This window comes from Streptomyces sp. MCA2, from assembly GCF_023544705.1.
GTDB classification, from domain to species: domain Bacteria; phylum Actinomycetota; class Actinomycetes; order Streptomycetales; family Streptomycetaceae; genus Streptomyces; species Streptomyces decoyicus.
The window spans coordinates 230,687-286,883 of record NZ_JAMJFM010000002.1 but is presented as its reverse complement, the minus strand read 5'-3'; the positions used below and the strand labels follow the sequence as shown (position 1 = coordinate 286,883).

General features: G+C 68.8%; 51 protein-coding genes and 5 pseudogenes (2 of these 56 cut by a window edge). 24 read left to right on the top strand and 32 right to left on the bottom strand.

Annotated elements, in window-relative coordinates:
- The 3 genes from M8I34_RS03110 to M8I34_RS03100 all read left to right on the top strand — a co-directional run.
- Positions 1-893, top strand: the end of a protein-coding gene (locus tag M8I34_RS03110; protein WP_250047744.1) for an ABC transporter permease. 1,774 nt of this gene lie to the left of the window's left edge; the window shows 893 of its 2,667 coding nt (coding positions 1,775-2,667); the start codon falls outside the window, past its left edge; the stop codon is at positions 891-893.
- 101 nt (positions 894-994) lie between these two features.
- Complete coding sequence (locus tag M8I34_RS03105) at positions 995-2,344, top strand: erythromycin esterase family protein (protein ID WP_250047743.1); 1,350 nt, start codon at positions 995-997, stop codon at positions 2,342-2,344.
- Positions 2,345-2,476: 132 nt separating this feature from the next.
- Positions 2,477-3,244: a class I SAM-dependent methyltransferase gene (locus tag M8I34_RS03100; protein ID WP_250047742.1), complete on the top strand. Its 768-nt coding sequence runs from the start codon at positions 2,477-2,479 to the stop codon at positions 3,242-3,244.
- A gap of 117 nt (positions 3,245-3,361) precedes the next feature.
- On the opposite strand, the gene M8I34_RS03095 is transcribed toward M8I34_RS03100, so the two are convergent.
- The 6 genes from M8I34_RS03095 to M8I34_RS03070 are packed head-to-tail and all read right to left on the bottom strand — an operon-like array spanning position 3,362 to position 9,975.
- The gene (locus tag M8I34_RS03095) at positions 3,362-4,240 is read right to left on the bottom strand and encodes an ABC transporter ATP-binding protein (protein ID WP_250047741.1); all 879 of its coding nucleotides are present in this window, start codon (positions 4,238-4,240) and stop codon (positions 3,362-3,364) included.
- A complete protein-coding gene (locus M8I34_RS03090) occupies positions 4,237-5,265 on the bottom strand; it encodes an ABC transporter ATP-binding protein (RefSeq protein WP_250047780.1) in 1,029 nt (342 codons plus the stop codon). The genes M8I34_RS03095 and M8I34_RS03090 overlap by 4 nt, the downstream gene beginning before the upstream one ends.
- A 44-nt stretch (positions 5,266-5,309) precedes the next feature.
- Positions 5,310-6,179 carry an ABC transporter permease gene (locus tag M8I34_RS03085; RefSeq protein ID WP_250047740.1) on the bottom strand — a complete coding sequence of 290 codons (870 nt, stop codon included), beginning with the start codon at positions 6,177-6,179 and terminating at the stop codon, positions 5,310-5,312.
- Complete coding sequence (locus M8I34_RS03080) at positions 6,176-7,126, bottom strand: ABC transporter permease (RefSeq protein ID WP_030081871.1); 951 nt, start codon at positions 7,124-7,126, stop codon at positions 6,176-6,178. Before M8I34_RS03080 ends, M8I34_RS03085 begins: the two co-directional genes overlap by 4 nt.
- Before the next feature lie 6 nt (positions 7,127-7,132).
- Positions 7,133-8,821: an ABC transporter substrate-binding protein gene (locus M8I34_RS03075; RefSeq protein ID WP_250047739.1), complete on the bottom strand. Its 1,689-nt coding sequence runs from the start codon at positions 8,819-8,821 to the stop codon at positions 7,133-7,135.
- Positions 8,818-9,975, bottom strand: a complete 1,158-nt coding sequence (locus tag M8I34_RS03070) for a C45 family peptidase (RefSeq protein WP_250047738.1) — start codon at positions 9,973-9,975, stop codon at positions 8,818-8,820. Before M8I34_RS03070 ends, M8I34_RS03075 begins: the two co-directional genes overlap by 4 nt.
- 125 nt (positions 9,976-10,100) lie before the next feature.
- Between M8I34_RS03070 and M8I34_RS03065 the strand changes: the two genes are divergently transcribed.
- On the top strand, positions 10,101-11,027 hold the full coding sequence (locus M8I34_RS03065) for a MurR/RpiR family transcriptional regulator (protein WP_374210846.1): 927 nt from the start codon (positions 10,101-10,103) through the stop codon (positions 11,025-11,027).
- Between the two features lie 35 nt (positions 11,028-11,062).
- A complete protein-coding gene (locus tag M8I34_RS03060) occupies positions 11,063-12,112 on the top strand; it encodes an HD domain-containing protein (protein WP_250047736.1) in 1,050 nt (349 codons plus the stop codon).
- Positions 12,113-12,143: 31 nt separating this feature from the next.
- Here M8I34_RS03060 and M8I34_RS03055 read toward each other — a convergent pair whose 3' ends face one another.
- The 7 genes and pseudogenes from M8I34_RS03055 to M8I34_RS03030 form a co-directional block, all read right to left on the bottom strand.
- Entirely contained in the window at positions 12,144-13,655 is a 1,512-nt protein-coding gene (locus M8I34_RS03055; RefSeq protein WP_284049853.1) for a serine/threonine-protein kinase, read from the bottom strand.
- Positions 13,656-13,832: 177 nt separating this feature from the next.
- On the bottom strand, positions 13,833-14,678 hold the full coding sequence (locus M8I34_RS03050; RefSeq protein ID WP_250047734.1) for a helix-turn-helix domain-containing protein: 846 nt from the start codon (positions 14,676-14,678) through the stop codon (positions 13,833-13,835).
- A 309-nt stretch (positions 14,679-14,987) separates the two neighbouring features.
- The gene (locus M8I34_RS03045; RefSeq protein WP_250047733.1) at positions 14,988-15,896 is read right to left on the bottom strand and encodes a TauD/TfdA family dioxygenase; all 909 of its coding nucleotides are present in this window, start codon (positions 15,894-15,896) and stop codon (positions 14,988-14,990) included.
- A gap of 164 nt (positions 15,897-16,060) precedes the next feature.
- Positions 16,061-16,798 carry an ABC transporter permease gene (locus tag M8I34_RS03040; protein WP_250047732.1) on the bottom strand — a complete coding sequence of 246 codons (738 nt, stop codon included), beginning with the start codon at positions 16,796-16,798 and terminating at the stop codon, positions 16,061-16,063.
- A 269-nt stretch (positions 16,799-17,067) separates the two neighbouring features.
- Positions 17,068-17,385 (bottom strand): annotated as a pseudogene (locus M8I34_RS03035) (ABC transporter ATP-binding protein); the annotation flags it as partial.
- 346 nt (positions 17,386-17,731) lie between these two features.
- A complete protein-coding gene (locus M8I34_RS41820) occupies positions 17,732-17,893 on the bottom strand; it encodes a putative leader peptide (RefSeq protein ID WP_374210845.1) in 162 nt (53 codons plus the stop codon).
- Positions 17,894-18,182: 289 nt separating this feature from the next.
- Positions 18,183-19,934: a PKD domain-containing protein gene (locus tag M8I34_RS03030; RefSeq protein WP_250047731.1), complete on the bottom strand. Its 1,752-nt coding sequence runs from the start codon at positions 19,932-19,934 to the stop codon at positions 18,183-18,185.
- A 406-nt stretch (positions 19,935-20,340) separates the two neighbouring features.
- Between M8I34_RS03030 and M8I34_RS03025 the strand changes: the two genes are divergently transcribed.
- Entirely contained in the window at positions 20,341-20,895 is a 555-nt protein-coding gene (locus tag M8I34_RS03025) for a YciI family protein (RefSeq protein WP_250047779.1), read from the top strand.
- 287 nt (positions 20,896-21,182) lie between these two features.
- Here M8I34_RS03025 and M8I34_RS03020 read toward each other — a convergent pair whose 3' ends face one another.
- The 5 genes from M8I34_RS03020 to M8I34_RS03000 all read right to left on the bottom strand — a co-directional run bounded on the left by M8I34_RS03020 (position 21,183) and on the right by M8I34_RS03000 (position 26,549).
- Positions 21,183-22,154 carry a DMT family transporter gene (locus M8I34_RS03020; RefSeq protein ID WP_250047730.1) on the bottom strand — a complete coding sequence of 324 codons (972 nt, stop codon included), beginning with the start codon at positions 22,152-22,154 and terminating at the stop codon, positions 21,183-21,185.
- Between the two features lie 155 nt (positions 22,155-22,309).
- On the bottom strand, positions 22,310-23,500 hold the full coding sequence (locus tag M8I34_RS03015; protein WP_250047729.1) for an argininosuccinate synthase-related protein: 1,191 nt from the start codon (positions 23,498-23,500) through the stop codon (positions 22,310-22,312).
- A gap of 13 nt (positions 23,501-23,513) precedes the next feature.
- Positions 23,514-24,239 carry a 2OG-Fe dioxygenase family protein gene (locus M8I34_RS03010; protein ID WP_250047728.1) on the bottom strand — a complete coding sequence of 242 codons (726 nt, stop codon included), beginning with the start codon at positions 24,237-24,239 and terminating at the stop codon, positions 23,514-23,516.
- 639 nt (positions 24,240-24,878) lie between these two features.
- Entirely contained in the window at positions 24,879-25,736 is an 858-nt protein-coding gene (locus tag M8I34_RS03005) for a maleylpyruvate isomerase family mycothiol-dependent enzyme (RefSeq protein WP_250047727.1), read from the bottom strand.
- A 315-nt stretch (positions 25,737-26,051) separates the two neighbouring features.
- Entirely contained in the window at positions 26,052-26,549 is a 498-nt protein-coding gene (locus tag M8I34_RS03000; RefSeq protein WP_250047726.1) for an N-acetyltransferase, read from the bottom strand.
- A 428-nt stretch (positions 26,550-26,977) separates the two neighbouring features.
- On the opposite strand from M8I34_RS03000, the gene M8I34_RS02995 reads away from it, so the two are divergent.
- Entirely contained in the window at positions 26,978-27,718 is a 741-nt protein-coding gene (locus M8I34_RS02995) for a class I SAM-dependent methyltransferase (RefSeq protein ID WP_250047725.1), read from the top strand.
- 65 nt (positions 27,719-27,783) lie between these two features.
- On the opposite strand, the pseudogene M8I34_RS02990 reads toward M8I34_RS02995, so the two are convergent.
- A pseudogene (locus tag M8I34_RS02990) lies at positions 27,784-27,933 on the bottom strand (IS5/IS1182 family transposase); the annotation flags it as partial.
- A gap of 283 nt (positions 27,934-28,216) precedes the next feature.
- Between M8I34_RS02990 and M8I34_RS02985 the strand changes: the two are divergent.
- Both M8I34_RS02985 and M8I34_RS02980 read left to right on the top strand, forming a co-directional pair.
- The gene (locus M8I34_RS02985) at positions 28,217-28,951 is read left to right on the top strand and encodes an SDR family oxidoreductase (protein ID WP_250047724.1); all 735 of its coding nucleotides are present in this window, start codon (positions 28,217-28,219) and stop codon (positions 28,949-28,951) included.
- Between the two features lie 26 nt (positions 28,952-28,977).
- Positions 28,978-29,451: a nuclear transport factor 2 family protein gene (locus tag M8I34_RS02980; RefSeq protein ID WP_250047723.1), complete on the top strand. Its 474-nt coding sequence runs from the start codon at positions 28,978-28,980 to the stop codon at positions 29,449-29,451.
- Between the two features lie 82 nt (positions 29,452-29,533).
- On the opposite strand, the gene M8I34_RS02975 is transcribed toward M8I34_RS02980, so the two are convergent.
- Positions 29,534-30,664 carry a hypothetical protein gene (locus M8I34_RS02975; RefSeq protein ID WP_250047722.1) on the bottom strand — a complete coding sequence of 377 codons (1,131 nt, stop codon included), beginning with the start codon at positions 30,662-30,664 and terminating at the stop codon, positions 29,534-29,536.
- A gap of 746 nt (positions 30,665-31,410) precedes the next feature.
- Between M8I34_RS02975 and M8I34_RS41815 the strand changes: the two are divergent.
- Positions 31,411-32,037, top strand: a pseudogene (locus M8I34_RS41815) (class I tRNA ligase family protein); the annotation flags it as partial.
- Here M8I34_RS41815 and M8I34_RS02970 read toward each other — a convergent pair.
- From M8I34_RS02970 to M8I34_RS02955, 4 genes and pseudogenes are all read right to left on the bottom strand, one after another.
- A complete protein-coding gene (locus tag M8I34_RS02970; RefSeq protein ID WP_250047721.1) occupies positions 31,934-32,701 on the bottom strand; it encodes a hypothetical protein in 768 nt (255 codons plus the stop codon). The pseudogene M8I34_RS41815 and the gene M8I34_RS02970 sit on opposite strands and share 104 nt — an antisense overlap.
- Before the next feature lie 151 nt (positions 32,702-32,852).
- Positions 32,853-33,086, bottom strand: coding sequence for a hypothetical protein (locus M8I34_RS02965; protein ID WP_250047720.1), 234 nt, complete (start codon positions 33,084-33,086; stop codon positions 32,853-32,855).
- Positions 33,087-34,158: 1,072 nt separating this feature from the next.
- A pseudogene (locus M8I34_RS02960) lies at positions 34,159-35,534 on the bottom strand (IS1380 family transposase).
- Between the two features lie 160 nt (positions 35,535-35,694).
- Positions 35,695-36,318, bottom strand: coding sequence for a TetR/AcrR family transcriptional regulator (locus M8I34_RS02955; protein WP_250047719.1), 624 nt, complete (start codon positions 36,316-36,318; stop codon positions 35,695-35,697).
- Positions 36,319-36,442: 124 nt separating this feature from the next.
- Between M8I34_RS02955 and M8I34_RS02950 the strand changes: the two genes are divergently transcribed.
- The 5 genes from M8I34_RS02950 (at position 36,443) to M8I34_RS02930 (ending at position 40,596) form a co-directional block, all read left to right on the top strand.
- Positions 36,443-37,894, top strand: coding sequence for an amidase (locus M8I34_RS02950; protein WP_250047718.1), 1,452 nt, complete (start codon positions 36,443-36,445; stop codon positions 37,892-37,894).
- Between the two features lie 199 nt (positions 37,895-38,093).
- Entirely contained in the window at positions 38,094-38,816 is a 723-nt protein-coding gene (locus tag M8I34_RS02945) for an alpha/beta hydrolase (RefSeq protein ID WP_250047717.1), read from the top strand.
- A complete protein-coding gene (locus M8I34_RS02940; protein WP_250047716.1) occupies positions 38,783-39,094 on the top strand; it encodes a hypothetical protein in 312 nt (103 codons plus the stop codon). The genes M8I34_RS02945 and M8I34_RS02940 overlap by 34 nt, the downstream gene beginning before the upstream one ends.
- 252 nt (positions 39,095-39,346) lie before the next feature.
- Positions 39,347-40,330: a multidrug effflux MFS transporter gene (locus tag M8I34_RS02935; RefSeq protein WP_250047715.1), complete on the top strand. Its 984-nt coding sequence runs from the start codon at positions 39,347-39,349 to the stop codon at positions 40,328-40,330.
- Complete coding sequence (locus M8I34_RS02930) at positions 40,306-40,596, top strand: hypothetical protein (RefSeq protein ID WP_250047714.1); 291 nt, start codon at positions 40,306-40,308, stop codon at positions 40,594-40,596. Before M8I34_RS02935 ends, M8I34_RS02930 begins: the two co-directional genes overlap by 25 nt.
- A gap of 32 nt (positions 40,597-40,628) precedes the next feature.
- Here the strand turns inward: M8I34_RS02930 and M8I34_RS02925 are convergent, their stop codons facing one another.
- Positions 40,629-41,120 (bottom strand): hypothetical protein, encoded by a 492-nt coding sequence (locus M8I34_RS02925; RefSeq protein ID WP_250047713.1) that lies wholly within the window; start codon positions 41,118-41,120, stop codon positions 40,629-40,631.
- A 96-nt stretch (positions 41,121-41,216) separates the two neighbouring features.
- Positions 41,217-42,092, bottom strand: coding sequence for an NAD(P)H-binding protein (locus M8I34_RS02920; RefSeq protein ID WP_250047712.1), 876 nt, complete (start codon positions 42,090-42,092; stop codon positions 41,217-41,219).
- 439 nt (positions 42,093-42,531) lie between these two features.
- Between M8I34_RS02920 and M8I34_RS02915 the strand changes: the two genes are divergently transcribed.
- On the top strand, positions 42,532-42,771 hold the full coding sequence (locus M8I34_RS02915; protein ID WP_250047711.1) for a hypothetical protein: 240 nt from the start codon (positions 42,532-42,534) through the stop codon (positions 42,769-42,771).
- 91 nt (positions 42,772-42,862) lie between these two features.
- Here the strand turns inward: M8I34_RS02915 and M8I34_RS02910 are convergent, their stop codons facing one another.
- Positions 42,863-44,182, bottom strand: a complete 1,320-nt coding sequence (locus M8I34_RS02910) for a DUF4419 domain-containing protein (RefSeq protein ID WP_250047710.1) — start codon at positions 44,180-44,182, stop codon at positions 42,863-42,865.
- Between the two features lie 364 nt (positions 44,183-44,546).
- On the opposite strand from M8I34_RS02910, the gene M8I34_RS02905 reads away from it, so the two are divergent.
- Positions 44,547-45,065, top strand: a complete 519-nt coding sequence (locus M8I34_RS02905; RefSeq protein WP_250047709.1) for a GNAT family N-acetyltransferase — start codon at positions 44,547-44,549, stop codon at positions 45,063-45,065.
- A 116-nt stretch (positions 45,066-45,181) separates the two neighbouring features.
- Here the strand turns inward: M8I34_RS02905 and M8I34_RS02900 are convergent, their stop codons facing one another.
- Positions 45,182-45,457: a hypothetical protein gene (locus M8I34_RS02900; RefSeq protein WP_250047708.1), complete on the bottom strand. Its 276-nt coding sequence runs from the start codon at positions 45,455-45,457 to the stop codon at positions 45,182-45,184.
- Positions 45,458-45,650: 193 nt separating this feature from the next.
- Between M8I34_RS02900 and M8I34_RS02895 the strand changes: the two are divergent.
- Positions 45,651-46,174, top strand: a pseudogene (locus tag M8I34_RS02895) (IS5 family transposase); the annotation flags it as partial.
- 15 nt (positions 46,175-46,189) lie between these two features.
- Here M8I34_RS02895 and M8I34_RS02890 read toward each other — a convergent pair.
- Complete coding sequence (locus tag M8I34_RS02890; protein WP_250047707.1) at positions 46,190-46,450, bottom strand: hypothetical protein; 261 nt, start codon at positions 46,448-46,450, stop codon at positions 46,190-46,192.
- Between the two features lie 546 nt (positions 46,451-46,996).
- Here M8I34_RS02890 and M8I34_RS02885 point away from each other — a divergent pair.
- Positions 46,997-48,157, top strand: a complete 1,161-nt coding sequence (locus M8I34_RS02885) for a serine hydrolase (RefSeq protein WP_250047706.1) — start codon at positions 46,997-46,999, stop codon at positions 48,155-48,157.
- A gap of 78 nt (positions 48,158-48,235) precedes the next feature.
- On the opposite strand, the gene M8I34_RS02880 is transcribed toward M8I34_RS02885, so the two are convergent.
- The gene (locus tag M8I34_RS02880; protein ID WP_250047705.1) at positions 48,236-48,934 is read right to left on the bottom strand and encodes an alpha/beta fold hydrolase; all 699 of its coding nucleotides are present in this window, start codon (positions 48,932-48,934) and stop codon (positions 48,236-48,238) included.
- A gap of 240 nt (positions 48,935-49,174) precedes the next feature.
- Between M8I34_RS02880 and M8I34_RS02875 the strand changes: the two genes are divergently transcribed.
- Positions 49,175-49,465 carry a putative quinol monooxygenase gene (locus M8I34_RS02875; RefSeq protein ID WP_250047704.1) on the top strand — a complete coding sequence of 97 codons (291 nt, stop codon included), beginning with the start codon at positions 49,175-49,177 and terminating at the stop codon, positions 49,463-49,465.
- Between the two features lie 400 nt (positions 49,466-49,865).
- On the top strand, positions 49,866-51,719 hold the full coding sequence (locus M8I34_RS02870) for a beta-galactosidase family protein (RefSeq protein WP_250047703.1): 1,854 nt from the start codon (positions 49,866-49,868) through the stop codon (positions 51,717-51,719).
- Here M8I34_RS02870 and M8I34_RS02865 read toward each other — a convergent pair.
- Positions 51,604-52,590: a LysR family transcriptional regulator gene (locus M8I34_RS02865; RefSeq protein WP_250047702.1), complete on the bottom strand. Its 987-nt coding sequence runs from the start codon at positions 52,588-52,590 to the stop codon at positions 51,604-51,606. The genes M8I34_RS02870 and M8I34_RS02865 overlap by 116 nt on opposite strands.
- A 158-nt stretch (positions 52,591-52,748) precedes the next feature.
- Between M8I34_RS02865 and M8I34_RS02860 the strand changes: the two genes are divergently transcribed.
- From M8I34_RS02860 to M8I34_RS02850, 3 genes are all read left to right on the top strand, one after another.
- A complete protein-coding gene (locus M8I34_RS02860) occupies positions 52,749-53,564 on the top strand; it encodes an alpha/beta fold hydrolase (RefSeq protein WP_250047701.1) in 816 nt (271 codons plus the stop codon).
- 468 nt (positions 53,565-54,032) lie between these two features.
- Complete coding sequence (locus M8I34_RS02855) at positions 54,033-54,782, top strand: SOS response-associated peptidase (protein WP_250047700.1); 750 nt, start codon at positions 54,033-54,035, stop codon at positions 54,780-54,782.
- A 328-nt stretch (positions 54,783-55,110) separates the two neighbouring features.
- The gene (locus M8I34_RS02850) at positions 55,111-55,719 is read left to right on the top strand and encodes a hypothetical protein (protein WP_250047699.1); all 609 of its coding nucleotides are present in this window, start codon (positions 55,111-55,113) and stop codon (positions 55,717-55,719) included.
- Between the two features lie 24 nt (positions 55,720-55,743).
- On the opposite strand, the gene M8I34_RS02845 is transcribed toward M8I34_RS02850, so the two are convergent.
- Positions 55,744-56,197, bottom strand: partial view of an ABC transporter substrate-binding protein gene (locus M8I34_RS02845; RefSeq protein WP_374210844.1) — the 3' end only. The gene runs 761 nt beyond the window's last position; the window shows 454 of its 1,215 coding nt (coding positions 762-1,215); its start codon lies off the right edge, out of view; its stop codon occupies positions 55,744-55,746.

Sequence of the window (56,197 nt, the reverse complement as noted above, 5' to 3'; positions counted from 1 at the left end):
CGTTCGGCGAGGCCGCGCGACTCGACTTCCAGGCAGGCACGTTGGACGACATCGGGCCCGGGAGGATCGCGGTCTCCGACGAGTTCGCCGAGCAGGCCGGGCTCCACGTCGGCGGCACCATCGACGCCGAGCTGGGCAGCGGCACGGACTCCGGTACGGACATCGGTACGGACACAGGTACGGCCTCCGGTACGAACCCCGGTACAGGCACCGGCAAGAACACCGGTACCGACACCGGAAAGGCCCGGAAGAAGCTGACCGTCGTCGGCATCTACACCAGGACCCGCGCAGCCGACGACGCGCTGGGCACGCTCTCCGACGTGCTCCCGTACTCCACCAGCTCCCAAGAACTCGAGAACGTACTGGTCAAGGCCGAGACCGGCCAGGCCCCCGGCCTGGAGCGGAAGATCCGCGCCGCGCTCGGCGACAGCCCGTTGCTGAAGGTCCGAAGCCAGGAGCAGCTGGTCAAGGAGAACAACGGGCCCTTCACCACGGTCCTCAACATGATGTACGGGCTGCTCGGCATGGCCGTCATCATCGCGATCCTCGGCGTCGTCAACACCCTGGCCATGTCGGTCTTCGAGCGCACCCGCGAGATCGGAATGCTGCGGGCCATCGGCCTCGACCGCACCGGGATCAAGCAGATGGTCCGGCTGGAGTCGGTGGTGATCTCCCTGTTCGGCGCGGCGCTCGGGATCGGCACGGGCATCTTCCTGGCCTGGGCCGGAGGCAGCCTGATGACGACGTCGATGCCGCTGTACGAGACGGTCCTGCCGTGGGGGAGCCTGGGCGTTTTCCTGGTGCTGGCACTGGTGATCGGAGTCCTGGCCGCGATCTGGCCGGCCCGCCGGGCGGCCCGACTGAACATGCTGCACGCGATGCAGTCGGCCTGAGCCGGGCCGGCGGGGACCGCAGGTCCGGTGGGGACAGCCCCACCCCCGACTGGGGGGTGGGGCACATGGCCGCCGTCCCTGCCGACAGGAAGTCTTGGGGCATGAGACAACACGGATCGGCTCTCGCCGCATTACTCCTCTCGCTCGGCGCGGTGGTCGCCGCCGCGCCCCCGTCCTCGGCACAGCCGCCGGTGCCCGCCCTGGAACGCGACGCACACCCGCTGCGTACCACCGAGCCCCAGGGGGACCTGGGCGACCTGCGCCCGGTCGGCCGGATGGTGAAGGACGCCCGGGTGGTGGGGCTGGGCGAGGCCACCCACAGTTCCCATGAATTCTTCGCCATGAAGCACCGGGTCTTCCGTTACCTCGTCGAGGAGAAGGGCTTTCGCAGCTTCGCCCTGGAGGGAAGCTGGAGCTCCGGATTACGGCTCAACGACTATGTGCTGCACGGCAAGGGCGATCCACGGCGGATCATGCGCGAGGAGTTCCAGGACATCTACTCCTGGTGGAACAACACCGATTACCTGAACCTGCTGACGTGGATGCGAAGTTACAACTGCCGGCATCCGCACGATCCGGTGCAGTTCATGGGCGACGACTTCGGGTACGCCGGTCCGGAACCCTATGACAGGGTGACCGGCTATGTGGCCAAGGCCCACCCGGCGTTGCTGCCCCGCTTTGCCCAGCTCTACCGCGGCCTGCGGCCCACGACCACCGTCGACGCCCATATGAAGGCGTATCTGAAACGGCCGCTGGCCGAACGGAAGGCGATAGCCGGCCGGACCGGACGCGCGCTGGAACTGCTCAAGCAGCAGCGGCCCGGCGCGGGGACGGAGAAGAAGGCGCACGCCTGGGCCGTACAGCACGCCACCGCCATCGACCAGACGGCCAGGGGATACGCCTTTGCCTTCGACGACCCGCGGCAGGTCGCGGAAGGCATGCGCTACCGCGATGCGGTCATGGCGGACAACGTGGCCTGGTGGCAGAAACACACCGGGGACAAGACCGTGCTGTCGGCTCATGACGCACATGTCGCCCTGGAGACCAGTGACCCGACGCACTACCCCAAGGTGCAAGGGAGCTTCCTGCGCGACAAGTTGGGCAAGAGCTATGTGAGCATCGGCACCACCTTCGACCGGGGGTCGTTCCATGCCACCGGAGCCGACGGACAGGTGCGGGTGTACACCCTGGGCCCCGCGAAACCCGGCAGCAATGAGTACACCCTGGACCGGGTACGCCACCGCGACTACGTCCTGGACCTGCGAAGCGCCCCGCCCGCGGCCCGCGCCTGGCTGGCCACGGCCCGTCCCACCAGGAGCATCGGCACGGAGTACCCCGGCCCCGGCGTGGAGTACCGGATCGCGCTCGCGCGGTCGCACGACATCATCGTCCATCTGCACCAGGTCGGTGCCGCCCGGCTGCTGGCCGCCCCCTCACCCGTCGGGAAGTGAGCCGCCGGCATCCTCTACGGCGGACCGGGCGCGGGCGGTCAGCGGGGCGAGGGCGTGTCGTGGGGATCAGGCCAGACCCCGCGAGCCCGGCCTGGATCCCCACGACAGGCGCCAGGGGACGATGATGTGCGGATGACCGCCAGCTCACGCGCCCATTCATTCAACGCGGCCGCTGACCAGTACGCCGCCGGCCGGCCTTCCTATCCGCCCGCGCTCTTCGCTCTCATCGAACAGTTCATGAGCCGTCCCCTGGCGGGTGCCCGCGTCGCCGATGTCGGCGCGGGCACCGGAATCGCCACTGCTCTGCTGCGTGAGCGAGGGGCCGACGTGATCGGTGTTGAGCCGGGCGACGCCATGGCCGCCCGGTTCCACACCATGCTCCCGGACGTGCCGATCGTCAGAGGCGACGGCAACGCCCTCCCCCTCGCGGACGCTTCCCACGACCTCCTCACCTACGCGCAGTCCTGGCAGTGGACCGACACCGCCCGCTCCGTCCCGGAGGTGCTGCGGGTCCTGCTTCCTGGCGGTGCGCTGGCGATCTGGTGGAACACCACCGCCTTCGACGTGCCCTGGATCCGTGCGCAGCACGAGCGGATCGCGCACCACTGCGGAGTGGGAGTGCAGCAGTCGTCTCGGGCGCGTCCCGACGACAGCGACGCCATCCGGCTCGCGGGCCTGTCGGGCCTCCGGGTCGCCCGCAGGCAGCTGCGGTGGAGCCGTACGGTCCCCCTCGACACACACCTTGCCAATATCGGCAGCCGCTCGGCGTTCCTGGTCCTGGCCGAGGACGACAAGCGGGCCTTTCTCTCCGAGGAGCGCGGGCGACTGCGTGAGATGTTCCCCGACGAGGTGGTGGAAGAGACCTATGTGGTCGACCTGTTGATGGCCGCTCGCCCGTGATCGAGCCGCTGTCTCCTCGTCGAGTATCACGCCTCCGCGCCGCTCCCTTTCGTCGCTTCCGACGCCCTCGCGCGCCAACTGCCTGACCGAGGGGCGCGGCGTCGCCGCAAGAGGTCGCTAGGCGCTCAACCCCGCCGCGGCGGCGGCCGCTGTCGCCCTTGCGGGGTCCCAGCCCCGGTGCGGCACGGCAGCCAGCAGCGCCCGGGTGTACGGAGCCGCGGGCTCGGCGAGTACCTGCTCCGTGGGCCCCTGCTCCACCACGCGGCCGCGCCGCATCACCAGCGTCTCGTCGGTGAGATGCCGGACCACGGCCAGATCGTGGCTGACGAACACCAGCGCCACTCCTGTGTCGCGGCGGATCCCGGCCAGCAGTTGCAGGACCTGTGCCTGGATGGAGACGTCCAGCGCGGCCACCGCCTCGTCCAGGACGAGCACTTTGGGATCGACGGCGAGCGCACGGGCGATGGCGAGGCGCTGCCGCTGGCCGCCGGAGAGTCCGTGCGGCCGGGCGCCGGCCTCCCGTGTCCCCAGCCCCACCTGGTCGAGCAGTTGCGTCGCCCGCTGTTCGGCGTCCCGCGGTGCTGTGCCGTGCAGCCGCAGCGCGGTGTGCAGACACTGGCGTGCGGTGAGGCGGGGATCGAGTGAGACATAGGGGTCCTGGAAGACCATCTGGATGTCCCGGGCCCTGGCCAGCCGCGCTGCCCGGCCCCGTGGTGTACGGGGTGCGCGGGCGTGGCCGTCGACGGTCACCGTGCCGGCGTCGGGCCGCACGAGTCCGACGAGCATCCGGGCCACGGTCGTCTTGCCGGACCCGGACTCCCCGACGATCCCGATCGAGCCGCCGCGTGGCAGCGCGAAGGAGATCCCGTCGGCGGCCTGGTGCCGGCCACCGCCCGGCAGGGGATACGTCTTGGTCAGACCCTCGGCCGCCAGAACGGGCGGGGCGTCGTGCGGGGGCCGGTACGCCGGGTCGTGGAGCGGGTGTGCGCCGGTCATGGCTGCCTCTTCTCGGGCGAGGGTGAGGGCGGGGTCGGGGAGGCGGTCGGTGCCGGGGCGTCCGGCAGTTTGCGGCAGGAGGCGGAGCCGCCGCCGGGGAGGGGGGCCGGGGCCGGAGTCCAGGTCGCGCAGTCGTCGTCGGCGTGTGCGCAGCGCGCGTGGAAGGGACAGCCGGGGAAGGTGTCGGCGAGGGACGGCGGGCGGCCCGGGATGGGGCGCAGCACGCGCGGCGCCTCGGCCAGGTCCGGCGAACAGGCCAGCAGTCCACGGGTGTAGGGGTGCCGTGGCGCGCTGAACAGGGCGGCGGCCGGCTGTTCCTCGACGACCCGGCCCGCGTACATGACGTACACCCGCTCGCAGTAGGCGGCGGCCAGTTGAAGGTCATGGGTGATGAAGAGCAGGCCCATGCCGTGCTCGTCGCGCAGGGTGCGCAGCAGGGCGAGGATCTCGGCCTGGGTGGTGACGTCCAGCGCGCTGGTGGCCTCGTCGGCGAGCAGCAGCCGGGGGGCGGCGGCCAGCGCGCCGGCGATGACGACGCGTTGCAGCATGCCGCCGGAGAGCTCGTGCGGACGCTGCCGGATACGGCGCTCCGGGTCGGGCAGGCCCACGGTGCCCAGGAGTTCGAGGGCGCGGGCGCGTACGGCGGGGCGGTCGAGGCCGCTGCGGGCGAGCCGTTCGGCGAGGAAGTCGCCGATCCTGCGGACCGGGTTGAGAGCCGAGCGCGGGTCCTGGTGGACCATGGCGACGGCACCGGCACGGTGTGCACGCAGCGCCGCCCCGCTCAGGGACAGCACGTCGGTGCCGGACACCTGGACGGTGCCTTCGGCGCGGGCGCCCTCGGGCAGCAGTCGCAGTGCGGCCTTGGCGGTGGTGGACTTGCCCGATCCGGACTCCCCGACCAGGCCGACGATTTCGCCGGGGCCGACGCGCAGCGAGACCTCGGCGAGGACGGGGCGGGCGGTGCCGGGCAGGTGGAGGGTCAGCCGGTCGATGTCCAGCAGCGGGGCGGCGTCCGGCGGGGGCATGGACGGGGCGGCGGCGGGGTGCGTGGTCGGGTTCGGCATGGTGGCTATCCCTTGGCGGCGAGTCGGTCGGCGGCCCGGACACCGGCGACATTGAAGGCCACCACGACGGCGGCCACGGCACAGCCCGGCACCATGGCCGGCAGCAGCGCCCCCTGGACGATCGCGGCCTGGCCCTCCTGCACCATCAGCCCCCAGTCGGAGCTGGGCGGCTGGGTTCCGAAGCCCAGATAGCTGAGCGTGGCCAGGCTCATCAGGGCCTCCCCGAAGAGGACGACGAGGTAGCCGACGAGGGACCGGCCGAGGTTGGGGACGAGGTGGCGGACACAGATCCGGGCACCGCCCATGCCCTGGACGCGGTAGGCGTCGATATAGGGCTTGGCGCGTTCGGCGAGGGCGATGCTGCGGGTGTACTTGGCGATGGTGGGGGCGAAGGCCAGCCCCAGGGCGAGCACCGAGGTGGTGATGCCGGAGCCGAAGACCGCGATGATCAGCACGACGAACAGCAGCCCGGGAAAGGCGTACATGACGTCGGTGACCCGGCTGAGCAGGGTGTCGACCCAGCCGCCGCGCCAGGCGGCGACGGTGCCCAGGGTGACGCCCAGCGCGGCGGCCAGCGCGAGCAGCAGCAGCGGTGCGATCAGGCTGGTCCTGGCCCCGTACAGGACCCGGCTGAGCAGGTCCTGGCCGGAGGCGTCGGTGCCCAGCAGATGCTCCCGGCCGGTGCCGGTGAGCGAGGACGACAGGTCGATGGCGTCCGGCGCGTACGGGGCGAGCAGCGGCGCACCGAGCGCGGCGAGCACCACCAGCGCGAGGAAACCGGCGGCGGCCGTGGGACCGACCGGACGCTTGCTCCGCGGGCGGGGGGCGGCGGCAACTGCGGGGCCGGGCCCGGCCGCCGGGCTGAGGGAGGTCATACGGTGCTCCTTGCGGCCTTGATCCGCGGGTCGAGCAGCGGGTGCACGAGGTCGACGACGGTGGTGGCGAGGATGTAGCCGGTGACCATCAGCAGCAGGACGGCCTGGGCGACCGGGAAGTCATGGGTGTTGATGGCCCCGACGAGCAGCGAGCCGATGCCGCTGATCCCGAAGGCGGTCTCGATGACGACGGTGCCGGCCAGCATTCCGGCGGTGACCAGACCGCACATCGTGACGATCGGCCCGAGGGCGTTGCGCAGCACATGCCGCAGCACGATCTCGCGTTCGGGGACGCCACAGGCACGGGCGACCTCCACATGGTCGGCGGCCGCGGCGTCCAGCATGGCCTGCCGGGTGACCCGGCTGATGATCGCCAGCGCGCCCAGTGCCATCGACAGGGCGGGCAGGGTGAGGTGATGGACCGTTCCCGCGAAGCCCGTTCCGCCGCCGGTCACCGGGAACCAGCCGAGCTGCACCCCGAAGAGCGAGATCAGCGCGATGGCGGCGACGAAGGAGGGGACGGAGCCGGCGAGGGTGGTCGCGCCGACGACGGCGGAGTCCACCCAGCCGCGGCGGACCGCCGCCAGCACCCCCGCGCCGACGCCCAGCAGGACGAACAGCACCGTCGCGTAAGCAACGAGTTCGAGGGTGGTGGGCAGCCGGGCGGCCAGCAGATCGGCCACCTGGTCGCCGTATCGGAAGGACCGCCCCAGGTCGGTGTGCACGCAGTCCCACAGCCACCGGCCGTACTGGACGACCAGCGGTTCGTCGAGGTGGTACTGCGCGCGGACGGTGGCGAGTTTCTCGGGGGTGAGCTTGTCGCGGCCGCCGGCGAGGAAGACCGCCGGGTCCCCGGGGGCGGCGTAGACGGACGCGAAGATGACGAAGGAGGCGGCGAACAGCGTCGCGATCAGGCCGGCGATGCGCCGTACGAGTCTGCGGACCACGGTGGTTCAGTCCTTCCCTGGGGGCTGGCGGGAGGGGGCGGACCCGGGTTCGGTACCCAGCTCGGCGGCCCATGGGTAATAGAGGTGGGCCTGTGAGGCGGGCGGCCCGGTCAGCCCGTCCTTGAGGACGAGCACGGCGGGCACCTGCGCGACGGGGATCCACACCGCCGCGTCGGCGAACTCCTTCTGCACCTGTACGGCGAGCCGGGCGCGCGCTCCGTCGTCCAGGGTGCGCATCGCCCGGTGCACCGTGCTGTCGTACGAACGGCTCTTGAAGCCGACCCAGTTGTTGGGGCTGTCCGAGAGGGCGTTGTCGTAGAAGCCCATCGGGTCGCTCTTGGAGATGTACCAGTCGCCGACCAGCACATCGATCTCCGAGCGGGCCTGCGGGGAGCTGTAGAACTCCTCGAACTGGGCGGTCGGCACGGTCTTGATCACTCCGGCGAGCCCGATGCGCTGGAGCGCGGCGCGCACCGCGTTGGCGATGACGGTGCGCCCCTGGCTCGCGTCCGTGCCGATGACGATCGGTTCGGCGGGCGCCCTGGCCTCCTTCACCAGCTTCCTGGCCCGCGCGAGGTCGGCGGCGTCCGGCCGCTCGGGGGCGGCGGCGTTCAGCTTCCGCTGCGCCGCGGCGAATGCGGGTTTCGCATAGCCCCAGGCACCGGAGCCGACGGGGGTGGCCCAGGGCTGGACGAGGCCGCCGTAGCCGGAGGCGGCGATGCCGGCGCGGTCCAGAGCGAGGGACAGCGCGCGGCGGATCGCGGGGTCCTTGAGGCCGCCGCGCTCGGTGGGGATGAGGGCGAGGGAGGCGGTGCTGGGGCCGTAGTGCTCGCTGAGCCCCTTGCGGCCGGCCAGCGCGGCGGCGGTGTTGGGGGATTCGGCGTAGCCGCCGTCGGCGGCGCCGGTGGTCAGGGCGTTGACGAAGGCGCTGTCGGAGGCCCAGCGGAAGACGACCTGCCGAGTCAGGGGCTTGCTGCCCCAGTAGCCGTCGTAGCGGCGGATGGTGAGCGAGTCACCCGACTTCCAGCTCTTGAGCTCATACGGGCCCGAGCAGGCGTCGCCGCGCCCCGGGGTACCGAACTCCTTGCCGGCCGCCTGCACCTCGCTGCGGTGGTAGACCAGCCCCGCATCGCCCGCGAGCGCCTTGGTGAAGAGGGCGTCGGGCTGCTTGAACGTCACGGTGATCTCGTGCGGACCCGTCTTGGCCATCTTCTTGACGTTGCCGAACTCGTCGGCCTGCTCCATGTCCGGGTCGGCGTGCCGTTTCAGGCTCCACAGCACGTCGTCGGCGGTCATCTTCGCGCCGTCGTGGAAGGTGACGTCGTCGCGCAGGTTCAGCACCAGGGTGGTGGGGTCGGGGCGGGTGACCTTGCGGGCGAGGAAGGGGCGGACGGACATATCGGGCTGAAGCTGGTAGAGCCGCTCGCAGACGTTGGTGAGGACCGTCCGGCCGGCGCTGGTGCCCTGGGTGTCCAGATCGAGGGAGTCCGGTTCGTCCTCCAGCAGCCAGTTGACGCTGCCGAGCCGTCCGGTGGCCTGGGTGGTCGTGGGGGTGAGCTTGAGGTCGGCGGCGTTCAGGGGCTTGCCGCCGCCGAGGGCGTGGGTGGCGCCGCTGCACCCCGCCGCGCCCAGGGCGAGGGCGGCGACGGCCGCGGCCAGCAGGGGAGTGGCCGGCCGCCGGGGTATGCGCTTCATCGGTGGGCCCCCGGTCCGTCGTAGAGGTTCCACGGCGCCCGCTGGTACTCGTGCTCGCAGGGGGTGCCGGCGGTGGCGTGGTATTCGCCGCTGGTCAGATCCACGCACGAGGAGACCAGCGTCGTCCAGTGCCGAAGTGCCTGCTTCCGGGAATCGGGGTGGGTGCACAGCGACTCGGGGTGGCCGAGGTGGTCCGACATCGCCTGCCGGATGATCTTGCGCGACTCGTCGGGTCCGGTGGACGTACGCAGTGCCCGCAGCCCGGCCTCGGCGCGCGGGACCCGCAGGAGGGAGTCGGACGACATCGGGCGGTACTCGGCGGCGAGCGCGGCCGGCACGCCGGCCTGGTAGTGGTTGCCGTGCACCAGGAGCCCGTCGGTCGGATACATCCAGCCGTGTCCGGCCGGAGTGGTCTCCAGGTCGACGGCGAATCCCTCGCGACAGGTCAGCAGTGCGTTGCTGGCGATGTGCGCGCGGGTGCGGCACAGCACTTCGAGGGCGTCGGTGATGCTGACCTGGTCCAGGACACTGCGCCGTACGACGGTCTGCGGCAGTCCGATCGCGTCGTCGAACCGCCCGCCGAGCCCGTTGGCGTTGAGCGCGATACCGGCCGAGCTGGCGCCCTGGCGGCCGATCTGCCCGGCTTCGACCTGCATGATCAGGGTCGGTTTGGGCGGCTGGACGATCCGGATCAGCACGACGGTGTCGGCGACGCCGGCCCGCCAGTCCCAGTTCTGCCCGGCGTAGACATGGCCGTCGCCGCTGGCCTCCCCGTAGGCGGCGTAGGAGGTGCAGCCCTCGGCGGGCTCCTCGTCGTCCGCCAGGGCCGCCTCGCTGATCTTGGCGAAGGACTTGTCGTACATGACCTCGCCGCGGGCGTTGAGGGCGAGGATGTCGAGCAGGTCGACGGACGCGCCGTCGGCGATGCCCTGCATCTCCTCGACCAGGTGAGGTGCGTAGTCGCGGACCGGCGCCAGCCAGCGGGCGGCACGGGCGGTGACCTGCTGCCAGGTCAGCCCGCTGGAGGCGCCGAAGGCGGCTTCGTAGTACGCGGTCGCGGCGTGGATGCGGTCGCGCACCGCCTCGCCGTACTGGCGGCCTCGCTCGGCCGGCGAACCGGCGATCTCGATGACCGGAAGGGTGCGCTGTGCCATGTCTCTCCCTGCGCAGGACCCGGTGCCGGGACGCATGGTGCTGTAACGTCGATTTCAGCAAGTGGGTCTCTTGGAACATGTTGTCCAGGAGAGTAATGCCGGTCTCATGAAAGTCAAGGGTTGTAATGGGGATTCCAGAAGAGTCCGTGGGTGAGGGCACCGGCCTGACGCGGCTGCGAGCCGCCGTCCGCGACGCCTGGGACGAGCTCTCCACCTCCGAGCGCGCAGTGGCCCAGTACCTCGTGGGGGCCGAGCCCGAGCAGTTGCTCTTCGCCAGCGCGCAGGAGCTGGGGACCGCCAGCGGCACCAGCAACGCCACCGTCGTACGCGCCCTCCAGCGCATCGGCTACGCGGGCCTGCCCGCCCTCAAGCGCGATCTGACCACCGACTTCACCACTGCCGTCGCCCCCGAGGTCCGGCTGCGACAGCGCATCGCCCATGTCGGCAAGGACCTCGCGGGCATCTGGGACGACGTCTTCGACGAAGCGGCGGAACGGATCGGGCACGCCCGGCGGCTGACCGACGCCGAGTCCTTCCAGCGCGCGGTCGCCGCGCTCGCCCCGGCCGGGGAGGTGTTCTGCTACGGCGTCGCAGCCTCCGAGATCGCCGCCCGGCACCTCGCCCTGATGCTCGCCCGGACCGGCCGCCGGGCCCGCTTCCTGGGCGCGACGGGCTTCGCGTTCGCCGATGCGCTGCTGCCACTGGGACGCGGCGACGCGGCGGTGGTCTTCCAGCCGGGGCGCCCGCTGACGGAGTTCACCGTGCTGGTCGAGCGCGCCCGCGCGGTCGGCGCCAAGGTCGTCTTCGTCACCGATGAACTCGGCCACGCCTTCGAAGGCCGCGTCGAAGCCGTACTGACCGCGCCGCACACCCCCACCGGCATCACCGCCGAGTCACTGACCGGCCTGGTCATCGCCGACGCCCTGCTGCTCGCCCTGACCACGCTGGACGAGACCCGCGCGGTGGAGACCTCCCATCAACTGACCGCACTGCGCGAACAGTTGCTGCCGCCCGGGGTGAGGACGCGGGTGCGGAGGGACCCGTCGTCCTAGGGAGGCAGCAGGCGACGTCGCCCTACAGTGACCCGGTGGATGACCAAAAGGATCAGAGTTCGCCGCAGGGCTCCGTGGCTGCCGCCGCAGGGCCCGTCCCGACCAACGTCATAGGCCTGTCCCCGGTGTTCACCGACCCACTGTGGCGGATACCCGTCCGCCTGAACCCCGTGGAAGTCGACCTGCTGCGCACCGCACCGCTACGGCGCCTGCACTTCGTCGCGCACGGCGGGGCCTCGGCGCTCAGCACCTTGCAGTCCTACTCCAGACTCGAGCACACCCTCGGTGTACTCGCGCTGGTCGCGCACTTCCGTCCGGAAGACGAACTTCTCCGGGTCGCGGCATTGTTGCACGACATCGGCCACCTGCCGTTGAGTCACACCCTCGAAGGCATCTCCGGCCTCGACCACCACGCCCTCGGCTTGCAGTTGCTGCGGACCGACCCCCTCCGTCCTGCGCTGGAGAAGCATGGGATCAGCGCCGAGGCCGTCACCGCCGCCCTCGGCGTGCAGCCGCCCTCGCCACTGACCAACCGCTCCGGCTTGCTGAATCTCGACCATCTCGATTCCTATGTGCGCAGTGGGCGTGCCGCCGGGCGTCTCGATACCGATCCGGCCGTCATGCTGCGCCGGCTCGACCTCAAGGAGGCCGCGGTGTCAGCCGACCGCGCGACCGCCGCCTCCCTTGTCGGCTTGGTCTGCGCGGAAGCACGGCTGCACACCTCGTGGGACAACGTGGGTCCGGTCTCGGCGGTCCGGCGTCTGGCCTGCCGACTGCTCGACCACACGACCCTCGACCCGGACCGGCTCGCCCGGATGACTGATCCGCAGCTGTGGTCGGCGTTCGACTCCTGCGCCGCCACGCGAGCGGAGAGCGCCATGATCCGCTACGAGCTGCATCGGTTGCGGGTCACGGCCGGACGCGCACCCGGGGACAGCTCTGGTGGGGACTTCTCACTGCGCAAGATCTACCGCTCCGCGCCGCTGGTGGAGGGGCAGCGGATCGAGGTATCCGCCCCCGAGCTGGCGGCTGAGCTGGACGCCCTGAGGTCGTTGCCCACCACGTTCCGCGTCCGGTGGAGCTGAGTGCCGACCTGAACAGTCCCTGCCGCGGTCGTCAGCCCGCGGTGGGAAGCGACTGGTAGCGGCTGCCCGCGAAGTGCCGCAGTGCGGTATCGAGACCGTCCAGGCGGGTGCCCGTCTCGTTCCTCGCGGAGGAGAGGATCGTGCACGTCAGCACACCCGTCCCGGCGTGGAGCGGGGCGGGGACCCGGGTGCGCGTTCCTTCTTCGAGGGCTGCCGTCACGGCGATGCTGTGCCTGTTCCGCTCTCCGGTGAGCGTGACGGAGGAGATGTCCTGCCAGGGCACCGCGAGCGTGTGCGGGCCGTGCCGTACGAAGAGCCCCTCTGCTCCGACCCGCAGTGCCCTGGGCCTGAGGAGCGGCAACGAGACCTTCAGCCCGTAGAGCAGATGCAGCAGCATGACGAGGAACACCAACGCGAACGCGGCCGGGGCCCCTTCGGTCAGCACTCCGACGAAGAGCAGGAAGCCGGCGACCGTCAACGCCGACGCGGCCGGCCGTCGCATGCGGCGCCGGCACGCCGCGAGGCCCCATTTCTCCACGGTGAAGGTGGGGAGGGTGGCCGGCGGTTCGGCAACCGGCCGGCGCCCGCGCGGTGCCGGCCTGGGCGGCTCGGTCGTGGCCGGTGGGCTCGCTTGCTGCGGCCCGGTGGGCGCCAGGGCCTCCGCGTCGGAAACCGAGGTGGCGGTCTTCGCCACGGCCCTCGGCGCGATGCGCGGGTCGGGGATCGTCGCGCGCGGCATTCCCGCGAGACGTGCGAGGAGCGCATCGGCGGTGGGCCGGGCCTCCGGAGACTTGTGCAGACAGTCCTGCACCAGCCCCCGCAGCCCGTCCGGTACCGCGCTGAGATCGGCTGCCTCGTACACCACCCGGAACAGCAGCGCGTGGGAGGACCCGTCACCGAAGGCTCCGGCGCCGGTGGCCGCGTAGACGAGCAGGGAGCCGAGCGAGAAGACATCCGAGGGCGGGCCCACCGGCTGCCCCAGCGCCTGCTCCGGCGACATGAAGCCAGGTGTGCCGAGGACGGTCCCGGCCTTGGTCAGATCGGTACCGCCGGTGGTCTCCAGGGCCTTGGAGATGCCGAAGTCGATGACCCTCGGACCGTCGTCGACGAGCAGGACATTGGAGGGCTTGAGGTCGCGGTGGACGAGGCCGCCTCGGTGGAACGAGCCGATGGCCTCGGCCAGTCCGGTACCGAGCCTGCACACCTCGGCCTCGTCCAACGGGCCCTGCTGGATGACGTGTTCGGCGAGCGAGGGGCCGTCGACGTACTGGCTGGCGATCCATGGCATGGTGGCGTCCGGGTCCGCGTCGACGACCGGCGCGGTCCAGAATCCGCCCGCCCGCATCGCGAGCTTGGCCTCGCGCCGGAACCTGTCGCGGAACCCGGGCGTGGCCGCCAGATCCTCCCGTACGAGCTTCACGGCAACCCGCCGCCCCGTCACGGATTCTCCGACGAACACCCGGCCCATCCCACCCGAGCCCAGACGCCCTATCAGCTGGTACGGTCCGGCGGCCCGTGGGTCCGCAGCGTCCAACGGCTCCATCAAGCTCCCCATCCAGCTCACTCAGATTTCCGAGGTCTCACCCTAGGGGGTGTCCGGCCGATGACCACGGCGGGGTTCGCAGAGCCGGAGAACGAGCGAGCGCGGCGCGGCCCGTCCCCCTCGTAGCGGTACGCCTGCCCCGCGGGACGACTCCGACTCGTGGCTTGGCCGCTTGTTCTACGGTTGCGGGTCTCGTACGGTCTGCCGCCGGGTGGCGTCGATGGCGCCGAGCAGGGACAGCGCTTCGGCATCGGGGCTGCCGGGTTCGGCGTGGTAGATGACGAGTTGCTGGCCGGGTGCGTCGCGGACGTCAAAGGCCTGGTAGGTGAGGGTGAGCGGACCGACCTCGGGGTGGTTGAGCCGTTTGGCCTCCTGGGTCTTGCCGCGCACGTTGTGGGCCTGCCACAGAGCCGCGAACGCGCTGCTCTGCTCGCTCAATGTGCCGACGAGCGCGTCGAGCCGCGGATTGTCGGGCTCAAAACCGGCCGCCTGACGAAGGTTGGCCACGGTGACCTGTGCGGTCCAGTCCCAGCGGGTGTAGAAGTCGCGGCCGGCCGGGTCGAGGAAGGTCATACGGGCGAGATTGTCCGCCGGGTCGAAGGGCGCGAACAGAGCGTCGGCCAGGGCGTTGGTGGCCAGGATGTCCAGGGTGCGGCTCAGGACGAAGGCCGGGGTGTGGGGGTAGCCGTCCATGAGCTGGCGCAGTGCCGGGCTGACCGCGTCCCGCTGCGGCACAGGGCCGCCGATCGGTGTGGTGCCGGCCAGCCGGTAGAGGTGGGCGCCGGCGTCGGTGTCGAGGTGGAGGGCGCGGCTGAGGGCGTCGAGGACCTGGGGCGAGGGATGCCGTTCCCGGCCTTGTTCGAGGCGGGTGTAGTAGTCGACGTTCACTCCGGCCAGAACCGCCACTTCCTCACGACGTAGACCGGCGACTCTCCGCACGCCGTAGCTCGCCATACCGATGTCTTCGGGCCGCAGGCCGGAGCGCCGGGCGCGCAGGAAATCTCCCAGGACGTTGTCGGACATGCCCCCAGGCTAAGCAACCGAGCGGTGTGTTGCCTGGGTGTGTGGCACCCAGGCAACGAACGTCCCTGGTCAGCGGCTTGTGTGGGGTTGAGACTCGGGGGTGATGGGGTCTACGGGGGTGGCGGGGCGACAGGGCGCCGTGGTCGCGGGCGGCCGCTTCGTTGCCGCCCCCCCCGGCATCGACCGCCGCGACACCGCCCGCCCCCGTTCGAGCGCCGGGTCGGCACTGTGCCCCCGGCGAACCCTGACCGAGAGAGAGGACGACACCGCAATGACCGGGCCTGCCGGTCTCCGCCCCGACGCACGGACTCAGGCGGCGGCGGGTGTGTAGTGGGCGGCGTCGTCGCCTTCGACGGCGTGGCTGAGCCTGCCGTCGATACCGGCCGGGACATCGCCGGCCACGGTCACCCGGTGCAGCAGGCGCGGCAGGTCGCCGTAGTCGTCGGGGGCGTAGTGCTGGGTGATGCGGTTGTCGAACAGGACGAGGTCGCCGGGAGTCCAGGACACCCGCACGACGTTCTCGGGGCGGGTGACGTAGGACTGGAACAGGCGCAGCAGGTCACGCGAATCGGACGGCCCGAGGCCGACGATGCTCTGGGCGAAGCCGCCGATGAACAGCCCCCGTTCCCCGGACTCGGGGTGAACGCGTACCAGGGGGTGTTCGGTGCGGTACTTCCGCGAGACGAACTGCTTGCGGTGCTCGGCGGCTTTCTCGCTCCTCGGGGCGGCATAGTCGTAGTCGTTGGTGTGGACCGCCCGCAGCTTGTCGGCCAGCTCGCGCAGCGGCTCGGGCAGATCGCGGTAGGCAGCGGCCGTGTTGGCGATGAGGGTGTTGCCGCCGTAGGGCGGGACCACGATGCTGCGCAGCGTGGACGCCTTCGGGGGAGTGCGGACGAAGGTGACATCGGTGTGCCACCGGTTGGCCCGGATGCCCTCGTCTCCGTCGACGGGCAGGATGTTGGGCTGCCCGTCGACGGAGGGGACGGTGGGGTGCGCGGTGGTGAGCTCGCCGAAGAGGGAGGCGAAGCGGAGCTGACCGGCATCGTCGAGCTGCTGGTTACGGAAGACCAGCACCTTGTGTTCCAGGAGCGCGGAGTTGATCTCGGTGACGAGGGCGGGGTCGAGGTCGGAGGTGAGCTCCACGCCGATGATCTCGGCGCCGATGCGTCCCCCGATCCTGCGGATGTCGAAGCTGGTGCTGCTGCCGGTGGCGGTCATGCGCGGTTTCTCCGTTCAGGAGGTGATGGGTAGTGAGATTTCTGTTGGGTGAGGTGAGGTGAGGTGAGGTGGGGAGAGTTGAGTTGCGGCGTCGGATCCCTTTCTGAGGCCACGAGGGCTCCTCGGAGCGGGAGCGGGGCGGCCTGCCAGGCCGGGGCGCCGGGTCAGCCGGGGGCGGGGACGCGCCAGGAGCTGAGCCGCCGTTCCACGGTCACCAGGAACTGGTTGAAGGCCACGCCGATGGCGGAGATCGTGAGAATGCCCGCGTACATCTGCGGGATCGCGAAGTTGTACTGCGAGGCGTTGATCAGATAGCCCAGACCGGCCTTGGCGCCGATCATCTCGGCGGCCACCAGCACCAGGACCGACGCCGCTCCGGCCAGCCGGATGCCGGTGAACATGACCGGTACCGAGGACGGCAGGATGACCTTCTGGAACAGGTGCGGCGCGGACAGATCCATCGACCTGGCCAGGCGGAGCAGCGTGGGGGCCGGCAGCAGGGCGAGCGCGGCCGTGTTGCGGAACACCTCGAGCAGCGGACCGAGCAGGTCGGCGACCGGCCGGTACCAGCCGATCAGCAGACCGAGCGGAACGGCGACTACCACGGCCAGAGCGAATCCGCTGAACGACCGCGCCAGGCTGGCACCCGCGTTGTCGGCCAGCCGGCCGTCGGCCGCCAGCTCCCACCAGGCACCGGCGACCTCGCTGAACGGAGGCAGGAACGTCCGGTCGACCAGACCGAGTCGAGGGGCGGCCTCCCACAGGAGCAGCAGGGCGACCACCGCCGCGGACTTGGTGGCCCCCTTCAGCAGCAGGTACGGCAGCCGGCGGGCCGCCCGGCGGAGGCGCGCCGTCGAGCCGGATCCTCGGCGTGCGCCAGGTGGTGGTGCGGGGGGCGGCATGGAGGAGGGAGGGGCGGGGACTGAACGGGAGGGGATTGGACGGGAGGGGATTGGACCGGAGGGGGCTGCGCCGAAGGGGACTGGAGGGAAGGATGCAGGGCGGAAGGGGCCGGGGTAGCTGCGGTGGTTTCGGCGACGCTCGCCGCGCCGGGCGTCAGGGTCTTCCCGGTCCGCCGTACCGTTTGGGGTGCTGGTGCTGGTGCTGGTGCTGGTGCTGGTGCTGGTGCTGGTGTCGGTGTCGGTGGGCGTGCTTGTGCCGGTTGCGGGGCTCATACGGAAACCGCCTCCTTCTCCAACTGCTGGGCCCTGGCCACCTCGTCGTGCAGCAGCGACCAGATCTCGTGCCGGTAGCGTGCGAACTCGGTACTGGAGCGGAGGTCGTCCGTCGCCGTGCGGGAGTCGAAGGCGATCGGCACGACCTGCTTGATCCGGCCGGGCCGGGAGGTCATGACGACGACCCGCTGCCCCAGATAGACGGCCTCCTCGATCCCGTGCGTGATGAAGACGACCGTCTTTCCGGTGCGCTGCCAGATCCGCAGCAGTTCGCCCTGCAACGACTCCCTGGTCTGGGCGTCCAGCGCGGCGAACTGGAGAGCTTTTCCTGAGCTGCTGGAAGAGAGGGGCTGACGCGATAAGGGCCCTTGCCGGAATTGGTGTGCCCGGGTTTTCAGCAGGGCAGGACAAACACCCAAGGGGGAATAGGGCCTCGCCGGGAATGGCCGGCGACCAATCCGCTCTTCACGGAAACGGGTGAGAAACCCACGGTGCCCACGGTGCCGACAGCTGCGCCGAACGGGCCGTCCGACGACGCGGACAGACGGGATCATCAGGCGTGACACGTCACCGGCCGCATCAGCGGCCTGGCGTGCACGCGCACCGTGGAAGGAGTGGAGTCAGGAGACGGCACCGGCCGGCAGGAATACTGGACGGTCCTCAGCTGGCAGCGGCACAGATGGCGCTGGCCTGGCGTCGCAGATCGACGTGCAGGCGGGCGGCGAATTTCTCGGACTGGCTCACACTCGAGAGGTTGGCAGCGAATATCAGCCACGTCAACGATTCTTCCGGATGCGTCTCACATTCCGAATGCACTGTCATGCGCGTGAAGCACGTCGTTCACAACCGCGCGAAGACGCCGCGCCTCGCGAGGGCCGGGCGCACCTGGAAGCGCTGACATTTCCATAACCCCGGAAAGAAACCGACAACGCAAACGTCACTCATCGGCGGCGCGTCGAGACCGTGGAGTGGTCAGGGGTCAGGGGTCAGTGGCCAGTGGTCATTGCTCTCATCGGTCATTGGTTCATGGGACGTTGATCGTTGACCGATGTCCGCACGCTCATGCCGAGGGGCGGCCCGCGCCTGCGAGCCGCCCCCCTTTCCGGAGCCTTCAGTCCGTGGTGATGGCCCGAGCGGCCTCGACCAGGGCCTTCCTTCCATCCTGCCCAGTCATCACGAGCCGTGACAGCCAGGGCCCCTTACGGTCGTACGCATGGGTGACGTCCGCCGCGCTCGTCTCCTGCTGCGTACCGTCGCCGAAGTACCAGTGGTAGCGGTACCCGGGGGCGGGCGGCTTTCCGTCCACCGTCACCGACATGCGCACCTCACTGCCGACGTGCGCGCTCTCCGCGATGTTCAGCTGCGCCCGGGGCCCCTGCCGGGGGAGGTGGAACCACTCGCGCACACTCGGGTTGAGGAGAAAGGCGTCGGCGTACTGCCGGGCGCCCTCGATGTCGGGATGAGCGACGGCCGCGGTCAGACACTGCGCCGGAGTCGCGCTGAGCTCGGGGCAGGCCCGTGTGCGCAGCGGGAACGCCGGGTCGGTCACCGGAGTGCCCCAGACCTTGGAGTCCCGGGTGAGCAGGGCATTGTCCACGGTGAACAGCCCGTCGGCCGCAACCGCATACGGACCGTCCTTGGACGACTCGTTGGCGGCGGCCGCCGCCTGATGGTAGGCCGCATTGGCCAGTTGGGTGTACTGCTCATAGCGCTCGGCCACGCTGCCGAGGGCGCCCTTGCAGGAGGTCAGCCGCGTACCGGCGATGCCCGGGGTCGAGCAGGTCTTCACGGGGATCGGAGAACTGCTGCGGCTCAACGCGTAGTAGAAGTCGGCCACGATCACCTTCGGCCGTCCCGGCAGGGAGTGGGCCTTCTCGATCGCCGCCTGCATCCCGCGTCCGCCGTATCCGACCTTCGCGCCGCTGAAGTAGGGCACGTCCTTGGCCGGGTTCTCCGCTGCCGCGCCGATGCCGGAGCACTCGCGCTTCACCGCCTCGGGCAGGTTTCCCGAGCCGGGGGTGATGCCGACGCCGATGCCGAAGAAGGGGTCGAGGTCGTTGATGCACCCGTTGATCACGACCAGATCGAGGCCGTAACCGCCCGCCCGCGCCTGCGCGCCCGCCTTTTCCAGTTGGCAGAAGACGTCCGGCATCTGCTGGGTGACCTCGCCGAACTCCATCTCCCCGTCGCCGTCCGGGTCCTGCTTCTCGGTCGTGCGCAGACAGGCCGCGTCATCGTTGCCCGCGGGCAGCTCGGGCGCGTCGAGCACCGCGCCGGAAATCGAGTAGTCCATCTGCTGATGGCCCCGGCCGGTCTCGCGGCCGAGCAACTGACCCGTCAGATAAGGGAACTTCTGATCGTGGTCCAGACCCTGCCCCCAGACTACGGAGTCACCGACGGACGCCACCCGCACCGGATCGCACCCCCGGCGTACCGTGTCCCGCCAGACCTTGCCGTAGCGCCCGGGGCCATGGCCGGACGAGGCGGCGATGCGGGCGTCGACCTGTAGGGCGGTCTCGGCCGCGGGCACCCGGTCGAAGGGGATGCTGAACTCCGCCGTGCCGACATGGGCGGCCATGGCGAGGCGCCCGCCGGCCAGCTGCTGCTCACCGGCCCGCACGCGCCACTCCACGGTGGCTCCGGCCTTCGCCGCGGCGGGGTCATACACCTGCACCCGGCCGTGCACGGCTCCGCTGCACACCGGATTCGGCGTCAGGTCCACGTCGAGGACGAGGGGGAACGCCGATCCCGGCAAGACGCCGGCCTGCGCCGCGGCGGGGTGTCCGCCGAGGAGCTGGCCGAGGAGTACGGCGACTGCGCCGACCGCCGCGACACGCCTCGCCGCCCACGCGCGGCGGGCCACTCCCGGCCCCTTCGGAATGGAACCCGCGCCGGTGCCCGCCCGCCTCGGCGCAACCCACCGCGACCACGCTAATTTCACGCCAACACCCCTGTTTTCGCCGTCATTTAAGTCACTCAAGCCTCTGCGGAACCAACTGAGTCCCGCGTCGCTAGGGATGATCGCAGCCGGGCGGCCTGCGTGGACCGCGAGCGGAGCCCCACACTGCGTGAAACTGATCACTTACCTGTAGTTACGTTCCGCAGTGCAAGGCAGTGGGCCGCAGATCGAGTAGCAGGTATCGAGCAGCCGACGGCCGGAGCGGGGAAGTCCCACTCACCGAAATCGATGCGGCGGTGTGCAGGTGTGCAGGTGCGCCGGTGTGCAGGTGTGCAGGTGCGCCGGTGTGCCGGTGATGAAGACTGTCGGCATGGAGTTCTTCTGCTACCACCGCGACCGGCCCGGTTCCCTGGAGCTGCGTAATGAGCTGCTGGAAGAGCACTGGTCCTACATGGACCGGTACGCAGCGGAGATGATCGCCCGCGGCCCGACCCTCACCAGCGACGGCGACACGCCCACCGGCAGCGTCCACATCGTCGACCTGCCGGGTCCCACCGCCGCCCGCACGTTCGCCTTCGGCGAGCCCGGCTACCAGGCAGGCGTGTACCGCGACGTCATGCTGCGCCGGTGGCACAACACGCTGGGCCGCACCATGTGGGAATTCCCCGCTGGCGACACCGGTGACAACCGGTACCTGGTGCTCGGCTTCGGCCTCGGCACAGAGCAGGCCGCCGACCTCGAGATGCCGCCCGAGCAGGACGAGTTGATCGCGTACGGGCCGCTGCTGTCCGACGACGGCGCCACCTGGCTGGGCACGGCGGCGCTGGTACGGGCGCCGGACCCGGACACGGCACGCGCCGTTCTCCCCTCCGACCGGTACGCCGACATCGAGGTCCACAGATGGCAGTTCGGCGGGCGGTCATGAGCGGAGGCGTCGCCGGCCTTGCACGACACTGTGTCAGCCGTCAGTCCGGGCGCTGAACTGTCGCCGCCCAGGCCCTGAGCCGCCGCCCAGGCCCTGAGCCGCCGCCCAGGCCCTGAGCCGCCGCCCAGGGCCTGGGCACTCCTCGATGCGATCGGCCACGCCGCGCGCTGACCGCCGCGCACTGACGTCGGCTACCGCGCCACACCATTCAGCAGGAGCAGGTATGACTCTCTATGAGGGTGAGGGAGACGGGGCCTGGTCGAGTGGGGGCGCCGGCGCATGAGTCATCATCCCGCCACTGGCCGGCCCGCTTCTGCGGGCTCGGGAACTCCTGCGGCGAGTACAGCGGATGCGTGCTCCCGTGCCTCCCGGTGCTTCCTTTCAATGCGCTGTCCCCACCCGGCTCCCACAAGGATCAGGGCGGCACCCACCGCGCCAAGGATCCCCAGACGGTCCCCGCCGAGGACGACACCGACCAGGAGCGCCCAAATGGGCTCGGTACCCAGCAGCAGACTGACCCGGGACGGCGAGGTTTTGCGCACTGCCCACATCTGGACGAAGAATGCGAAGACCGTGCCGATCAGCGCCAGGTACAGCAGGACGATCCAGAGACCGGGGTCGAGCCGGGAGGCCACAGTCCATGCGGGTACCCCTACCAGCGGACTGACTGCGCAGAACAACACTGCTGCTGTTGTCATCTGCACGTAGGTGAGGCTGAGCGAGTCGTACTGCTTCTGGGCCGACCTGCGGTGCATCACCGTGACGTGAACGGCACGTGCCGCCGCCGCAGCCAATACCAGCCAGTCTCCCGCAGTCGGGGGGCGCAGCCCGGTCCCGGACGCCAGGAGGCCGACGCCGACGACTGCCGCGGTAGCGGCGATGAAGAACTGCGGCGGGAGCCAGGACCTGCTGACGGCGCTGTCCAGGATGGGGGTCATGACAATGGTGAGACTGATGATGAGCCCAGCGTTTGTCGCACTGGTGTGAGCGATGCCGAACGTCTCGAAGAGGAGGACCACCGCCAGGATGGCGCCGAGGAGCATCCCGGTGGCGACTTCATCACGCTTGGCCGCTCGTAGTCTGCGGAGACAGACAGGCAGAAGTGCCACCGCCGTCACCGCGAACCGGAGGGCCAGAATGGCCATGACGGTGCTGGGCGTGACGAGTTCCTTCGCGGCGAGATAGGTGGAGCCCCAGACGGCAGCCACCGCCAGCAGAAGAAGGTCCACCAGCCGGACGCGTGCTTGGTTTGCGAGCATGGTTGCGCTCTTTCATGAATGGCGCCGGAGCTCCTGGGCCGCGAACCAGCAGAACGCAAACTGCCTAGCCGCAGGGAGCTTGGGCGTGATGCGGAGGTGCGGTCGGGGTCCGGTCGCCGTTTCCGACCGGACCCCGACCGCACCGGGCCGGCTTCTCAGACGAGCTGATAGGGAGCGTTCTCGACATGGATCGAGAACTTTTCCCAGGCCTCGCGATCGCGGAGATAGCGCGGCTCGTCAGCGGTGATCGAGCGGGTCTCGGCCCCGCCCGGCGTCAGCTTCCAGCGCACGTATCCGGTCACCCGCACCGCACAGGTGTCGATAAAGGACTGAAGCGCCTGGTGCAGCTCGCCGAACCAGCGGCCTTCCAGCGATTCACGTACCCACAGCTGTTCCAGATGCATCTTCTCGCGCATCGTCTCGGCTTCGAGGACGGCGGTTTCCAGATGCCGGTAGGTGCGCAGCAGCAGCCAGGCGGCCGGCATCTCCCTGATCTCCAGGACCTTCTCGCCGTTGTCGAGATGCTCCAGACCGCTGTAGCGGCCGATCCCGTACGCCCCGACGCGGGTATTGAGCTCGGCGATGAGTTCGGGCAGGGGCATATCGACCCCGTTGACACTCACCGGCACGCCCTCACGGAAGTGCACGTCGAGGGTCTCACCGGACAACTCCGGCTGCCTGGCACTCCACTGATACATGTGCTCGGGCACCGCATGGTCTTCGGGATCGTCGAGAATGCCGGATTCGAACTCACGGCACCACAGGTTCGAGTCACCGGAGACGATGCGCTCGCTCATCTGGTCCAGGCCCACGGCCTTGAGTTCCTGGATCTTCTGGTCACGGTCCACCGGGTCAAGGTCGTACGGGCTGCCGTACGGACCGGAGAAACCCAGCAGAGCGAGGGCTCCGTTGAGCCGCCGCAGCGTATTCTGCGAACGGTTCGCGGTGTGCAAAATGGCTGTGGCCCCGAGTTCCTCGGCCAGCCCCACGGCAAGACGTGCGATAAGGGGGCGGCTCAGTGTGGAACTGACCGGGTGAGTGTCGAGGTAGACCGCCTGGGCCGCGATCGCAGGCCGGACGAACTCCTCCACGAACGCCTGGCGTCCGTCAATGATGTGCAGGCGGGCGCCGAGTTCATCCGCGATGCGCTGCTTGTGTTCGCTGCTCTCGTCTTCGCCGAGGTCGACACTCACCGCGTGAATGTCACGGAACCCCGCCTGCTTCAACCGGAGCAGCAGGTAGGTGCTGTCCAGCCCACCGCTGAACAAGGTGACGACAGGCCGGCTCGGATCCAGGACCGCGGGTGTGAGCTGCCGGAAGGAACGGATGATCTGATCTCGTATCACGGTAGTTCCCTGGTCAGCTCTCGGTACGGGTGAACATGGCGATCAGCACGTCCCGATGGCCTCGGCCGTCGGCGGCAGAGGGGCTGAGCGGAGTCACGCTGTGCAGGAGCCGCTCGTCGTCCGCGAACAGGAACTCGCCCGGATCGGACAGCTCAACTTCCTTGAGGCACTCTTGAGTCTGCGCCTCGTAGACCGCGCTGACTCCACCGTCGATGGAATTCCGCTCGATCAGCAACGTCAGCACGAAGTCGACGCCGTCGCGGTGCATCCCCTCGGGCGTGGGCTGTCCGTCTTCATCGCTCCGGGCCAGAATCCGGTTCTGGAAAGTCTGAATCTTCCAGGTGGCTTCTCCCACGGTTTCCGACAGCGAGTCGGCGCACCATTGGAAGACGGACCGCAGGACGGGACTGTCTGCGACATGCGGTTCGAAGGGCTCGAAGTGCCGCTCGATCCCCCCGTTCAGATAGTTGACCTCCATCGTCTGGGAGTAGGGCACGTGAGCGAGTAAGCTCATGTTGCCGGCCGCGGTGTCGTAAGAGAACTCCGAGTAGCGGCGCTCACGATAGGTACCGCCATCGGCCATATAGCCGTCCTGGCTCAGATTGTTCCAACTGTCCGTGAACTGCTTCCATTCGGCGCTCTGGATAAACTGAGCACCCAGCACCGTGCTGAGCTTTCCGTGGATGTATCCCTGACTGTTCAGGTGCGTCACGGGAGTGGGAGTGACAACGTCGTTCATGGTTCATCCTCTCCTGCGGTGTACATGCGCTAGGCGTGCACTCGTGGGGTGTTCACGGGCGGCTGGACGCGGAATCGGATCCAGCAAGACCGCGAACGGGATAGCTAGAAACAGATAGAAGTAGCCGTGCTGCTCGTAGCCACGGACGAGCTGACCGCTCGGTGGTGTGAACGTATCGCCAACCGATCGCTTGTGGATCTTGAATGGGGAACGTGTTTCAGGCCGCGCGCGGGCCAGATGCGGCGGTTTCGCGGCAGACGGGCGCAATAAACCCCTCCCAGGGCCTGGTTGGAAGGACGATTTCCGACCTTCTGTGACTCCCGCAGGAGAATCGGCACGGCGAGTGCCTCAAACGGAACACTTGTTGCGGATTGAAAGGAAACATCCCTTAAGTGCCCTGCCGAGTGAAGATGATCACAGGCGCGGCAGCGAGGGGATCTCGCCACCTGGCCGAGAGTGACTCCCGGCGCCGCCGTAGCCACCCCGGCGTGCTCGAAGACGGCCGTCCTCAAGGATGAACAAGTGCCCCACCCCGAAGCCCGACAGCAGCAGGCGCCGATCAGCCGCCTGTAACGAAGCCCCGCAGCTGTGACTGTAGGAGCGCCCGTCTGACGCGGAGGCCGGGACAGGGCACCGACATCAGTAGACGATGGACACGATCTGGCAGGCCGCTTCGGCCAGTTGCCAGTCGCCGTCGATGTGGGTGCGGGCGAGTGCGGTTGCCGGTGTCATGCCGCGGGTGCACAGCCGCCACGCGGAATCCGCGTCCATCTGGACGCGGGCAGCGGGCTGTCCGGCACTCGGCTCGGCCAGCGACCAGCAGTCCCCGGCAGCGGTGACGGTCCAGGCGCCACCGGCCGGGCCGTCGACGCTCACCTGGATCTGCGTGCCGGCGGGCGCAGCCGTGTGCCGCAGGGTGTGGGGGAGGGCCCGCATGAAGGTGTCCAGGACCACGGAGAGGAGCTGTGGGTCCAGGTCGGTTTCCTGGCCGACGGCGTGGCGGATCTGCTGACGGTGGGTCCAGAACTCGGTCAGGTCGCGGGCGCAGTCCAGCCACATCGGCGCCGGGTCGATGCCGGCCCACGACACCCCGAGCGAGGGAGCGCCGGGGTCAGCGGTCTCGAAGAACCGGGCGACCTGCCCACCGACCAGTTCCAAGGTGTCCGTGAGGGCGGCGGGGCTCACCCGCGCCAAGGCGTCGACCCACTCCTGATTGATGCGGTGGATGAACGCCTCCAGGGTTTCACCCGGCGCAAAGCGGGGCCCTTCCTGGTGGCCGTCGCGGTCGCGGGCAAGGCGCCCGTAGAAGTCACCGAGGAGGTGCGCGGCGAGATCGCGCACGGTCCAGCCCGGCACCGCCTCCTTGCTCCAGTCGGCCGGCTCCAGGTTACGCAGCACGGCCATGAGCGCCGCTTGCTCGACAACGAACAAGGGGCGGGCGTCGATCGGGGCACCGAGCCAGGAATGGCCCGGCTCATGGGCGAGTCGGGGGCTCATGCCCCAAGAATGCCAAGCGCCTGCCTGATCGGCCACGGAGTATCCCCTTCAGGCCGTACGCGGCGACAGCAATCACCCGAAGAGCGCCGGTCCCGGACTTCACGATGCGTCAGGAAACTTCCTCCGGGGCCTGCCTGTTGGGTCACTCGGTCCAGAGGAAGGCTGCCCGCCCCACCGGCCGCCGCGACACGGCGACCGGTCAGGGAGCAACAACTTACTTCACGCCTACCTGGCATGACGTCCGTCAACGGCAGGTCATCCGCGCAACCATCAGACGCTCGTCAACGACACGATCCAGGCACCCCCTCGCACGTGTCACGAGGCGCGCGGCAGCGCGAGCCAGTCCTGCCAGCTGATGTCGCGGCCCAGATAACGGGGCTGCTGGAAGGGCCAGTCGGCGGCGATCCACTGCGGTACCAGCGCGTCGAGCGCACGCTCCACCTCGCCGCCGGCCAGGTCGTCCACCACCCACCAGGAGACCTCTCCGTCGGAGCCGGTGCGCTCGGGCGGGTCGATATAGACGCAGCCGAGGATCGCGGTCTCCTCCTCGTTCAACAGCGCGTAGTTGAACGACTGGTGCGCGGCTATCTCCTTCTCGTGCCGCAGCAAGTCGATGCGGTCCTCTTCGTAGGTCATCGTTTCCTTGGGCCAAGCCCAGGCCGGGCCGAAGATCTCCCACAAGCGTTCTCGGGAGCCCGTCACGGCCGGGTAGTCGAGCGCGGTGTCCGCCTCCCGAATCGGCCGCAGGTGGAGCGCGGTGTGCGGCACGGGCACGTGGACGGGGTGGACGAAGTCCTCAGGCAGCCAACTCATAAGGGCTGAGGCTACAACCGGTCGGCGCGGGACGTTCCCGGCAACGCGGGCGCCACGGCGGACGACCACCGGGCTTCGACAAGACCGCCCCATCTACCAAGCCGCGCCCCGTACATCGCAGCAACTTCCCATGGGCCAGGTGATCCAACAGACACCCACTAGGAACTCCTCACGAAATGATCGGCGAGATGGCTGGATCACTCCGGGACTGAAGACCCGGGTGTGGGGTGGCCAGGGCGAAGCCGTGGGAAGTCGATGACGAGCTATGGGCAGTGCACGCTGCGCCGAGGAGCACGACCGCACCACTGCCCCCGAGCCGGAGGGTGCACCGGAAGGTCCGTACCGGCTCGCCCCGAACTGTGCGATCGCAGCCGGTGGAAGGTAAATGCGTCGACAGTGCCCCTCGGCACCCGGCAGAGTGGCCGCCCGTGACGAGCAGTGAGCTGTGGGCCCGTGCGACCGCCGACCGCTACGACGCCGAGGAGACCGAAACGTCCTCGGCTGCCGTTCTCGGACCGACTCTCGCCTTCCTGGCGGAGCTCGCCGGAGAGGGCCGGGCACTGGAGTTCGCCATCGGAACCGGACGAGTGGGCGTCCCGCTCCGGGAACGCGGCGTGCCGGTAGTGGGCATCGAACTGTCCGAACACATGGCAGCGGTGCTGCGGCGCAAGATCGACGAGGGCGCGCTTCCAGTATCCATCGGGGACATGGCGACCACCGTCGTCCCCGGCGAGTTCACCCTGGTCTATCTCGTCTACAACACCATCACGAACTTGCTCACGCAGGACGAGCAGGTCGAGTGCTTCCGCAACGCCGCACGTCATCTGGAGCCCGGCGGCCGATTCGTCATCGAGCTGGGCGTGCCGCCGCTGCGGTTCCTGCCGCCCGGCCAGGTCGCGGTGCCGTTCGACGTCTCCGAGCAGCATCTGGGCTTCGACACCTTCGACCTGGTCGAGCAGATTCTCGTCTCGCACCACTTCACCCGCGACGGCGACGACGGCCGCTACCGTCGCGACAACTCCCGGCACCGGTATGCCTGGCCGGCAGAGCTCGACCTGATGGCACGGATCGCCGGACTCGAACTGGAACGTCGCGTCGCGGACTGGGACGGGGCGCCGTTCACCCAGGACTCCGCAAAGCACATCTCCGTGTGGCGCAAGCCAACCTGAGTCGGCCACCGGGCCGTGAACGTAAGCAGTGCCCGTCCTGCCCGTCCTGCCTGTCTTGCCAGTCCTGCCCGGTCAAGGGGGCTCGGTCCCGTCTTGGATCCGCCTTTTCGTGCCCGTAGGGGGGTGCCGTCGACGGCCGCCCGGGAGACTTCCGGGGCGTTCGCGCCGCGAAGCTTGGCCAGGAGGACCTCGTGCAGCCGGGGCCAGACTCCAGCTTCGGGCGCAGGGCGCCGCTGATCGCATCGAGGATCTGTGGGCCGGGGGCGCCGGGCTGTGCTCGTGGCCTTGTCGCGCGCGAAGGAGAGACTCCAAGAGCGTTGCTCGGGTCAGGACTTCAGGCTGGACCGGCCCCCGGCCGTGTGCCTGAGTGCGCCGCACCCAGGCACAGCCTGGCCTGGCTGGTTCTTTCGCCGCCGCCCAGACTCCGGAGAGCTGAGAGGCCCGTGACGGTGTGTTCCACCGGGGGCGGGTACTTCGTTCTCTTCAAGGAGGAAAGCCATGGCACAGATCACCAAGGCTGTAGCGATCACCGGTGCGAGCAGCGGAATCGGTGAAGCGACCGCACGCCGTCTGGCGGCGGACGGGCACCGGGTCTTTCTCGGCGCGCGCCGCACCGCCCGACTGGAGCGACTGGTCGAAGAGATCACGGAGGCGGGCGGCACCGCCGCCTTCGGAAAGCTGGATGTCACCGACACGGCAGACATGCACGCGTTCATCGACGCGGCAGTGTGCGAGTACGGCCGGATCGACGCGCTCGTGAACAACGCCGGTCTGATGCCCCTCTCCCCGCTGGGCGCGCTCAAGATCGACGAGTGGGACCGCATGATCGACGTGAACGTGCGGGGAGTCCTGCATGGCATCGCCGCCGCCCTGCCCGTGATGCGCGCACAGGGCGGCGGGCACTTCGTGAACATCGCCTCCGTCGGCGCGTACGAGGTCTCGCCCACCGCCGCCGTCTATTGCGCCACCAAATTCGCCGTCCGTGCGATCTCCGAAGGACTGCGCCAGGAGTCCGCCGGGGACATCCGGGTCACCCTCGTCTCTCCCGGCGTGACCGAGTCCGAACTCGCGGACAGCATCTCCGACCCCGCGGCCAGGGAGGCGATGAAGGCCTACCGCGCCGTGGCACTGCCCGCCGCGGCCATCGCGGAGGCCATCGCCTACGCCGTTTCACAGCCGCCGCAGGTCGACGTGAACGAAATCGTCGTCCGTCCCACCGCAAGCGCCCAGTGACCCACCCCGGAAGGAAAGGAGCAGATATGCCGCCCACTGCCGCCGACTACGACAGCCTCGTGCGAAGACTGCGGGACCTGGAGGACAAAGAAGCCCTGCGTGCCCTCATGATCCAGGGGTGGCGGGCACTGGACCAGAAGGACTGGCAGACCTGGATCGAATGCTGGGCCGACGACGCGGTGCTGGAGTTCGGGCCATGGGACAAGACCTACGGCAAGGACGCGATCCGCGCGACGGTGGAAGCAGCGGAATCGGCCTACCCGAGCATGCAGCATCACATCCTGAACATGCACTTCGACATAGCGGGCGACCGGGCAACCGGCATCGGCTACATGTGGTTCGTCGCGGTCACCGAAGCCGGGAAGGCCGCCTCCCCCTACTCGATGGGCGGCCCCTATGACTGGGAATTCCGCCGGGGTCCGAACGGCTGGCTCCTGACGCGTCAGAGGCTCGGTGTCCTGTGGACCCAGGGGGAGGACACCCTGAAGGCCTTCGAGTAGGGGGTTCGGGACCATCCGCCGGGACGCTCCCAGCTGTCACGTACGGCACCGGAGGGGGCATACCGGCATCGGAAGCGGGAGGTCAGGGCCGGTACGCCTGCCGCAGGGCACAGGTCCAGACGACGGCACGGGGAGTCGACGCGGCGTCGACCGCGGAGCCGCCGACGCGTTGGTCGTCGCTGACGGCATACGCCTCGGAGGCACCCTCCGGGGAGAGCCGGGGCAGCGCCAGCAGAGGGCCCGCACCCGGCCATATCTGGGCCTGTGCCGGGGGCGCCGTCTCCGGCGGGAACGGTCCGACCACGTGGCTGTCCAGAGCGGTGCCCACACTTACGTTGGTGGTGGGGCTGATGGCCTCGAAGGTGCCGCTGGTGCGCTCCCCGAGCAGCCCCGGTTCGCTCTCGGTGGTGTACGGCGGAAGCCACTGAGTGGGGGTCCGGGTGTCGAGCCGTGTGAAGTCGTGGGTGCCCACGATCCGTCCGGCGCGGTCGATGTCCCGCGGGTACCAGTAGTCGTAGGGCACCCCCGCGGGCCAGAACCGCTGGAGCGGTACGGCCGCGTCGCTGCTCCGGGCGGACCAGAAGAGACCCGCGGACCACGATTCCTCGTCCTTGACGGCTTCGCCGGAACCGGCGATCTGCCCGGCGTTGTTGAGGGCGGTCACCGAGGTGAGCGAGTATCCGGCCGGCGGCGCGAGCCGGCGGTGGATCCGGGCGCCGTCCCATGCGAGACCGATGAGGGCGCCGCCCTTGACCCCATCTCCGACGATCAGGCCCCGGTCGTTGACGTCCGCCGCGTGCGCCCCTTCCGGCAGCAGCGTCACCGTGCGGGCCCCGGCGCGGAAGCTGAACGCCGCGGTACGGCCCGGGCCGTGCAGGGACCCGACCATCAGCCCCTTCGCGTTCACGGCCGCGACCTCACCGCCGGTGAATCCGGCGGGCAGCGGTACGCGGTGTACCCGCGTACCGGTCCAGTACACGGGCAGCTCGTGCGATGCCCCCACCGCCAAGGCGTTCGGCCCAAGTCCCTTGACCTGGCTGCCTCCTGAACCGGGCAGGGAGGCCAGGACCTGGAGGGCGGGTCGGCAGTCCGCGGGCGTGCGGGCGCCGTCGGTGGGCCGGGCCGGTGCGGCCGGCGCCGGGCTCGCCGCCAGCAGGGGCGTGAGGAACGCGGTCGCGACAACCGCCACCGCGGCACGGATATGTCTTCGCATCATGGTCTCCGTTTCCGAGAACAGTGGAATGAACCCCCGGCAGCACTGGTACGCCCCCCGACCAGGGCTGGTACGACCCCCGTCAGCACTGGAATGACTCCCGTCGGTACTGGAATAGGTCGTGAACACCCGAAAGGGCTCGGGAGCGCCGGAGTGGTGGAGCAGGCGGTCGCTGTGGTCATGGGAAATGCGTCATTCGATCACCACGCATCACTGTTGCGCGGAGCGCCGGTGGCATGGTGTGGCGTGACGTGACGTGACGTGACGTGCGGGAGCTTTTGAGGAATCAGTGCGGGAGGCAGGGAGCCCGGCCGTGCTGCCGCTGCCGCTGGCGGACCCTCGTGCGCGTACCGTCCATGCCCTTCATGCACTTCCTCCGGTACTGGTTGGGGAAGTTCCGCGGACCGGCACCTTTCCTACCGTATCCATGACCATTCGGGACAGTTGCGGCGGCCAATGGCCGGAAGGCGCCCGGGAGTGTCCGGGTCCGGTTCCGGTGGGTTTCTGAGGAGTCGTGGAATCGCGAGATTCCGCCCGGTGCGCGCTAGCCGTGTTGGCCTGGAGCGTTGTTCACGCGGCTGACCGGGGGGAGGGGGCGGCCTTCGGGGGCGCCAACGGGGTTCGCCCGGCGTCCCGTTCCGTGTGCGTCTGTCCCGAAGGCCTGGCCCGACAACGTACCCCCGAGACCACGCTTTCCGGACGTCGAACTCGATGTGATGGATTACTGAGGCCGCCAGGGCACCTTCCACGAGACGGTGGAAGCGCGGAAATCCGACGAAGAATGCGTGTTCCACGACGGACCGCCATTCGCCAATGGCCCGCCGCACTACGGACATCTGCTGGCCGGGCATGCCAAGGACATGGTGCCGCGTTACCAGACCATGCGGGGATGCAGGGTCGAGCGACGATTCGGCTGGACCTCGCACGGGCTGCCCGTCCAACTTGACGCCGAGAAGCAACTCGGTAGCACTAGCACCGCGAAGTTCGATATCGAGCGCATGGGGGGCGTCGTCCGCTTCTACGAGGTCTGCCGCTTCGCGGTGATGCGCTACACCCACGAGTGGCGCGGCTATGTCACCCGGCAGGCCCGCTGGGTCGACTTCGACCAGTCCGTCGAGACCCATGACCTCGACTACACGGAGAGCGTCATGTGGGGGTGCGGCCGCCGTCCGATTCCGACCGCGCGTCCGCGAGTTCATGCGTCGATGCGTCCATACATACGTCTGCGCGTCCGTGGGGATGGTTCCGTGGAGGTTTTCAGGGCACGGCCTATTCGCCGTCCCACTGCACCGCGGTCAGGACGGCCCCGCCGTGCCGTCGTGTGTAGCGGCAACTCACCGGGAGGTCGAACAGCACCTCGGCAACTCCGGTGACCGGTCGCAGATCCGCGAGGAGAGCGTCGTCCGGCAATCCGGCCGCCGCGTCGCGCAGCACCGGGTCGTCGGCCGACCTGGCGTCGGTCGCACGGACGGGCGCCACCGGTACCGGATCTTCTGCGGGCTCGCACCACCGGTCGGTGAACGCCCTCCCGAAGGCATTGGTGTCGTCCGTACCTGCCTCTGCCACGGCTTGGTGCACGCAGTCCCCCAACCGTTGGAGCCAGTCGGGGAGCGAGAGAGCCAGCCGGCGGGTGTCGGTGGCGTCCCAGAACTGGAAGACCGGACCCCAGGCACCGGTCTCCCGGTCGACGTCGACATAGAAGTGTCCGTCGCCGTGATCCAGGTGGACGAACCAGTGGCTGCCCGGACCACCGGCGTGCTCCAAGTACCAGCCGACGTCGTGCCCGAGGTACTCGCCGTTGTTGAAGGATTCGGTGAAGTCGACGTGCTCGGCCGAGGTATGTCCGTTCACCACGGAACGGCGCACGGTGATTCGGATGCCGCCGACGGAGCGGAACAGCACGCGCATCTCTGCCGGCACCGGAACCGGCCAGGAGTCCATCCGGGCGTCGTCGATCCCCCGTTCCAGCTCCACCAACCCGCCCGATACGTCGGGCAGTTGGCGCAACCGCGCCACCACCGCGTCGATGTCCGTCATCGCAGATCCCCCCTCCGTGCCACGGCAGGACTTTACTGACCGGGCCGGGTCAGGTAGTCACAGGGGCCCGGCGAGCAGATGACCATGGCGAGAGAGAGTGAGCGTGACCGCGGGGGGGCCGGTGACTGCGAGGAGGGTGACCGTGAGGTGACTACGAAGAGTACGTGCAGCCGTGCCCGCCGTAATACCACTCGTACTGACCCATCACCCACGGGTCCGCCGTGATCGTGAAGGTGCCGCGCGGGGCAGGGCAGTGGAAAGTCGTGGTGACGGTGTCATGGCCCGGCGGAGGCGCCTGCGACGCGGGGGCCGCGGAGGCGATGCCGGCGCCTCCGACGCCGAACAGTGCGGTGGCGAAAACTATCGCGATGATCTTCTTCATCATGTCTCCCCGTTCCATCACTTGCGGGAACTGCCTCTAGGACGATACACGCAACCACCCAATTTCGGACAAGAGGCAAATCCGCCTGATGTCCTAGATGTCCGGGAGGTGTGTGTCGGCGGGCCGCTGCCGGGTCTGAGGGGTGGAGGGCTTGAGGGGTGGAGGGTCTGAGGGGCGGGGTGAGCCCCGGTCGCCTCCATGTCCCAGGGCGTCAACCAGCCGCCCCTCGCCGCAAGAACGGGACGGCAAAGACCGGCGCCTCGTTCTCGGTTGTGTCGCCGCGGGGGAGCCCGAGGGCCAGGTAGCTGCCGGCGGAAACGGTGTCTCGCCCATAGTCGTTTACCCCTATCCATATTCACGACTACGACACCGGGGTTCATTTTTGAGTCGATTGGCTCAAGGGGATGCAGGGTGTTGTTGAACACGCGAATCCCGCTTTTCAAACTACCGCCTGGGCGGAATTGTAAATGACGTTCAAATTTATTGGAGTCAGCTTGGCTGAGACGGCTCTCAAGGTGTAAAGCTTGTCACCAAAAATGTCCGCGCTGTGGTGTAGGTGTCGCGCATGCCGAGTGCGTATACCTTGCCGTTGAACGCCTTCGCCTTGTGCTGGACCTGCACCCACTTGACACGGAGGCGTCGCCGTAATCAATCGACCAGCTGACAGCACCACCCTTTACGGGAAACGCTGAGCCCACCGATGGTGCCGGTTATGTCGCTGGCTACCATTCTGACGACTTTGTTCCAGTGGAGTGCATCAGAAAAGGCCCGAAATCGATCGTTTGCAGGCGGTCGCATAGCGAGCCACCGTCCGGGGCGCGTGTGCCGTAGATGAAGGCGCCCATAATCTCGGAACTGCGACGGCTCATATTGCACAATGAGAGCTGCCTTTGGATGTCGGGCATGTCCCGCTAGCCTCGAAGTTTCATGACGGTCCGCCGACGGAGTCGGTGGACCGTTTTCGTGCCGTGGGCTGAGGGTGGGCAGGCCGAGGGCCCGCATATCGCCTCGGGGTTGCGCCGGGTTCCACTGATCCAGTGTCGGGCTGCTGTCGTAGGGACGGGGAAATTGCTGGTCAGCCGGGGTTCGGTAGGAGCGCGAGCCGGTCGAGGGCGGCGGTGATGTGGCTGCTCCAGGGCCAGTGCCGAGCCAGACGGAGGATCAGCCGGCGGCCTGTGGTGACGAACTGTCCGGCCGTGGTGAACAGACGGAGCCGCAGACGGCGGGGCTCCCAAAGCCGGGCCTTGCCGGTCAGCGCGAGCATGGGCATCCAGGCCAGCAGGTCGAGTGCGATCTGCACGGTCTCCAGCCAGATGCGGTTCTGGGCGGTGCGGTGCAGGGGCAGGTTGCGCAGGCCGGTGGCCCGGGCGGCCCGGATCCGGTCCTCGGCCCGGGCCCGCAGCCGGTGCCGGAGCTCGAGCTCGGCGATCGGACGGCCCAAAGTGTTGGTGGCGAAGCAGGTCAGCCGCATGCCGCCCGCGTCCGTCAGCCGCAACTGGGCTCCGGGGTGCGGCCGTTCCTTGCGGACGATCAGCCGCATGCCCTTAGGCCAGCCGTCCAGGACGTCGCCGGTGAGTTCGGCGACCCAGGCCCCGTCACGGACCTCGCCGTCCGCCTCGACGGCTGGTGACCAGGCCGAGGTGGGAACTTCAGCACGTGGCTGTGGATCGCCTCGGTGATCACCATGCCCACCGAATAGGACAGCCACCGTCCCCGCCGGGCGAGCCAGGCCACGAAGTCGTGAGTTCCGCCTGCGGAATCCGTGCGGATCAGGGTCCGGCGCCCGCGCCGGTACTCCTTCGGCAGTTGGGACAAGGCCAGTTGAGCGGCGGTGATGTGGTCGGCCGCGGTGTTCGAGTCCGCGTTTCCCGGCCTGAGCAGGGCCGCCACCGGCTCCCCGGTGCCGCCCGGCCCGTGGTCGACGAACCCCATCAGCGGGTGGTGCCCGTAGGCCCGCTTCCATGTGGGTGCGGCGTCCTCCTTGTCCGAGTGCGCGATCACCAGCACCCCGTCGAGGTCCACGGTCACCATCCCGCCCGCATCAGGCGCTTCCCGGTCGGCCAATCGCCAGACATGCTGGCGGGCTTCAGCCCGTGCGGAACGGATGGCCCGTAGGGCCTTCTCCCCGGAGGCGGCGAGGGTGTCGATGAGACGGGAGACCGTCGGGTCGGAGGCCACCGACCCGAACACGGCCGGCTCGGCCCGCAGCAGGGCGACATCCGCGAGGCAGTCCCCACCCAGCGCGACCGCCAGGGCCACGTCCAGCAGGATCTTGCCCGGATCGTGCACCGCCCGAGCCTTCCGCCACGGCGCCAGCGCCGCTGATATCGCCGTGTCCAAGCCGGCCTTGCGGACGGTCTCGACCAGCAGCACGCCCCCGGCCTGTGAGACCACCGCCCGGCCGCCGCCCTCTACACGGACACGCGGGTACGACCCGATACGCTTCTTCACCTGAGAAGTGCTTCTTTCCGTGTAACCGACAGGACCCTAGACAAGTCCCATCGTTGCAGGTCAGAAGCACTCTCTGCTTACTTGATCAGGGCATAGACGAGCGCGCCAGGTCACACTCGCATGCCCACGTTGAGCGGTGGTCGGGCGGGGGCGCGGGCGGTCAGTTAGCCGCCCTGTGTGCGCCGAGGTGGGAGCGGTGCCGGTCCACGATTCCCTCGACGATCTTCATCAGGCGGTCTCCCGTCTGATCGATGCTTCCGTTCTGTGTGCTGACCTGCGCCCCTTCGAGTACGAAGGTGATCTCGGCCGCGGCCTGTCCGGGGTCGGGCATCTGGGCTTGGGTGCACATGTCGATCAGTCGGCGGGTCTGGTGGGCCTTGTGGTCCTCGATCACTTGCCGTGCCGGATGAAGGCGGTCGGGCAGCTCGGCGAGGGAGTTGATGAATGGGCAGCCCCTGTATGAGATCGCCGGCAGCCCCTCGGCGATGAAGCGGGCCAGGCCCAGAATCTGCTCCTCGGGCCGGTCGGGGTATTCGGTTTCCACGCGGTCGAAGGCCGCCTGATAGTCCGCGGCGACGATCCGCAGCCACTCCGCGACCAGCGCGTCTTTGGTCTCGAAGTGCCGGTAGATCGCCATTTTGGTTGTCTCGGCCTTGTCGGCGATTGTCTGGACCCCCACCTGCCGGATCCCTTCCCTCTGGAAGAGCTCTTCGGCCGCGTCGAGAATGCGCTCACGAGGCGGCAGCTTCGCCACTCTGCTTGGCCTTCTGAGGGTCGATGCCATGACTACTCCGTCACTCCGGTCGATCGTGCGGTTCACAACCTCTCTCACGGTACCAGTCCGACCCCTTCGATACCGTAGGGTATCGTTCGGTACTCGAAGGTATCGTTCTTGTCAGGGAGTGGCAGTGAAGGTTTCTGAGTATGTGGGCTTCGAAGCAGTCGGGCTGGCGGAGCTGGTGGCCAAAGGCGAGGTACTCCCCGCCGAGCTCGAGGCAGCTGCGCGCGAGGCTGTGCAGGCAGTTGATCCGCAGATCAACGCCGTCGTGGAGACCTGGCTGACCGACGACGAACCTGTCCCCGGCAGCACACCACTGGCCGGCGTCCCTTTTCTGATCAAAGACATCGCGGTGGCCATGGCCGGGAGGCGGATGGAGCTGGGAAGCCGCCTGGCGGCCGGTAACGTCGTCGGCGCCGACTCCTCGCTGATGCAGCGCTTCCGGCGCGCGGGCCTCGTGACGTTCGGGCGCACCGCGACACCGGAGATGGCCTATGGCATCTCGACTGAATCATCGTTGTACGGCGCGACCCGTAACCCGTGGGATTTGGAGCGCAGCGCGGGCGGATCCAGTGGAGGCGCGGCCGCCGCTGTCGCCGCCGGGGTGGTCCCGGTCGCCCATGGCACCGACGCCGCCGGATCGCTCCGTATCCCCGCCGCCTACAACGGCCTCTTCGGGATCAAGCCCACCCGTGGCAGGGTCTCCATGGGGCCCGACGTCGACGAGGTCTTCAACGGCCTGGCCGTGCACGGCAGCGTCAGCCGCACCGTACGCGACAGTGCGGTACTGCTCGACCAGATACGCGGCCCGGAGTCGGGCGACCCCTACTTCGCCCAGCAGCCGTCACGGCCGTACGCGGAGGAAGTCACCCGTCATCCTGGCTCGTTGCGAATCGGTGTCCTCGCCCAGGCGTGGGGCGGACGCCGTACTACTGCACCGGTGACCGATGCCCTCTCCCGCACCGTGCGTTTGCTTGAATTCCTCGGTCACCAGGTGAAGGAGGTTGAGGTCGACCTCGGCGCCGACTGGGAGGAATTCGTCCTGGCCAACGCCCGACTCATGACGGTGAACCTCACCACCCTGGTCGACGGGCTGGCCGCCGCCTTCGGCCGTCCCGTCGACTCCTCGACCCTTGAGCCGGCGACCCTCGCCGGCTACCACTACGGGCAGCGGGTCGGCGGCGCGCAATTCCACACCGCTCTGGCGATGCGGAACCGGGTGGCCCGAAGCCTGGCGCGGTACTTCGACGAGTACGACATCCTCCTCACGCCAACCCTGCCGGAGCCTCCCGTGTCTCTGGGCACTCATACGGAGGGTGCGGAGACACTGGACGGCCTCGGCTGGATCGAGCGCATCAATGACCTGTCGCCGTTCACCATGCCGTTCAACGTGGCAGGCACGCCCGCCATGTCCGTACCCTTGACGGCCGACGCCGGGACGGGGCTCCCGGTCGGTATGCAGTTCGCCGCCGGATACGGCCTCGAAGGCCGGCTCTTCCGCCTCGCCGGACAACTCGAACAGGCAAGTCCGTGGTCAGGCCGAATCCCCACGGTATGGGCAGGGAACCACCCAGCCCGCTGAAGAATGCTCCTGGCACGCTACAGCGAGACATCGACGGATTCTTGCCGGTCCCAGGACCGAAAACTCTCGCGGCGCAAGGGGCGGATGCCCTCAATACCGAGGCGAAGCTGCGGGTATTGCCGACCTCGACGTTCATTAAGACCTGAGCGGCCGTGACATCACGACGCATGAACAGAGACCCATTGAAGGAGTGTCCGCCATGGTTGAGCGCATCGACGTGCGCATTCCCCTGCCCGACGGCATCGAACTGGCCACCTGGCTGTTCCTTCCCGAGAACACCGAGAAACCGTTGCCCGCCATCACCATGGCCCACGGTTTCGGCGGCACCCGCCATCACAGCATCGAGCACACAGCCCGCCGCTTCAGCGAGGCCGGCTACGCGGTTCTCCTCCACGACCATCGCAACTTCGGCGACAGCGGCGGCACACCTCGCCAGGACATCGACCCCTACCAGCAGATCGCGGACTGGCGATGGGCGATCACCTACCTCGGCACACGCTGGGAAATCGACGAACAGCGCATCTGCATCTGGGGATTCAGCTACGCCGGTGGTCACGCCCTGGTCCTCGGCGCCACCGACCGCCGCATCAAAAGCGTTTACGCCCAGGCCCCCACCGTCAGCGGCTACGAGACCGGACTGCGCCGCGTCCCGCCCCACGAGGTACGCGCCCCGGAAGAGCGCTTCCACCATGACGAACGCGACCAGCTGGCCGGCAAGCCGCCCGTCTACGTACCCTTCATCGACACCGACACGAGCCCTGGCTCCCCAGCGGCCTACCCACAGAAGGGGGCGGCCGACTTCTACCTGCACCGGGCACCGGAAGACACGTGGACGAACGAGGTGACCCTCCAGTCCAACCGCCGCGCCCGCGCCTACGAACCCGGTCAGTGGATCTCCCGCATCGCCCCCACCCCCTGCTGATGCTCGTGGCCAAGGACGACGACGTCGCCCCCGCCGACATTGCCCTCGACGGCTTCAACCGCGCCCGCGAACCGAAGAAGCTCGTCCTCACGGACGGCGACCACTTCTTGTCCTATATCCAGCAGTTCGAACTCTCTTGCACGGTCGCGATCGACTGGTTCGACACCCACCTCAGGACCGCCGAGAAGAACGACTCCCGCCCCGATCAGGAAGCCCGCTTCGCTGCGTCCAGCCTCGGCACGGACACTCGGGTACCACCGATACGCTCACTCACCTGACGAGTGCCTCTCCCCGTGCGGCTGACAAGACTCTGAATACATCACAACGTTGCAGATCAGGGGCACTATCCACTCGCTTGGTCAAGGTATGGACGAGCGCGTTGACGAAAGCGCGAGGCTAGAGACCTTTGAGAGTGCGGGTTACGAGGGGCCGTGACGGCTGTCGTGGGCTGCGTTATGACCGCACCGACGCTGACACCGCCGAGGAGCAGCAGCGTCCCGGCCGGCATCTCACCAAGCAGACCTCCTCGGATGGAGACCGATGAACGTCAGTATCGATTCCGCGCCCCCTCGGACCGCAACGCAGCGACTCCTCATCGTCCTTGGCGGACTCTCGGCGATATCGCCGTTTCGCCACCGACATGTACGCGCCCCGGCTTCCCGGAGATCGTCACCCCGTTCCGAGCCTCGGGAGCGTCCGTCCAACTGTCCCTGACGGCCTGCCTCGTCGGGCTCGCCGTCGGTCAGGTCGTGCTCGGCCCGGTCAGCGACGCGATAGGGCGACGACGCCTGCTTCTGGTCGGCTCCGGCACGTTCACCGTGTTGTCCCTGGTCTGCGCGCTCTCCCCATCCATCGCCGTGTTCGACGTCGCCCGGCTGCTGCAAGGGATCGCCGGCAGTGCGGGGCTCGTCATCGGACGGGCGGTCATCAGCGACCGGTTCACCGGCACCCGCGCAGCACGCCAACTCTCCACGCTGAGCGTGATCGGGATGACTGCGCCGGTGCTGCCGCCGGTCGTCGGAGGCCTCATCCTCGGCGTCGGCTCGTGGCGTCTGGTGTTCGTGGCGCTGGCCGTGACCGGTCTGTTGTTGCTGACCGCAGTCTGGGCAAGGCTTCCCGAATCGCTCCCCGCCGAACGGCTCCGGACCGGCGGTCTGCCGGCCGTATTCGCCGCGATGGGCGGACTGCTCCGGCGTCGCGAGCTGATCGGCTACCTCCTCGTCATGGGGTGTGGATTAGCCGCCCTGTTCGCCTACATCACCGGCTCGCCCTTCGTCCTCCAAAACACCTATGGCTTGTCGCCCACTGATTGCAGCCTCGTCTTCGCCGCAAATGCCGTCGGTACCGTAGTGGCGGGTGGGATATTCGGGCGACTGGCCGGGCGCGTACGTCTCAACTCCCTGCTCGTCACCGGCGTGCTCATCACCGTCACCTGCGTGATCACGCTGATGTTCCTGCTCGCCATCGGCATCAGCACGCTCCCCACCACATGGGCGCCTGCCTGTTCGGGCTGACCTTCGGGTTCGGAATAGTGCTGCCCGCGTCGACCACCATCATCCTCGCGGTCGGTGGCGATGCCCCCGGAGCTGCCTCCGGCGTACTCGGTGGCGCCCAGTTCGTGCTCGGTGCCGTGGCCGCACCTCTACCCGGCGTTCTGGACGGCACCCCCGCCATGTCAATGGCCGTCGTGCTGTTGGGCTTTGCTCTTCTCCCCGCGGTAGCGCCGATCACGCTCGCCCGCCCCTGGCAGAGCCATGGCGAGCCGACCGGCCGACACTGAATTGTCGTCGCGCTCGCTGTCGGCAGCAAGCCCTACCTCGTGAAGCTCTTCACCCATTTGCGCACTTGGAAGGCGCCCATCGCCAGGATCACCAGTCCGATGCCGAACCACACAACGGAGCCCAAGGTCGCCCCGACACCGACCTCCCGGAAGTGCCCCTCGCTGCCCACCCAGGACTCGACCACGTCGCGTTTCTCGCCGGCCGCATAGTCGTCCGCGTTCTCGAGCCTTCCACTCCACACGTCGTCGGCAGTCGCGCCACGAGGGAGAAAGTCGCCGCCGCACTCGTAGTCGGAATTCTTCCTGCTGGGATTGGTGTCGAGGCAGTAATCGACCGTGAACGTGCCGCGCGTGCCCACCAGGCCGGTGGCCTGCACACCCTGGACACCGTTGAGGAAGACAGCTCCGGCGCCGACAAGCGTGAGCACGAGGCCAAGGATCACCCCGGTGACCCGCCAACCCCACGCCGGTTTCGGCTCTCGCGGCCGTTTCTTGCTCTGCTCACGCGATATCGCACTGCTCACCTCGGCATCCTAGCGATCAGGAAATGCTGACCGCGCTGCCCTCCGATGCAGGGGCGACCATGGCACGGGGCTGCGGCGCCCGTCAGCGCGCGATTGTCACCTTTCCAGCAGCGGACGCAGATGGGCGTGAGCCCACCCACTGAGTCGGGTGGGGGTGGTGGTGAGCAGGTCGCGCGCCTGCTCGGGCACCACGTCGCGCGACCCAGCGGTCATCCCGACGATGCCCTCCACCGCAGACGGAGCCAGTCCGGCCGCGCGCAGCGCATCCCGCACCCCGTCGTCGCTGACGAGGTCGAGCCGGACCGGGCGTCCGAGCGCCTCGGTGAGGATCTGCGCGACCTGGTGGAAGGTGAGGTCTTCTGGCCCGTGGACGGCCTGCACCAACCGGTCCTGCCAGGTGTCGCTCAGCAGCCGGGCCGCGACCACATCGCCGATGTCACGCGGATCGACCCATGGCATCGGGTGGTCGGGATCGAATGCGGTGGTCAAGACGCCTCGGGAGAGTCCTTCGACGTTCAACAGCAGGTTGGTGAAGAAGTACGCGCACCGCAGATGCAGCACATCCACCCCGGTGGCATCGAGCCGTTCCTCGATCGCGGCCAGTGCGTCGATGTGGCCGACCCCGTGCCGCTTCTCCGCCCCGATACTGCTCAACAGCACCACGCGCTTCACATCGCCGACCTGGGCGGCCTCCACCAACGGCGCCGCGGTCCGCAGCGAGGTCTCGATCGGATCTGCCGTCGAGTGCGGAGTGGGATCGACCCAGAAGACAGAACGCGCCCCCGCCACCGTGTCACGGACGAACCCGGCGTCCGTCAGGTCACCGCGGTGCACATCCGCCTGCGCACGGGTTGCCTCATCCAGGCGGGCCGGGTCACGGACCAGAAGGCGGGGACGGACGCCGGCCTGGAGCAGCAGCCGCACCACGCGCGATCCTACGTGTCCGGTTGGCGTGGTAACCACGATGCTCATCGAGACCTCCCATTCGCGCATTCACTGGCGTTGCCTGCACTCTAGAGACCCGCCTTGCCGACAGCAGTAGCCTCACCGAGACCGGCAAGCCCACACTCGCGAGCGGTAGACGGCGGTGCCCCGTCGGCGAATGGCCACGATGCCCCCACGGCCAACTCGCCGGCTACGGCGCATTCAGCCCTAGAGGCCACTGCGCACACCGCCAACCATGGGGCACCGAAGGCAACATCACCGCGGACAAGACCCACCCATCCATCCATCCATCCATCCACCCACCAAGCAAACAGCGGCCACAAGACAACTGACGACCACCCACACGCAGGAGCCTTCCCCCAGGTGCCCAGGTGCCCAGGTGCCCAGGTGCCCAGGTGCCAGGTCCCGGACCTGTCGCCTCTACGCTGCGTTCAACGTTCCGAGACGAGTGAGAGGACTGGCCGTGATGCCACCAGAGTGTGCCGCCTGCACACAGCCGACAATCAGGAAGCACAACCCCTCCGGCAAGTTCACCGTCGTGTACTTCCACTCCACCGTCGAGTACCCCGACGACTGGGCCGGCCACCCCGAGAACGCCGTGTGGTTCTGCGCCGAACACCTGCCCCTGACCGAGGGCTTGACCCACCTCACGGCCCTCGAAGCCATCGACCGGATCCGCGCTCAGCTGCCCCAGGTCAAGGCATAGAGCCAGGCTGATGCGGACGACACACCACCCCAGCGCTGCACCCACCTGCCGTTCGCAGTCCGATTCACCTCCGCCTGCGCGGAGAGCACCCTCAGAGCGCTCGCAGCGCGTTGCCGAGGTTCGGGCCGTAGGTTGCCCAGCATTGGATGTCCCCGGCGTCGGAGATGAGGTCGCCGAGGTACCAGTCACCGTCGTCGGCCTGGACAGCGCAGATCCCGTCCAGGTTGATCGCGCAGTCGGCCCGGAGGGGTGTTCCGTTGTAGGAGACGGTGCCGAGGAGGGTGAGCAGGCCGGCTTGTGGGCAGCCGGTGAGGCGCTGGACGTCCGCCAAGGTCCAGGGCTCGGGCAGGTGCTCGTCGCGGTGCCCGGCGGTGGGGAGGAGTTCGACCACGGCATGGCCGAGCTGGGGCCGGATCCACTCACCGTCGCGTTCGATGCCGAGCACGCCTCCGAGGAAGGCCATGTCGAAGGTTCCGGCGGGGGTCTCCCAGCGAAACGGAACGCGGGAGAGGTGGGTGGGGAAGTCCTCCTCGGCGGTGGTGCCCGCGCCGAACGACTGCCTGGCACACGGCCCGTCGTCGGTGTACCGGTGGGCGAAGAAGGCGGTGATCCATCCTGTGACCCGGTCGCCGCCGGAGTCCGACTCCCACTTGTAGAGCGAGCGCCAGAATGCGTGGTCCACACCCCACCCCGAGGCGGTAGCGCTGATCGCGTCCAGCACCGGGTGCAGGGCGGTGAACCACGGCCGCAGGCCCTCGAACCACCCCTCCAGCTCCCGCACCCGTGCCGCCAGCAGGCGCCAGTCCCGGTCCGTGCCCTCCAACCGGATCCGGGGAATTCCGCAGAGCGTCTGCCACCGGAAGCGGTAGTACGGGCTGACCACGTCCATCAGCGCCACCAACGCGGCCGTGGCATCGGTGGGGGTGGTGGTGGAGAAGGCCGGCTGGAACAGGTCGGCCACCTCGTCACCGATCCGGTCCCGCAGGGGCTGTTGGACCAGATTGATCGAGTGCTCCCAGTTCCGCGAGGCCAGGTCGTCGCGGACGGCGATGGTCTGCTGGTGCCCGGGCGTGTCAGTGAAGAGTCCTTCGTACGTGCTGGAGTTCAGCCGGATGTGCACGGCCACCTCGTGCACGACGGCGTACCAGAGCAGATCGGGCGAGAGGCTCAGCGGCAGGTGCGCCGTGAAGCAGAGGTGGATGGCGCGCAGCAGGAGACTGGACGTGGGCTCGGCACTCTCCGGGCCATGAGGGGACCAGCCGACGAGGCGAGCGGTGCTGCGGTGGTGGAAGCGGGCCTGGTCGCGGAGCACCGCGTGCAGGAAGCGCTCGTTGCCGAGCTCGGTGAGTTCGGTGGCGAGCCGCGCTGCATCGGCGTCTTCGTCGAGCGGCAGCGCTATCTCGAAAGTCATCCGCATCCCCCAGGACCAGTGATCGGGCCTCGATCCTAGAAGGGGCACATGCAGGGGCACGAAGGGGCACGAAGGGGAACGACGAGGCACAAAGACCGATCTGCGGTCCACCCGTAGCGCGACGGGGCGTCCGGCACCGTCCGGCACGTCGCGACGCGCTGTGACAAGCGCGGACACGTCTACCTCGGCACCGTCACCGCCGCAGCACTCCTCAGCTGGCTTCGATCGTGATCAGGAGGGAGCGAACCCAGGGCCGGTCTCCGGCCGTATCACGCTGCCGAGTGGCCGAGTGGCCGAGTGGCGGAGTGAGGGGCCGCCACAAAATAAGGACCGGGCGACGGTGCGGTTGCCTATATTCCTGTTCATGCCCGAGATACAGCTGCTCCATCCAGGCCACGCTCCCGCGCTACTCGCCTTCGAGCAGGAGAACCGGGCCTACTTCGCCGTGTCCGTCCCTGACCGAGGCGATGACTACTTCGCTCGGTTCGACGAACGGCTCCGTGCCCGGCTTGCCGAGCAGGAGGCTGGTGTCTGTTACTTCCACGTGCTGGTCGGCACCGAAGGTGAGGTGCTGGGGCGGGTCAACCTCGTGGATGTGGCGGATGGCGGTGCCGAACTCGGGTATCGGATCGCAGAGCGTGCCGCGGGCCGGGGTCTGGCCACCTGGGCCGTGCGGGAGCTGTGCGCCCTCGCCGCCAACAGCTACGGGCTGACCATTCTGCGTGCCGCGACCAGGCTCGATAATGCGGCATCGCGGGCCGTACTGGCCCGCTCAGGGTTCGCCGTCGTCGGCGAGAGACAGCTTTCGGGGCGCCCCGGTCTGTCATATCTCCGCAGCCTCGCGGATTTCACCGCTCCGCCCGGTGCGCCGGCCGTCCGTTAGGGAGTGTCTTGGGCCGTGATCATCTGGAGTGCGCAGGCTTCGGACCCAGATGCTGATCGCAACCCAGGCAACCCAGGCAACCCAAGACACCCCATTGTCACCCCTTGTCCTTACGGTCAGGTTGTTGGAGACGTGAGTTGTCGGCAGATCAGCTCGTGCGCGAGCTGCGCCCTGGCGAGCAGGTCCTCGCGGGCCGTGCCGAGATTGGCTCGCACTGACAATCCGTGCACGACGGATTGGACGAGTCCGGTCAGGGCCGCTGCGTCGGTCCCGGCGACGAGTTCCCCGTCCTGGACCGCTCGCTCGATGCGTGCGAGGAGCGTCCGCTCGTTCCAGCCGTGCAGTTCGGCGTAGTAGGCGCTGGCGTCGAGCGTGCGCGTGCTGTCGGCCATCGGGGCGCTGCTGAGAAGGCAGCCTGGATGTGCGTCACTTGGCCGGGTGAACTACTCGTGGACCGAGTCGATGAGGATCTGGTCGATGACGGTCCGGAGGTCCTTCTCGGCGACGGCCTGCCGGTAGATCTCCCGGTAGCGCTCGGCGTAGGTCCGCACCGCTTCCTCGAACAGCCCGGCTTTGCTGCCGGGTGCCCACCAGCATGCGGCCGGGGCCCGAAAAGGGGGCAGTCCTGGCCGGGTGAGGCGATCGGCCGGTCCAGCGGCGGGCTGACCACGAAGATCCACCTCGCCTGCGATGGGCAGGGGCGGCCGCTGGCCTTCACCCTCACCGCCGGGAACATCAACGACTGCACCCAGTTCGAAGCGGTGATGGCCCGCATCCGCGTTGAACGGTGCGGGCCCGGCCGTCCCAGAACACGACCGGACCGGGTTGCCGCGGACAAGGGCTACTCGTCCACGAAGATCCGTGCCTATCTGCGGCGGCGAGGTGTCAAAGCGGCGATTCCCGAGCGGATCGACCAGATCAACGGCCGCATCCGGAGAGGCGAGAGCCGGTGCCGACTCGACCGGGTGGCCTACCGGCGCCGCAACGTCGTCGAACGCTGCTTCAACCGGCTCAAGCACAACAAAGCCCTCGCCACCCGCTACGACAAACGCGCCCGCCACTACGAAGCCCTGGTCACCATCGCCTGCCTCAAGTTATGGCTGCCCTGACTTTGCGGACACGACCTAGGAGGCGGTGACCCTCGCGGTCAGCCCGTAGTCCAGCTCCGAACCATCGACGAGCACCGCCTCGACCGTGCGCGTACTGGGGTCGATGTCGGCCACGATCCCGTTCCCGGAGTAGCGGGGGTAGCCCGAGGCGCCCGTCTCACCCGTCGCCTCGACGACCGCCGATCGTACGGCTGAGTCCTCCATGGAGGCGCCGCCACTGTCCTCGACGTGTTCGGGGACCAACAAGATCCTGAAGCTTTTCGGCTCTGTAGTCACGCTCCGATATTTAAGTGCCTGTGCCACCAGCCGTGGGACAGGCGCACGGTAGGTGAGGCAAATCGGCTGGCCCTTTGTGCGGATGCCGCCGGAGGGTGCGAAGGCCGTCCGCACGTTCCGGCGGTCACCGGCGGATTACCTCCGTACCTGTCGGCCCCACTCTGGCCGGGGCGCCGACTCCTCGCCGCGGCAGGCCCGGGGCGGAGACGAGGCGTCGCTCGCCGCATTGGCCTCAGGCGTAGATCCGCATGTTCGTCGGTCCGCGTTCTTGTTGTGTGTGCGAGTAGCCCGGAGGGCACACGGCGAGAGCGATCCAGAACGCATGCCGTCACCTCACCGTCACCGACACCGACGCATCAGACAGAAGCCCTGATCCGTGCCTGATGCAGACCTGGACGCTCTCCGTGTGGCGTCGGCGGACGTCAGGGTCCCCCTTAGGGAAGCGAGGCCCAGCACTCATCCCTACTCGTGAGCGTCGAGGTGCTTCCACCGGCCTACGCTGATGTCAACTCCAGCCGCTCCAGCCAGAGATGAGGCCAAGCGCCCATGCCGCACCGCAAGGCCATCGCCGCCTCCGTGTTTGTTGCCGCCGCCGCTCTGCTCGTCCCCGCCGCCACTCCCGCCATGGCGACCGCGACGGCATCCGGCGTCGGTGCCCATCGGACCGCGCTCCAGCACGCCCTCGACGCCACCGTCGCCGCCGGAGTGCCCGGAGCCGTGGCCGAGGTGCGGGACGGACGTGGGGTGTGGCGTGGCAGCAGTGGGACAGCCGATCTGGGCAGTGGGCGTGCTGCCCACGCCCGGGACCGGTTTCGGGCCGGGAGTGTGACGAAGAGTTTCGTGGCCACCGCCGTACTTCAGCTTGTGGCCGAGGGCAAGGTAGGCATCGATGACGACATCGAGCGGCAGCTGCCCGGTGTGGTTCCCCATGGCGAACACATCACCGTGCGGCAGTTGCTCGATCACACCAGCGGCCTGGCCAACTACACCGACGTACTGCTGAAGAAGCCCGACCCTTTACGGGACGCGCAGAAGGCCACGTACACCCCGCGCCAGCTCATCGCGCTCGTCGACGACATGCAGCACAGGCCCGCCCCCGGCACGGTCTGGGAGTACTCCAACACCAACTACGTCGCCCTCGGGCTGCTCGTCGAGCATGTCACCGGGCAGTCGCTCGGGCACGAGATCGACCACCGCATCGTGCAGCCCCTGCGCCTGAAGGACACTTCCTTCCCGACCACCCCGCGCCTCGCGGGTGCGCAACTGCACGGCTACGAGTGGCTCGACGGCAGGGGACCGGGCACCGTGCCCACCGACTTCACCGAATTCAGCCCCGCCGCCTTCTGGGCCGCCGGGACGCTCATCTCCACCACGCACGACCTGAACACCTTCTACGGGGCGCTCTTCGACGGCCGGCTGCTGCCGCCCCGCCTGATGAAGGAGATGCGCGACATGCACCCCATGAACCCCGAGCGGCCCAAGCGTTTCTACGGCCTGGGACTGGAGAGCAACGGCAACACATGCCCGTCCGACGGGCCAGTGATCGGTCATACGGGAGAGGTTGTCGGATACCAGACCTTCAGCTTCACCTCGGCGGACGGCGAGCGGCAGGTCACCCTGTCCGTCAACACCGGTCTGACCATGCCTGACGAAGCGGCGGCCGCCGCGGTGAAGGTGCTCTCCACCGCTTTGTGCCACGCCGAGTGACCTACCAAGGCCAGGACCAGGGCCAAGGGGAGGGCCACAAGGCCAAGGTCAAGCGGGGGAGCCAGGAGACCCTTGCATTCACTCCCCGGCTGCGTCGAGAAAGATCTGCGCCAGTTCGCGCGGCTGGGAGAACATCGGCCAGTGGCCGGTGTTCATCTCGACCATCTGCCAGTGATCGCTGGTCAACAGCTTGGCCACGTCATCGTCTGGCTCGGCCCCGGCGAGCAGGCACGTGATGTACGTCGCCGGAAGTTCGCCGAGTGGCCGCGCCAGCATGGCGGGCTCGGTCAGCGTGGCGCCCGGGTGTGGCGTCGAGCCACCCACGATTCGTGCGATCTGCTCATCGGTGAGGCCCTGGCCGTCGTAGTGGGCCGCGGGCACGAGCGGCCAAAATCCTCTGTTCTCGGCGATCGATGCCTTCACCATCGCCCCGCCGTCCGGCCAGGCGGAGACGAACGGCTCGCCATCGGTCGGAACACTGGAGTCGACGAAGACCACGCGGGCCAGCCGGTCGCCGATCCGCTCCGCGGCCTGGCCTACCGGGATGCCCGAGTAGCTGTGACCTACCAGGACGACGTCGCGCAGATCCTGGCGTTCGACCTCGTCAACGATGTCCTGGACGTGGGTCTGCTGCCCGGCCGGCATGCCCTGCTTGTCGGCAAGACCGGACAGCGTCAACGGGTGAGCGCCGTGGCCGGCCGCACGCAGATACGGCACCACCTCGTCCCACGCCCACGCCCCGAGCCGCGCGCCCCCAACCAGTACGAAATTCGCCATGGCTGCACCGTAGCGGAGCGGCCTGACCACTGCCCTGAGAGCACTTTGGATACGCGTGCCAGGTTGTGCCTTGATTCGTGATCAAGACAGGACCTGGGCAGCCGCCATGGGGCCAGCAGCGAAGATCACGGCACCAGTTCGGGCCGGCGAGGGCAGGCCAGGAGCCACAACCCGCTCCGCGACCTCAGCTGTAGCCTGTCTGCCGCTAGCTGACACGCATGCACATTTCAAGGAGTGGTGATGTTCGACCTCATCGTCATCGCGCACGTTCCCAAGGCCGAAGACATCACTCCGGTTGCTGACGCCCTGGCCCGGATGCGCCCGCTGTGCCTTGCCGAGGACGGCTGTGTCAGTTGGGAGGCGTACCACTCGCAGGAGGATCCGGCCCGTTTCGTCCTGGTCGAGCGCTGGGCGACTCGGGAGCACTGGGAGACCCACGATGCCGGCGAGGCCATCCAGAAGATCTATGTGCCCGAGATCATGCCGCGCATCGAGCGCGAGGTGCACCCGAGCGCTCCGGTACGGCTCTGAGGCAGGGCCTGCCTTGAGCCGTGATCAATAGGTTGGACGTCTCCTCCGATGACCGTTTGAGGGCTGGTAGAAGCCTGGTTTGGCGTGGACCGAACGCACGGACACTGAAAGAGAGTTGAGCGAGCAACCGCTTCGCCCAGTGGCGCGAAGCGGTGTCTTCCCGGCCCTTGGTGGAGGAGGCAGCGTCCATCGGTCGGCGCGTCCGCCCGGTCGGCCCGACCGGCCCGACCGGCGCTCCGCGCGCCCGTACCTCCCTGTCCCCACCCGCCGGTTCGCCGTGCTCGGTCACGAACCCTTGTGCTCGTTTCTGTTCTACATAACACTCTCAATGCACAGAAGCGCGCACCACTGAACATGTTCGAACCTTGAGTGACGGTCGGTCGAGTCGAGGAGAGCAGACATGACGCAGTTCAGCCGACGGAGATTTCTGAGCGCGGCCATGGTGGGAGGAGCGTCCGTGGGTATCGCCCTGGGCAGTGGTCGTATGGCCCTCGCCCAGGCCGAGAGCCCGCGAGGGCTGACCGTCCGCGGGAGCGAATTCCTGCTGGACGGCGAGCCGTTCCGGATCCTCTCGGGCGCCTTCCACTACTTCCGGACGCATCCCAAGGACTGGCGGGACCGGTTGCTGCGGATGCGGGCCATGGGGCTGAACACGGTGGAGACCTACGTCGCCTGGAACTTCCACCAACCGTCCGAGGAGAAGGCCGACTTCACCGGATGGCGCGATGTCGCCTCCTTCGTACGGACCGCGGACGAGGTCGGGCTCAAGGTGATCGTGCGGCCGGGACCGTACATCTGCGCGGAATGGGACTTCGGCGGCCTCCCGGCCTGGCTCCTCAAGGACAAGGACGCGCCGCTGCGCCGCTCCGACCCCGCTTACGAGCGAGCGGTCGACGCCTGGTTCGCCGAACTGCTGCCCCGCTTCGTCGATCTGCAAGCCACACGCGGCGGCCCCATCATCGCCATGCAGGTCGAGAACGAGTACGGCAGCTACGGCGACGACCATGCGCACCTGGAACATCTGCGGGACACCATGCGGGCACAGGGCGTGGACAGCCTGCTGTTCTGCTCCAACGGCGCCACCCAGGAAGCGCTGAACGCCGGCAGCCTCCCCGACCTCCTGTCCACCGTCAACTTCGCCGGAGACCCCACCGGACCCTTCGCGGAGCTGCGGAAATTCCAGCCGGACAAGCCCCTGTTCTGCACGGAGTTCTGGGACGGCTGGTTCGACCACTGGGGCGAACAGCACCACACCACCGACCCGGCGCAGACCGCCGCCGACGTGGAGAAGCTCCTCGAAGCGGGAGCGTCCATCAACTTCTATATGGCGGTGGGCGGAACGAACTTCGGCTGGTTCGCGGGTGCCAACCTGAGCGACAGCGGCTACCAGCCCACCATCACCAGCTACGACTACGACTCACCGATCAGTGAATCCGGCGAACTCACCGAGAAATTCCACAAAGTGCGTGACGTGCTGGCCAAGTACACCACCTTGCCGAGCACGCCCCTGCCGGCCACGCCGCGCCGCATGCCGGCCCAGAGGGTCGCCGTCCGAGAGTCGGTGCCGTTGATGGACATGCTCGAGGCGCTGAGCAGCACTCCGGTACGGCATACAACTCCCGTGCACATGGAGGCAGTCGGGCAGTCGTACGGACTGATCCACTACCGCACCCGGGTGCGGGGGCCGCAGGGGGCCAAGGGCCTGAGGGTCACGGGCCTGGGCGATCGTGCGCTGGTGTTCGGCGACGGCAAGCGCATCGGCACCTTCGACCGCAACCAGCCGGACCACACCGTCGACTTCACCGTGGCGGGCGCGTCCAGCACCCTCGACCTCCTCGTCGACCCCACCGGTCGGGTCAACTTCGGCCGGAGCTTCAACGACCCCAAGGGAATCAGCGGCAAGGTCCTCCTCGACGACGAGGAACTGAGCGACTGGGAGATCCGCCGGCTGCCTCTCGACAACCTCTCGGCTCTGAAATTCGGCAGCGGAGACACACCGACCGGCCCCGCGTTCCACCGGGCCCGGATCCATGTCGACACCCCCGCCGACGGCTTCCTCGCCTTTCCGGGCTGGGACAAGGGCATGGTGTGGCTCAACGGGTTCGCGCTCGGCCGGTACTGGTCCCTCGGGCCGCAGGTCACCCTGTACGCGCCGAGCCACCTGTGGCGGCGGGGACGGAACGAGCTCGTCGTCCTGGAGATGGAGCGGACGGGGGACCGGATCGAGCTACGGGCCGAGCCCGACATCGGTTAGGTTCCGCGTCGCCGTCGACGGCCTCGTAGCAGGCTTCGATCAGGGCACGCAGCGCGGCCCGGGGCGGGCCGTTCCGTACCGCGAGGTAGGTCCGCATGACGAGCGCCGGCCCGCTCAGGGGACGGAACACCACGCCGGGGACGGGGAGCTGGTCGGCGTGCGGGGTGTAGAAGACCGTCCAGGACGGTTTGCCGTGGCCGATGGCGGCGAGGGTGTCCTGGTCGTTGGTGAACTCCGGGCCCAGGACGGGCGCGTAGCCGGCCGCCCGGCAGGAGCGCATCACCAGGTCGTGGAGCGCGGGGTTGCGGGGTCGCGGGGCGAGCCGCAGCGGCAGGTCCGCGAGCCGGGCCAGTTCGTGGCCCGCGGGCAGCGCCGCCACCAGCGCGTCCTGCCACAGCGGCAGGAACTCCAGGTCAGGGTCGGTCCGTTCACCGCGCAGCAGGGCGGCGTCCAGGTCACCGGACCGGACCTGCGCCAGGCGCTCCTCGGTGCTGCCGGTGACGAGTTCGCACTGCGCGCGGCCGGTGTTCCGGGCGAACGCGGTGAGCACGACGTCCAGCCGGGCACCCAGCCCTGAGCTGGTGCCGAGGCGTACCGTCGCGGCCTGTTCGGCGCGTAGTTCGTCGACGGCCTCACGGGCGCGTGCCTGGAGGGCGAGCATCTCCCTGGCGTATGGGAGGAGGCGGTTGCCGGCCTCGGTGAGCCGGACGACGCGGGTGGAGCGGGCGAACAGCTCGGTGCCCAGTTCGCGTTCGAGCCTGCGGAGTTGCTGGCTCACCGCGGACTGCACGATGTGCAGCCGCTCGGCGGCCCGGCCGAAGTGCAGTTCCTCCGCCACGGTGAGGAAATAGCGCAGCTGACGCAGTTCCATGGCCCCGGTCGCCCCCTGTTCGCCGTGACCACCATTGATCACGGTTCGCGATCAGTGTAGGCGCGGATCGCTCATTGGTCGGCGGGGGTGATCGCGGTTGGCTGGGGACCTCACGAACCGCGCGGCCCGCAAGGGCCCACGAGGCAGAGGGGACCGCCATGCCCAGCCTGGATGTCAACGACACCACGCTCTATTACGAGGACGAGGGAACTGGCCCGGCACTGCTGTTCCTGCACGGCTGGGGCACCAGCGGCCGGACCTGGGGCGCCCAGCTGCCCGACTTCACCCGGGACCACCGGGTCGTCACCGTCGACTGGCGGGGCTGCGGGCGGTCGGCCCGCCCCGTCCGCGGCAACACCACCTCCGGGGTGGTCAGCGACCTGGTGGCGCTGATCGGCGCCCTGCGGCTGGACCGGCCGGTGGTCGTCGGCTCGTCGATCGGCGGTGCCTTCGCCACGGAACTGGCACTGCGGCGACCCGAGTTGACCGGCGGCGTGGTTCCCGTGGGCGCGCCGGGGTACTGGCCGTCGACGGAGGCTCAGGCGGAGCTCGTGACCGCTCTGTGTCGCGATCGGGCCGGTACGGTCGCCGACTGGGTGCCGGGGTGGTACGCGCCTGGCACCGCGCCCGCGCTCATCGACTGGACGATCCGTCAGATCCTCGACTCCGGTGTCTACATCGACGAGCACCAAGCCACCGCCGACGGCTACGACCCGCGTCCGACACTGCCCGGGCTACAGGTGCCGATCCACTACCTCCACGGTGAGCTGGACACCGCGATCCCCGTGGAAGTGCCCCGGACCTGCGCCGCCCTTACGCCCGGCGCCGAGGTCAGCGTGATCGCCGGGGCCGGCCATATGCCGCACCAGGAGAGCCCCGAACGGTTCAACGCCGCGCTGCGCGCCGCGCTCGCCCGGATGGCTACGGCCGACCGGATGGTCCCAGTGGCCCGGATGGTCCCGGCCGCCCGATGAGTGCGTCCGAGATCGGGCAGGTGGCGCGGGCCAGGGATGACATCGACCCCGGACCCGGAGTCGTTCTTGGGCCCGGAGTCGCAGACATCACCATCGACAGGCTCTCCGCGGAGGCACGTCTCACCCGCCCCGATGCCCCTTGGCATCCAGCCCGACCGGGCGTGACACCCCGCCGTCACCACGTGTTCCGGCTGGCTTCGGGCAGGGCCCATGAGAGCTTCCATGTCCATCAGCTCAGGCAGCTCAGGCACCTCAGGCTGCCGGTCTCGCAGAAGTCGGAAGCGGGCCCGCCACCCCTCCCCGGCCATCATCGCCCCCCCACGCAGTCCAACGATCCGCCACCGGGCTCAAGCCCGCTTTCCCCTCCTCGGGCAACCCTGTATGTCAGTCGGAGGCGTGGGTGACCGGTAGCAATGACCGGTGGTAATGACCCTTGGTAGTGACCGGCGGTGTGGCAGGGTGGAAGATATGTGCGGCCGATATGTCTCCACCCGCCGTCCGCAGGACCTGGTCGACCTGTTCGACGTGACGCGCTGGGATTCCGACCTGGTGCTCGACCCGAGCTGGAACGTGGCCCCCACCGACGACGTGTGGTCGGTGCTGGAGCGCGTCGAGCGCGACACCGGCGAGGTCACCCGGCAGCTCCGGCCGCTGCGCTGGGGGCTGGTGCCGTCGTGGGCGAAGAGTCTGAGTGTCGGCGCGAAGATGATCAATGCCAGAGTGGAGACGGTCGCGGAGAAGCCTGCCTACCGCCGGGCCTTCGCCAAGCGCAGGTGCCTGCTGCCGGCGGACGGCTTTTACGAATGGGAGGCCGTCGCGGCGACCGGGAGGACCAAGGCCCGCAAGCAGCCGTACTTCATCAGCCCCGAGGACGGCCAGGCCATGGCGCTCGCCGGTCTGTACGAGTTCTGGCGCGCCCCCGACGTCTCCGACGACGATGCGCCGGGGGCGTGGTGGACCACCTGCACGATCATCACCACCGAGGCCACCGACACCGCCGGACGTGTCCACCCGCGGATGCCGCTGGCCATCGCCCCCGCTGACTGGAGTACCTGGCTCGACCCTGCCCACGAGGACCCCGGCGAGCTCCGCGCACTGCTCACAGCCCCGGCCGCAGGACACTTGGACGCCCGCGCCGTCTCCACCGCGGTCAACAGCGTACGCAACAACGGGCCGCACCTTCTGGACGAGATCGCCGACGCACCATCTGACGGCTGACGGCTGACGGCTGACGGCTGACGGCGATCGGGTCGGCGCTCAGATGCGGTGCATGGTCAAGCCGCACCAGGCCGTCGAACCCTCCAGCAGGCAAATCTGAGCGGCTTCGGTGACGGGCCTCGGTGAAGGGCTTCGGTGATGGGCGTCGGTGAAGAATTTCGTGACGGCTTCAGCCGGCGGCAGTCATCTTTCGGTCGCATCCCTCCACCACTCCATCGGCCGTGCGGCGGAGGCGAGTTGGCCCGTAGGGCGATCCTGCCCGCCTGCCTGAATGGGACCTTCGTTACCGAACGGGTCAGCCCTGGACCCGCGGAACCGAGGACCGATCATGCAGCTGCTCCGGCACACCGAAGAACTCGTTGCCGCCCGCCCCGGACGACTCCGTGCCGCATGGCGGGCCGTCCACGAACCTGTCGCCGGAGTGTCTCGGCGGATGCGACTCGTCGCCTGTGCCGTGCCGTTCACCGTCCTGCCCGCCGGCATCTGGCGGCTCCCGGTCGCATTCGACGAGGGGATCGGGCTCGGCGAGCGGGCGTACGTCGTCTTTCTGTCGGTGCTGTCCGAAGTCCTCGCATGCACCGCGTTCGGTCTGATCGCCCGCTGGGGTGAGGTGTTCCCGCGCTGGATCCCGTTGCTGGGCGGCCGCCGGGTCCCGACGAAGGCGGCGGTCATCCCGGCCGCCATCGGGGCCACGATCCTCACCCTCCTGTTCACCCTCCTGTTCACCCTCCTGTTCCCCGTCTCCGAGATCCGGGGAACAACGATCCGAGGCGACGTCCTGTCCGCCGACTACCCGAGCCGGGCCGGCGGCTGGGAGGCTGTCTGGTTCGTTTTCTGCTACGCGCCGCTGATCCTGTGGGGGCCCCTGCTGGCCGTGCTGACCATCGCGTACGGGAAGCGCCGTCGTGCGGCCGGGAACGTGCCTGCGGCTGCTTGAACACCGGAAGCCGGCGATGAGGGATCAGTCGCGGACGGCCTTGGCCCAGTTCTCACGGACGGTGCGCACCGCCTTGTTCAGCTGGGCCTCGGTCGGGAACTGTGGTGTGCCCTCGACCGTCGGCAGCCGGGCGGCCAGGGCCTTGTTGAGGGTGCCGTTCTTCGCCATGGCGGCCATCAGCACCGGGCGGGCGTAGTCCACGAGGCGGAGATTCTGGCCTTCCGGGCTGAAGAGGTACTCCTGCCACAGTCGCGCCGCGGCCGGGTGGGGGGCGTGCTTGTTGATCGCCTGTGCGTAGTACTGCGAGAAGCTGCCGTCGAAGGGAATGGAGACCTTCCAGTCCACGTCCGTCCCGCGGAGCTGGTCGATGTGCTGGAGGTTGAGGTAGTCCCACTCGACGCTGATCGGTGTTCTGCCCTTGGCGATCGCGGCCGGGTCGGGGTCGGCCCGGTTGTAGTTGCCTGCCTTGTCGAGGCGG

Excerpts from the sequence above, each read along its gene's own strand:
- M8I34_RS02850 (WP_250047699.1), top strand. The coding sequence starts at position 55,111 with ATGCAGCTGCTCCGGCACACCGAAGAACTCGTTGCCGCCCGCCCCGGA.
- M8I34_RS03045 (WP_250047733.1), bottom strand. The coding sequence starts at position 15,896 with ATGACCGCCACCGGCAGCAGCACCAGCTTCGACATCCGCAGGATCGGG.
- M8I34_RS02875 (WP_250047704.1), top strand. The coding sequence starts at position 49,175 with ATGTTCGACCTCATCGTCATCGCGCACGTTCCCAAGGCCGAAGACATC.
- M8I34_RS03020 (WP_250047730.1), bottom strand. The coding sequence starts at position 22,154 with ATGCTCGCAAACCAAGCACGCGTCCGGCTGGTGGACCTTCTTCTGCTG.
- M8I34_RS02905 (WP_250047709.1), top strand. The coding sequence starts at position 44,547 with ATGCCCGAGATACAGCTGCTCCATCCAGGCCACGCTCCCGCGCTACTC.
- M8I34_RS03025 (WP_250047779.1), top strand. The coding sequence starts at position 20,341 with ATGGAGTTCTTCTGCTACCACCGCGACCGGCCCGGTTCCCTGGAGCTG.
- M8I34_RS03050 (WP_250047734.1), bottom strand. The coding sequence starts at position 14,678 with ATGTCCGACAACGTCCTGGGAGATTTCCTGCGCGCCCGGCGCTCCGGC.
- M8I34_RS02880 (WP_250047705.1), bottom strand. The coding sequence starts at position 48,934 with ATGGCGAATTTCGTACTGGTTGGGGGCGCGCGGCTCGGGGCGTGGGCG.
- M8I34_RS03000 (WP_250047726.1), bottom strand. The coding sequence starts at position 26,549 with ATGAGTTGGCTGCCTGAGGACTTCGTCCACCCCGTCCACGTGCCCGTG.
- M8I34_RS03100 (WP_250047742.1), top strand. The coding sequence starts at position 2,477 with ATGACCGCCAGCTCACGCGCCCATTCATTCAACGCGGCCGCTGACCAG.
- M8I34_RS02900 (WP_250047708.1), bottom strand. The coding sequence starts at position 45,457 with ATGGCCGACAGCACGCGCACGCTCGACGCCAGCGCCTACTACGCCGAA.
- M8I34_RS02870 (WP_250047703.1), top strand. The coding sequence starts at position 49,866 with ATGACGCAGTTCAGCCGACGGAGATTTCTGAGCGCGGCCATGGTGGGA.
- M8I34_RS03010 (WP_250047728.1), bottom strand. The coding sequence starts at position 24,239 with ATGAACGACGTTGTCACTCCCACTCCCGTGACGCACCTGAACAGTCAG.
- M8I34_RS02915 (WP_250047711.1), top strand. The coding sequence starts at position 42,532 with ATGCCACCAGAGTGTGCCGCCTGCACACAGCCGACAATCAGGAAGCAC.
- M8I34_RS03065 (WP_374210846.1), top strand. The coding sequence starts at position 10,101 with ATGGGGATTCCAGAAGAGTCCGTGGGTGAGGGCACCGGCCTGACGCGG.
- M8I34_RS02965 (WP_250047720.1), bottom strand. The coding sequence starts at position 33,086 with ATGATGAAGAAGATCATCGCGATAGTTTTCGCCACCGCACTGTTCGGC.
- M8I34_RS02930 (WP_250047714.1), top strand. The coding sequence starts at position 40,306 with ATGGGCGCCTGCCTGTTCGGGCTGACCTTCGGGTTCGGAATAGTGCTG.
- M8I34_RS03075 (WP_250047739.1), bottom strand. The coding sequence starts at position 8,821 with ATGAAGCGCATACCCCGGCGGCCGGCCACTCCCCTGCTGGCCGCGGCC.
- M8I34_RS02865 (WP_250047702.1), bottom strand. The coding sequence starts at position 52,590 with ATGGAACTGCGTCAGCTGCGCTATTTCCTCACCGTGGCGGAGGAACTG.
- M8I34_RS03095 (WP_250047741.1), bottom strand. The coding sequence starts at position 4,240 with ATGACCGGCGCACACCCGCTCCACGACCCGGCGTACCGGCCCCCGCAC.
- M8I34_RS03040 (WP_250047732.1), bottom strand. The coding sequence starts at position 16,798 with ATGCCGCCCCCCGCACCACCACCTGGCGCACGCCGAGGATCCGGCTCG.
- M8I34_RS03070 (WP_250047738.1), bottom strand. The coding sequence starts at position 9,975 with ATGGCACAGCGCACCCTTCCGGTCATCGAGATCGCCGGTTCGCCGGCC.
- M8I34_RS03085 (WP_250047740.1), bottom strand. The coding sequence starts at position 6,179 with ATGACCTCCCTCAGCCCGGCGGCCGGGCCCGGCCCCGCAGTTGCCGCC.
- M8I34_RS03105 (WP_250047743.1), top strand. The coding sequence starts at position 995 with ATGAGACAACACGGATCGGCTCTCGCCGCATTACTCCTCTCGCTCGGC.
- M8I34_RS02885 (WP_250047706.1), top strand. The coding sequence starts at position 46,997 with ATGCCGCACCGCAAGGCCATCGCCGCCTCCGTGTTTGTTGCCGCCGCC.
- M8I34_RS02975 (WP_250047722.1), bottom strand. The coding sequence starts at position 30,664 with ATGCGAAGACATATCCGTGCCGCGGTGGCGGTTGTCGCGACCGCGTTC.
- M8I34_RS03055 (WP_284049853.1), bottom strand. The coding sequence starts at position 13,655 with ATGGAGCCGTTGGACGCTGCGGACCCACGGGCCGCCGGACCGTACCAG.
- M8I34_RS02945 (WP_250047717.1), top strand. The coding sequence starts at position 38,094 with ATGGTTGAGCGCATCGACGTGCGCATTCCCCTGCCCGACGGCATCGAA.
- M8I34_RS02855 (WP_250047700.1), top strand. The coding sequence starts at position 54,033 with ATGTGCGGCCGATATGTCTCCACCCGCCGTCCGCAGGACCTGGTCGAC.
- M8I34_RS02860 (WP_250047701.1), top strand. The coding sequence starts at position 52,749 with ATGCCCAGCCTGGATGTCAACGACACCACGCTCTATTACGAGGACGAG.
- M8I34_RS02970 (WP_250047721.1), bottom strand. The coding sequence starts at position 32,701 with ATGACGGACATCGACGCGGTGGTGGCGCGGTTGCGCCAACTGCCCGAC.
- M8I34_RS02910 (WP_250047710.1), bottom strand. The coding sequence starts at position 44,182 with ATGACTTTCGAGATAGCGCTGCCGCTCGACGAAGACGCCGATGCAGCG.
- M8I34_RS41820 (WP_374210845.1), bottom strand. The coding sequence starts at position 17,893 with ATGACAGTGCATTCGGAATGTGAGACGCATCCGGAAGAATCGTTGACG.
- M8I34_RS03005 (WP_250047727.1), bottom strand. The coding sequence starts at position 25,736 with ATGAGCCCCCGACTCGCCCATGAGCCGGGCCATTCCTGGCTCGGTGCC.
- M8I34_RS02935 (WP_250047715.1), top strand. The coding sequence starts at position 39,347 with ATGGAGACCGATGAACGTCAGTATCGATTCCGCGCCCCCTCGGACCGC.
- M8I34_RS02955 (WP_250047719.1), bottom strand. The coding sequence starts at position 36,318 with ATGGCATCGACCCTCAGAAGGCCAAGCAGAGTGGCGAAGCTGCCGCCT.
- M8I34_RS02920 (WP_250047712.1), bottom strand. The coding sequence starts at position 42,092 with ATGAGCATCGTGGTTACCACGCCAACCGGACACGTAGGATCGCGCGTG.
- M8I34_RS03090 (WP_250047780.1), bottom strand. The coding sequence starts at position 5,265 with ATGCCCCCGCCGGACGCCGCCCCGCTGCTGGACATCGACCGGCTGACC.
- M8I34_RS02980 (WP_250047723.1), top strand. The coding sequence starts at position 28,978 with ATGCCGCCCACTGCCGCCGACTACGACAGCCTCGTGCGAAGACTGCGG.
- M8I34_RS02985 (WP_250047724.1), top strand. The coding sequence starts at position 28,217 with ATGGCACAGATCACCAAGGCTGTAGCGATCACCGGTGCGAGCAGCGGA.